This is a genomic window from Paenibacillus sp. (assembly GCF_035645235.1).
GTDB lineage: Bacteria > Bacillota > Bacilli > Paenibacillales > YIM-B00363 > Paenibacillus_AE.
On record NZ_DASQMZ010000014.1, the window covers coordinates 1 to 41157 of the forward strand.

The 41157-nt window shown below is 62.2% G+C and carries 45 protein-coding genes; 5 read left to right on the top strand and 40 right to left on the bottom strand.

Features of this window, described 5'->3' with window-relative positions; translation table 11 throughout:
* The 4 genes from VEZ38_RS01090 to mtnB form a co-directional block, all read left to right on the top strand.
* On the top strand, window positions 1-254 hold a 254-nt coding region (locus VEZ38_RS01090), incomplete at its 5' end, for a pyrroline-5-carboxylate reductase family protein (RefSeq protein WP_324891078.1).
* 447 nt (window positions 255-701) lie between these two features.
* Entirely contained in the window at window positions 702-1946 is a 1245-nt protein-coding gene (locus VEZ38_RS01095) for a 2,3-diketo-5-methylthiopentyl-1-phosphate enolase (protein WP_324891080.1), read from the top strand.
* A 1-nt stretch (window position 1947) separates the two neighbouring features.
* Window positions 1948-2655 carry a 2-hydroxy-3-keto-5-methylthiopentenyl-1-phosphate phosphatase gene (locus tag VEZ38_RS01100; protein WP_324891082.1) on the top strand — a complete coding sequence of 236 codons (708 nt, stop codon included), beginning with the start codon at window positions 1948-1950 and terminating at the stop codon, window positions 2653-2655.
* Window positions 2652-3290, top strand: a complete 639-nt coding sequence (mtnB, locus tag VEZ38_RS01105; protein ID WP_324891084.1) for a methylthioribulose 1-phosphate dehydratase — start codon at window positions 2652-2654, stop codon at window positions 3288-3290. The genes VEZ38_RS01100 and mtnB overlap by 4 nt, the downstream gene beginning before the upstream one ends.
* A gap of 3 nt (window positions 3291-3293) precedes the next feature.
* Here mtnB and VEZ38_RS01110 read toward each other — a convergent pair whose 3' ends face one another.
* From VEZ38_RS01110 to VEZ38_RS01235, 26 genes are all read right to left on the bottom strand, one after another.
* Entirely contained in the window at window positions 3294-3884 is a 591-nt protein-coding gene (locus VEZ38_RS01110) for a VC0807 family protein (protein WP_324891086.1), read from the bottom strand.
* A gap of 100 nt (window positions 3885-3984) precedes the next feature.
* On the bottom strand, window positions 3985-4707 hold the full coding sequence (locus VEZ38_RS01115; RefSeq protein ID WP_324891088.1) for a DUF1361 domain-containing protein: 723 nt from the start codon (window positions 4705-4707) through the stop codon (window positions 3985-3987).
* A gap of 2 nt (window positions 4708-4709) precedes the next feature.
* Window positions 4710-5384 (bottom strand): alpha/beta hydrolase, encoded by a 675-nt coding sequence (locus VEZ38_RS01120; protein ID WP_324891090.1) that lies wholly within the window; start codon window positions 5382-5384, stop codon window positions 4710-4712.
* Window positions 5381-5638: a DUF2164 domain-containing protein gene (locus VEZ38_RS01125; RefSeq protein WP_324891092.1), complete on the bottom strand. Its 258-nt coding sequence runs from the start codon at window positions 5636-5638 to the stop codon at window positions 5381-5383. Before VEZ38_RS01125 ends, VEZ38_RS01120 begins: the two co-directional genes overlap by 4 nt.
* Window positions 5639-5816: 178 nt before the next feature.
* Window positions 5817-6569 carry a DnaD domain-containing protein gene (locus tag VEZ38_RS01130; protein ID WP_324891094.1) on the bottom strand — a complete coding sequence of 251 codons (753 nt, stop codon included), beginning with the start codon at window positions 6567-6569 and terminating at the stop codon, window positions 5817-5819.
* A gap of 24 nt (window positions 6570-6593) precedes the next feature.
* Window positions 6594-7904: an asparagine--tRNA ligase gene (gene asnS, locus VEZ38_RS01135; protein ID WP_324891096.1), complete on the bottom strand. Its 1311-nt coding sequence runs from the start codon at window positions 7902-7904 to the stop codon at window positions 6594-6596.
* A 21-nt stretch (window positions 7905-7925) separates the two neighbouring features.
* The gene (locus VEZ38_RS01140) at window positions 7926-9143 is read right to left on the bottom strand and encodes an acetate kinase (protein ID WP_324891098.1); all 1218 of its coding nucleotides are present in this window, start codon (window positions 9141-9143) and stop codon (window positions 7926-7928) included.
* A complete protein-coding gene (locus VEZ38_RS01145) occupies window positions 9140-10012 on the bottom strand; it encodes a 3-hydroxyacyl-CoA dehydrogenase family protein (RefSeq protein ID WP_324891100.1) in 873 nt (290 codons plus the stop codon). Before VEZ38_RS01145 ends, VEZ38_RS01140 begins: the two co-directional genes overlap by 4 nt.
* A gap of 79 nt (window positions 10013-10091) precedes the next feature.
* The gene (locus VEZ38_RS01150) at window positions 10092-11597 is read right to left on the bottom strand and encodes an AAA family ATPase (RefSeq protein WP_324891102.1); all 1506 of its coding nucleotides are present in this window, start codon (window positions 11595-11597) and stop codon (window positions 10092-10094) included.
* Window positions 11590-12129 (bottom strand): hypothetical protein, encoded by a 540-nt coding sequence (locus VEZ38_RS01155; protein WP_324891104.1) that lies wholly within the window; start codon window positions 12127-12129, stop codon window positions 11590-11592. The genes VEZ38_RS01150 and VEZ38_RS01155 overlap by 8 nt, the downstream gene beginning before the upstream one ends.
* Window positions 12130-12402: 273 nt before the next feature.
* Window positions 12403-12939 carry a DUF5590 domain-containing protein gene (locus tag VEZ38_RS01160; RefSeq protein WP_324891106.1) on the bottom strand — a complete coding sequence of 179 codons (537 nt, stop codon included), beginning with the start codon at window positions 12937-12939 and terminating at the stop codon, window positions 12403-12405.
* Window positions 12940-12946: 7 nt separating this feature from the next.
* On the bottom strand, window positions 12947-14251 hold the full coding sequence (locus VEZ38_RS01165; RefSeq protein WP_324891108.1) for an amidohydrolase: 1305 nt from the start codon (window positions 14249-14251) through the stop codon (window positions 12947-12949).
* A complete protein-coding gene (locus VEZ38_RS01170; protein WP_324891110.1) occupies window positions 14248-14892 on the bottom strand; it encodes a redox-sensing transcriptional repressor Rex in 645 nt (214 codons plus the stop codon). The genes VEZ38_RS01165 and VEZ38_RS01170 overlap by 4 nt, the downstream gene beginning before the upstream one ends.
* The gene (gene dinG / locus VEZ38_RS01175; RefSeq protein WP_324891112.1) at window positions 14889-17765 is read right to left on the bottom strand and encodes an ATP-dependent DNA helicase DinG; all 2877 of its coding nucleotides are present in this window, start codon (window positions 17763-17765) and stop codon (window positions 14889-14891) included. The genes VEZ38_RS01170 and dinG overlap by 4 nt, the downstream gene beginning before the upstream one ends.
* A gap of 80 nt (window positions 17766-17845) precedes the next feature.
* Entirely contained in the window at window positions 17846-18514 is a 669-nt protein-coding gene (locus tag VEZ38_RS01180; RefSeq protein ID WP_324891114.1) for a hypothetical protein, read from the bottom strand.
* A gap of 93 nt (window positions 18515-18607) precedes the next feature.
* A complete protein-coding gene (gene panD / locus VEZ38_RS01185; protein ID WP_324891117.1) occupies window positions 18608-18991 on the bottom strand; it encodes an aspartate 1-decarboxylase in 384 nt (127 codons plus the stop codon).
* A gap of 20 nt (window positions 18992-19011) precedes the next feature.
* Window positions 19012-19875 carry a pantoate--beta-alanine ligase gene (panC, locus tag VEZ38_RS01190; protein ID WP_324891119.1) on the bottom strand — a complete coding sequence of 288 codons (864 nt, stop codon included), beginning with the start codon at window positions 19873-19875 and terminating at the stop codon, window positions 19012-19014.
* Window positions 19876-19878: 3 nt separating this feature from the next.
* Window positions 19879-20805 carry a 3-methyl-2-oxobutanoate hydroxymethyltransferase gene (gene panB / locus VEZ38_RS01195; protein WP_324891121.1) on the bottom strand — a complete coding sequence of 309 codons (927 nt, stop codon included), beginning with the start codon at window positions 20803-20805 and terminating at the stop codon, window positions 19879-19881.
* 525 nt (window positions 20806-21330) lie between these two features.
* A complete protein-coding gene (locus VEZ38_RS01200) occupies window positions 21331-22317 on the bottom strand; it encodes a biotin--[acetyl-CoA-carboxylase] ligase (RefSeq protein WP_324891123.1) in 987 nt (328 codons plus the stop codon).
* Complete coding sequence (locus VEZ38_RS01205) at window positions 22314-23726, bottom strand: CCA tRNA nucleotidyltransferase (RefSeq protein ID WP_324891125.1); 1413 nt, start codon at window positions 23724-23726, stop codon at window positions 22314-22316. The genes VEZ38_RS01200 and VEZ38_RS01205 overlap by 4 nt, the downstream gene beginning before the upstream one ends.
* A complete protein-coding gene (bshA, locus tag VEZ38_RS01210; RefSeq protein WP_324891127.1) occupies window positions 23723-24904 on the bottom strand; it encodes an N-acetyl-alpha-D-glucosaminyl L-malate synthase BshA in 1182 nt (393 codons plus the stop codon). Before bshA ends, VEZ38_RS01205 begins: the two co-directional genes overlap by 4 nt.
* 66 nt (window positions 24905-24970) lie before the next feature.
* The gene (bshB1, locus tag VEZ38_RS01215; protein ID WP_324891129.1) at window positions 24971-25675 is read right to left on the bottom strand and encodes a bacillithiol biosynthesis deacetylase BshB1; all 705 of its coding nucleotides are present in this window, start codon (window positions 25673-25675) and stop codon (window positions 24971-24973) included.
* Window positions 25668-26066, bottom strand: coding sequence for a methylglyoxal synthase (locus VEZ38_RS01220; RefSeq protein ID WP_324891132.1), 399 nt, complete (start codon window positions 26064-26066; stop codon window positions 25668-25670). The genes bshB1 and VEZ38_RS01220 overlap by 8 nt, the downstream gene beginning before the upstream one ends.
* Window positions 26067-26082: 16 nt before the next feature.
* Window positions 26083-26892, bottom strand: coding sequence for a 4-hydroxy-tetrahydrodipicolinate reductase (gene dapB, locus VEZ38_RS01225; protein ID WP_324891134.1), 810 nt, complete (start codon window positions 26890-26892; stop codon window positions 26083-26085).
* Entirely contained in the window at window positions 26889-27410 is a 522-nt protein-coding gene (locus VEZ38_RS01230; RefSeq protein WP_324891136.1) for a tetratricopeptide repeat protein, read from the bottom strand. The genes dapB and VEZ38_RS01230 overlap by 4 nt, the downstream gene beginning before the upstream one ends.
* Window positions 27411-27477: 67 nt before the next feature.
* Window positions 27478-27798, bottom strand: coding sequence for a nucleotide pyrophosphohydrolase (locus VEZ38_RS01235; RefSeq protein WP_324891169.1), 321 nt, complete (start codon window positions 27796-27798; stop codon window positions 27478-27480).
* 178 nt (window positions 27799-27976) lie between these two features.
* On the opposite strand from VEZ38_RS01235, the gene VEZ38_RS01240 reads away from it, so the two are divergent.
* A complete protein-coding gene (locus VEZ38_RS01240; RefSeq protein ID WP_324891138.1) occupies window positions 27977-28855 on the top strand; it encodes a YitT family protein in 879 nt (292 codons plus the stop codon).
* Window positions 28856-28896: 41 nt separating this feature from the next.
* Here VEZ38_RS01240 and VEZ38_RS01245 read toward each other — a convergent pair whose 3' ends face one another.
* The 14 genes from VEZ38_RS01245 to trpB form a co-directional block, all read right to left on the bottom strand.
* A complete protein-coding gene (locus tag VEZ38_RS01245) occupies window positions 28897-29784 on the bottom strand; it encodes a sporulation protein YpjB (RefSeq protein ID WP_324891141.1) in 888 nt (295 codons plus the stop codon).
* Between the two features lie 43 nt (window positions 29785-29827).
* Window positions 29828-30502: a DUF1405 domain-containing protein gene (locus VEZ38_RS01250; RefSeq protein WP_324891143.1), complete on the bottom strand. Its 675-nt coding sequence runs from the start codon at window positions 30500-30502 to the stop codon at window positions 29828-29830.
* A gap of 92 nt (window positions 30503-30594) precedes the next feature.
* Complete coding sequence (locus VEZ38_RS01255; protein WP_324891145.1) at window positions 30595-31506, bottom strand: menaquinol-cytochrome c reductase cytochrome b/c subunit; 912 nt, start codon at window positions 31504-31506, stop codon at window positions 30595-30597.
* 19 nt (window positions 31507-31525) lie between these two features.
* On the bottom strand, window positions 31526-32197 hold the full coding sequence (qcrB, locus tag VEZ38_RS01260) for a menaquinol-cytochrome c reductase cytochrome b subunit (RefSeq protein ID WP_324891147.1): 672 nt from the start codon (window positions 32195-32197) through the stop codon (window positions 31526-31528).
* An 18-nt stretch (window positions 32198-32215) separates the two neighbouring features.
* A complete protein-coding gene (locus VEZ38_RS01265) occupies window positions 32216-32761 on the bottom strand; it encodes a ubiquinol-cytochrome c reductase iron-sulfur subunit (protein WP_324891149.1) in 546 nt (181 codons plus the stop codon).
* A 160-nt stretch (window positions 32762-32921) separates the two neighbouring features.
* Window positions 32922-33386 (bottom strand): DUF2487 family protein, encoded by a 465-nt coding sequence (locus VEZ38_RS01270; protein WP_324891151.1) that lies wholly within the window; start codon window positions 33384-33386, stop codon window positions 32922-32924.
* A 126-nt stretch (window positions 33387-33512) separates the two neighbouring features.
* Entirely contained in the window at window positions 33513-33701 is a 189-nt protein-coding gene (locus VEZ38_RS01275; RefSeq protein ID WP_324891153.1) for an IDEAL domain-containing protein, read from the bottom strand.
* Between the two features lie 117 nt (window positions 33702-33818).
* Entirely contained in the window at window positions 33819-35111 is a 1293-nt protein-coding gene (locus tag VEZ38_RS01280; RefSeq protein WP_324891155.1) for a hypothetical protein, read from the bottom strand.
* Between the two features lie 186 nt (window positions 35112-35297).
* Window positions 35298-35906, bottom strand: a complete 609-nt coding sequence (locus tag VEZ38_RS01285; RefSeq protein ID WP_324891157.1) for a zf-HC2 domain-containing protein — start codon at window positions 35904-35906, stop codon at window positions 35298-35300.
* A complete protein-coding gene (locus VEZ38_RS01290) occupies window positions 35903-36496 on the bottom strand; it encodes an RNA polymerase sigma factor (protein ID WP_324891159.1) in 594 nt (197 codons plus the stop codon). The genes VEZ38_RS01285 and VEZ38_RS01290 overlap by 4 nt, the downstream gene beginning before the upstream one ends.
* 555 nt (window positions 36497-37051) lie before the next feature.
* A complete protein-coding gene (locus VEZ38_RS01295; RefSeq protein WP_324891161.1) occupies window positions 37052-38143 on the bottom strand; it encodes a prephenate dehydrogenase in 1092 nt (363 codons plus the stop codon).
* Window positions 38140-39249 carry a histidinol-phosphate transaminase gene (gene hisC, locus VEZ38_RS01300; RefSeq protein ID WP_324891163.1) on the bottom strand — a complete coding sequence of 370 codons (1110 nt, stop codon included), beginning with the start codon at window positions 39247-39249 and terminating at the stop codon, window positions 38140-38142. Before hisC ends, VEZ38_RS01295 begins: the two co-directional genes overlap by 4 nt.
* A 33-nt stretch (window positions 39250-39282) precedes the next feature.
* On the bottom strand, window positions 39283-40110 hold the full coding sequence (gene trpA / locus VEZ38_RS01305) for a tryptophan synthase subunit alpha (RefSeq protein ID WP_324891165.1): 828 nt from the start codon (window positions 40108-40110) through the stop codon (window positions 39283-39285).
* The coding region (trpB, locus tag VEZ38_RS01310; RefSeq protein ID WP_324891167.1) for a tryptophan synthase subunit beta at window positions 40107-41157 on the bottom strand (1051 nt) is incomplete at its 5' end. The genes trpA and trpB, both read right to left, overlap by 4 nt.

Consider the following 41157-nt stretch of genomic DNA (forward strand, 5'->3'; position numbering starts at 1 on the left):
AGGAAGCTCGCACGCTCGTCGTGCAGACGGTGCTCGGGGCGGCGCATATGGTCGAATCGACCGGCGAAGACCCGGCGGCGCTGCGCGCCAAGGTGACGTCGCCGAACGGAACGACGTTCGCCGCCATTCAGCTGTTAGAGCGGCACGAATTTCGCGAAAACATGATCAAAGCGATCCATCGCGCGTCGGCCCGCGCCGGCGAGATGGGCGACGACATCGCCACCGCCGTCCTGGAAGGCCAAACGAAAAAATAGCGGCGGGGGCATGTCGGCGGGACGGCCGCGCAGCGCCGGATAGGCGGAGTTTCTCCGCTTATCCGGGCCCGGACGGCCGCGCAACGCCAGATAGGCGGAGTTTCTCCGCTTATCCGGGCCCGGGCGGCACCGCAGCGCCGGATAGGCGGAGTTTCTCCGCTTATCCGCCCCGATCGAGCCTCCGCCTCGCGCCATGCGGCCGACCTGGACGGCCGCCGAAACGCGCAGAAACGCCCGGAGCCGCCGCACGCGGCCGTCCGGGCGTCTTTGCGCGCAACGCGCTTGTCGCCGGGCGCGCCGCCGACCGCCTCGGCCCGCGGCGCCCCGCCGGCACCCTCCCGCGGTGCCCCGCCGGCACCTGCGCGCGGCATGGGCGGCAAATTTACCCTGCGGCGCTTTTCTTGTATAATTGACGAATTAAGAATGCTAGAAGGATGGTGGGTTCCGATGACCTCGTACTGCACGGCGACGTATCGCGCGTTCGACGAGAAGGCGGATTTTCATAAGAAGGCAGCCGGCATCGCGGTCGGCCTCACGGTCGGGAGCTGGACCGAGCTGCCCGAAGCGAAGAAGAAAGACATGGAGAAACATCTAGGCAAAGTCGTCTCCGTCGAGGTGCACGAGCCGGAAGCGGACGCGGCGCCGGGCAGCCTCGCCGCCCAGCGCTATGCCGACATCAAGATCGCGTACCCGGACGCGAATTTCAGCCGGGACATCCCGGCGCTGCTCGTCACCGCGTTCGGCAAGCTGTCGATGGACGGGCGCATCAAGCTGCTCGACCTCGACGTGTCGGACGACTTCCGCGCCGCCTGCCCCGGGCCGAAGTTCGGCATCGCGGGCGTACGGGAGCGGCTCGGCGTGTACGACCGGCCGCTGCTGATGAGCATTTTCAAATCGGTGATCGGTTACGACCTGCCGGAGCTGAAGGAGCAGTTTTACCAGCAAGCGCTCGGCGGCGTCGACCTGATCAAGGACGACGAGATTCTGTTCGAGAACCCGCTCACCCCGATCGAGAAGCGCGTCGAGGCATGCATCGCGGCGGCGCGCGAAGCCGAGAAGCACACCGGCCAGAAGCTGCTGTACGCGACCAACATTACCGGCCGGACGTCGCAGCTGCGCGCCCAAGCGAAGAAGGCGATCGCCGCCGGCGCGAACGCGCTGCTGTTCAACGTGCTCGCCTACGGCTTCGACGCGCTGCAGGAGCTCGCCGAGGATCCGGAGATCGACGTGCCGATCGCGGCGCATCCGGCGTTCGCCGGAGCGATCTACCCGGCGCAGCATTACGGCGTCGCGCCGCAGCTGCTGCTCGGCAAGCTGATGCGCCTCGCGGGCGCGGACCTCGTCCTCTTCCCGAGCCCGTACGGCTCCGTCGTCATGCCGAAGGACGAGACGCTGGCGATCGCGGACGCGCTTAAGCAGCCGGAAGGCGCCTTGAAGTCCAGCTTCCCGGTGCCGTCCGCGGGCATCCACCCCGGCCTCGTGCCGGTTCTCGTCAAGGACTTCGGCCGCGAGTCGGTCGTCAATGCGGGCGGCGGCGTGCACGGCCATCCGATGGGCGCGGCCGCCGGCGGACAAGCGTTCCGCCAAGCGATCGACGCGGCGCTCCGGGGCGAGGCGCTGGAGGAAGCGGCGAACCGGCCCGGCAACGAACAACTGAAAGCCGCTATCGAGCTATGGGGAGTGAAACGATAACTTGCAGCAGCAGCAACCTAGACATCGCGCGCCCCAAGACAAACAGCCGATCGTGTTTTGCGACTTCGACGGGACGATTACGCTGAGCGACAACATCGTCGCGATCATGAAACATTTCGACCCGCCGGGCTGGAACGGCATCGTGCAGGACATTATCAGCGGCGCGAAAAGCATCCGCCAAGGCGTCGGCGAGCTGTTCGCGCTGCTCCCCTCGAGCCGCAAACAAGAAGTAGAAGATTATGTATTGCAATCCGCCGGCATCCGCCCCGGCTTCGCGGACCTCCTGGCGCTGTGCAAGCGGAAGAACATCCCGTTTTACGTGACCAGCGGCGGCATCGACTTTTTCTTGCGTCCGCTGCTCGCGCCGTACGACATCGAGGAATCGCATATTTACTGCAACTCCGCGGACTTCTCGAAGCCGCACATCGAAATCGTGTGGCCGCATCCGTGCGACGACGAATGCCGGAACGACTGCGGCATGTGCAAGACGCGCGTCATTCGCCGGTTCCCGAAGGAGCGCTATTACCGCATGCTCATCGGAGACAGCGTGACCGATTTCGAAGGGGCGAAGCTCGCCGATCTCGTGTTCGCCCGTTCGCATCTGGCGACGCGCTGCAAAGAACTCGGCCTGCCGCATTACGAGTACGACACGTTCTTCGACGTGATCGAAGTGTTAGAAGAAATCATAGAAGGAGCAACGCCTACATGACGCTACCCTTAGAACAACGCATGGCCGCCTTCGCCGAGCTGCGCGCCGTCAAAACCGACTTCGCCGCGCGCGGCTGGTTTCCCGGCACGAGCGGCAACCTGTCCGTCCGCGTCGGTCCGTTCGACGGCCCGAACGCGTTCACGTTCGCCATCACCGCAAGCGGCAAAGACAAATCCGTCAACACGCCCGAGGATTTCCTGCTCGTCGACCCGTCCGGGCAGCCGACCGAGCCGACGGCATTAAAGCCCTCGGCGGAGACGCTCATTCATTGCGAGATTTATAAGGCAACGGGCTGCGGCGCCATTTTCCATGTCCATACGGTGTTTAACAATATTATCTCGGAGTACGACGCGAGCCTCGGGCATGTCCCGATCGAAGGCGTCGAGCTGATCAAGGCGTTCAACATTTGGGAGGAAAACGCGTCCATTCAGGTGCCCATTCTCCCGAATTACGCCAATATTCCGCGCATCGCCGAGCTTGTCCAGGGCGCGATTCGCCCCGGCATCCCGGGCATTCTGCTGCGCAATCACGGCATCTACGCGTGGGGCGCGAACGCCTTCGAGGCGAAGCGCCATCTCGAAGCGTTCGAATTCCTCTTCGAGCATCGCTACCGCTACCTGCTTCTCACGAAGTAAGCATTAACTCCCGATTCGGCTCCTCACCCTGCCGGCGACGTACAGCGACGCCAGCAGGATGAGACCGCCGAAGCCCCAGCTGAGCGCCACGCGCCACCAGATCAGCAGCCCGTACCCCTCTACCCCATGAATCGAAAACATCACCAGCTTCACGAGCGCGATCACGACATAACGAAGCGCGAACAGCAGCGTCAGCGCTTGGAAATAAGGCATCAGCCGTTCGTCCCGCAGCGCGTCGCGCCCCCGCCCTTCCGGCAGCCAGCCGAGCACCCGCGCGGTATCCGCGAAAAAATATAAAGCCATCGGCCGTTTCGCCAGCATCGTCGCGACGAAGAAAACGCCGAAGACGAGCAGCGTGCGAATATTGTTCATAATCATCGTCTCCGCGTCGCCGGACAACAGGTCGACGGTCGTGCCGACAAGCAGCGCGACGATGAGGAAGACGCCGGTTACGTTCCAGCTTTTCTCCTTGGCGAAGCGGCCGATCGTGTAGACGAAGCCCGGCACGGTCGACAGCAGCAGCGCATGATAATCCGACAACGCATGGCGCGTAAGCATCCAGATGACATAAGGCAGGACGGCGTAGAAGAGCAAATCGAAAACGACGAGCTTTCCGGATCCTTTCGTAAGGCAAGTCCCCTTTCCTCTCGTTGTTCGTATTCAGTTTATGTTCGGACCGCCCGCGCTTATTCCGTCACCGTTTCCCTTCCTGCAGATGGTAAAGCGTCGCGTAGGTCGCGAACGTCAACGCCCCGAACAGCAGGCTGAAGGCGATGCCGCGCACATGCAGGTTGTGGAGCGCGTCCTCGATCAGCGCGGCCGGCCGCATCCACGCGTCCCAGCTGTTCAGCCGCACGATGCGGCCGAGGAACACCCCGTACCCGTTCAGCCCGGAGACGACCGCCACGAACGCCCACCCCGCGACCGTTCCGAAACGCAGCGCCGCGAGACGATGGAACCGAAACGTCGATAAATAGCCCAGCAATATACCGGCCCAAGCGAACAAGAAGAACAGCACGAGATCGAACCAAACCAAATACCCGAACGCCCCGTCCGACACGTACCGGTTACGGCCGGCGATGAGATGAATGAAATCCGTCACCAAATACATACAGTTCGGCAGAAACAACAGCCACAGCGCGCCGAGACCGAGCACGGCCGCGCCGCTCAACGCGCCCCGCCCGGAGGACGCGCGAACGGCGAGCCCCGCGGCGACGGCCGCCGCGTACGGCAGCCAGGCTAAAAATAAATTCCACAGCATAAACAAGTACCGCGCCTCGCCGGCCAGCTCCCGCCGGAACGCCAGCAGCGCGACGCAGGCGGCCGACGTCGCGGCGAGCAGCAGCGCCGCGTTCGTCCGCACGAGCGGCGACACCGCGCGGCTCGGGTTTTCGGATCCCCGTTTCGAGCTTCGCATGGTTACGGCATCCTCCCCTCCGCGAAAAATCGTTCGACGTGCCGGAACAGCATCGGCGCGTCCGGCTCCAGACAAATCAGATGCCGCGAATGGGGGTAGACGGCCAGCGTCTTCCACCCCTTAACGCGGCGCGCGATATAGAAGGCGCTGCGGGGGTGGACCACCTCGTCCTGTTCGCCTTGCGCGATGAACGTCGGGACCGCGAGCCGACCGAATTCCGGCTTGAGCGTCCGCACCAGCTTCGCGAACTCGATGACCGCGCCGACCGGCGTTTCCTTCTTCAGCCGCAGCTTGCGCCGGTCTCCTTCGCGCAGCACGCGCAGCGCGTTGCGAACGAAGCGTACCGGGCTGACATAGTGAACGGCCGCGTTCAGCAGCGCCAGCCGGCGGATCGGATAACGGTTCGCCAGATGAGCCGCGATCAGGCCGCCCATGCTGAAGCCGACCAGATCGACGGCCCCGTACATCCGCGTCAGCGCGTCGACCGCCGCTTCGGCCGCTCGGATCCAGTCGCCGAACGGGATGCGGTGCAGCTCGCGCAGCGGCTTGTCGTGCCCCGGCAGCGTCGGCAGGGCGCACGTCCAGCCGTGGGTCGTCAAATGGTCGGCGAGCGGCTCGACTTCATAGGGGCCGCCGGTGAAGCCGTGCAGCAGCAGGCACGCGCGCGTCGCCGTCATCGGCCGAGCCGCGGCAGCGGCTTCTCGAGCGCGTACAGCTCGTCTTCGGCTGCCGCCATCCGTTCGGACAGCACCCGGCGGGCGTCCTGCACGCCTGCATTGTACGCATGCGGGCCGACGACCGAAAGCATAAAATCGACGAACGCTTCGGCCGCGATCGAGCCGATCGTTTCGCCGCGTTCCGTTTCGTAATATTGCTGCACCGCTTCGATCAGCGTTTCTTTCTGTTCTCTCGGCAGCTTGATCGTCATCATGGTGGTTTACCCCCTACCTCCGTCCGCTCCGAATAACGCAGGAGCCATTCTCATTTTATCATAGCCCGGCTCGTTCGATGCAAGGCGTCAAGGCGGCGCGACGGAAAAAGCCGTCCGCATCGGGCGCGGGGAACGCGCCGGATGCGGACGGCTTGGCGAGCGGGCGTCGAGCGGGCCGCTAGCGGCCGCCGCGGAACCGCTCGGTATACGCCTTCGCTTCCTCGGGCGTCGTAATACGGTTGCGCTGCCATTCCATCAAGATTCGGTCGATATATCGGAAATGCACCTTGCCGGCGAAGACGGCTTCCTTCAGCGCCGTCATGATGAGCGAGTCGGAGTACCGATCCTGATCGAGCCAGCCGACGATCGTCTCGTATTCCATCGGCGACAGCGGCCGCGCGAATTCGCTCTCGAACACCGTGAATAAATCCTTGCGCCGCGACGCCGCCGTCTCGCGGCCGGGCGCGTTCGCCGCGGTCGCGGCCGTCTGCCGCCGCGTCTCGGACGGTTCGGCGGCGTACGAATAACCGTCCGACGCATCGTCATCGTCAGCGAACGTTTCGTCCGACGCCCCGTCCTCCCAAGCCGCCGCCAGCTTATCGAACAGCGGAGTCAGATCGTAGCGCTCTCCGCGCACGCCGGTGGCGGCGTCGTTATCGTCCTCGATCGTCACGAAGCCTTCCCTCACGAATCGTTCGATCGCCGCGAGCACCCTGTCGGGCGTCGTCGACATGCGCGCGGCGAGCTGGTCCGGCGTCGGGAACAGCGTATATTCCCGTTCGGCGAAATACATCAGGTGGACAAGCAGCATCGCCTCGATCTCCGACAAGCCGAGCTTCGCGTACGTGCGCAGCAGCAATCCCGGCACGGCCACCGAGCCGAGCCGAAGCCCGGTTCGAAGCCCCGCGCGGTACGATTTCGTATCGGACATGGCGCGTCCCCCTCCGTTATTCATTTACGGGTACAAGCGGTATAGCAGGCGCGGGAACGGAATCGTCTCGCGGACGTGATCCAGTCCGCAAATCCAAGCGACCGTCCGCTCCAATCCAAGGCCGAAGCCCGAATGCGGCACGGAGCCGTACTTGCGAAGGTCCAGGTACCAGCGGTAGGTATCTTTCGACAAGCCGTGTTCCTCGAATCGAGCCTCCATGAGCGCCGGGTCGTCGATGCGCTGGGAGCCGCCGATAATTTCGCCGTAGCCTTCCGGCGCGATCAGATCGGCGCACAGAACGACTTCGGGCCGGTTCGGGTCCGGCTTCATGTAGAACGCCTTAAGCGAGGTCGGATAATGCGTGATGAATACCGGCTTCTCGTAGCTTTCGGCGATCGCGGTTTCATGCGGTGCGCCGAAATCCTCGCCCCAGACGAATTCCGGGAAGCCGTTCGCGTTCAAAAACTTGACCGCGTCGTCGTACGTAATGCGCGGGAACGGCGCGACCGCCTTCTCGAGCTTCGACGTATCGCGCTCGAGCGTCGCGAGCTCTTTCGCGTGATTCGCGAGCACGCTGCCGACGACATGCGCGACGAACTGCTCCTGCACGCGCAGGTTTTCCTCATGGTCGACGAACGCCATCTCCGGCTCGATCATCCAAAACTCGATCAAGTGGCGCCGCGTCTTGGATTTCTCGGCGCGGAACGTCGGACCGAACGAATACACCTTCCCGAGCGCCATCGCCGCCGCTTCCATATAGAGCTGCCCGCTCTGCGTGAGGAACGCGTCCTCGTCGAAATATTTCGTATGGAATAAATTCGTCGTGCCTTCGGCGGACGTCGGCGTCAAGATCGGCGCGTCGACCTGCGTAAAGCCGCGCGTGTCGAAAAACTCTTGAATCGCCCGCACGATCGTCGCGCGGATCGTCAGCACCGCATGCTGCTTCGGCGTGCGCAGCCACAGATGCCTATGGTCCATCAAGAAGTCGACGCCGTGCTCCTTCGGCGTAATCGGATAGTCCGAGGTCAGATGAATGATGTCGACCCCCGTCACCGACAGCTCGTAGCCGCTCGGACTGCGCGGCTCCTCCCGCACGACGCCCGTCACCCACAGCGACGACTCTTGGGTCAGCTTGTCCGCCGCCGCCCACGTCGCTTCGTCGACCTCGTTCTTCACCGTTACCCCTTGGATGAACCCCGTGCCGTCGCGCAGCTGCAGGAATTGAATTTTTCCGCTAGACCGTTTCCGATGCAGCCAGCAGCCGATTACGACCGCTTCGCCTACATGCTTCGATACGTCCCGAATCGTCGTCTTTATCGCTTCCGTTCCGCTCATGCCCATTACTCCCTACTTCGCTTATGTAGAATTCGACTTTCCTTCTCCCGCGATTAACGCGTACGTGTCGCGCGCAATGACGAGTTCCTCGTTCGTCGGCACGACGAGCACCTCGACCTTCGAGCCCGGGGTGGATATTCGCCGGGCCTCTTTGGAGCGGACCAGGTTCGCCTCCGGATCGATCTCGACGCCGAGATAGGAGAGGTTCAGGCAGGTCCGCGCTCGCAGCAGCCACGAATTTTCCCCGACGCCGGCCGTAAACACGATCGCATCGATGCCGTTCATCGCCGCCGCGTACGCCCCGATATATTTCCGTAGGCGATATTCGTACATCCCGAACGCCAGCTTCGCGGCCGCATTGCCTTCTTCCATAGCCTCCTGCACTTCCCGCATGTCGCTCATGCCGCAGATCGCCAGCAAGCCGCTGTGCTTATTGAGCATGGAGCTGACCTCGCCGATCGTCAAATCTTCCTTCCCCATGGCGAACGGCACGACGGCCGGGTCGAGGTCGCCGCTCCGCGTGCCCATCATCAGCCCTTCGAGCGGCGTCATGCCCATGGACGTATCGACGGACTTGCCGCCCTGCACCGCCGTCACGCTCGCCCCGTTGCCGATATGGCACGTCACGATTTTCAAGGCCTCGACGTCGCGGCCGAGGAAGGCGGCGGCTTGCCGGCTGACGTACATATGCGACGTGCCGTGGAACCCGTACTTCCGGATTTTATGCCGCCGGTACAGCGCCATCGGGATGGGGTACAAATAGGCGTTCTGGTCCATCGTCTGATGAAACGCCGTGTCGAAGACGACCGCTTGCGGCACGTCCGGCAAATTCGCCTCCACCGCCTGAATGCCCATCATATGCGCGGGATTGTGCAGCGGCGCCAGGTCGAACAACCGTTTGATCTCTTGCTTGACCTCCGGCGTCACGAGGGCCGATTCCCGGAACGACTCGCCGCCGTGCACGACGCGGTGGCCGACGGCGTCGATCTCTTCGATTCTCGACAGCACGCCGTGTTCTTTATGTACGAGAATCGCCAATACTTTGCGGATCGCGGTCGTATGATCGAGAATCTCGCTCACCTCGCGCACCTCGGCCTTGCGCTGCGGCTCGTGCGTGAGAATCGCGGAATCCATGCCGATGCGCTCGACGCGTCCCGCGGCGAGCACCGATTCGTCCGTCATGTCGTACAGCTGATACTTTAAGGACGAGCTGCCCGCATTGATGACCAACACTCTCATAGTTTATCACCATCCTCGTCATAACGAAAGAAGCCCGAGCCGGTCTTCGTGCCGAGCTGTCCGGCGCGCACCATCTTGCGCAGCAGCACCGCGGGCCGGTATTTCAAGTCGCCGTATTCCCGGAACATGCGCTCGAGCGCCGCCAAGACGGAGTCGAGGCCGAACCGGTCGCACATCTCGAGCGGCCCGTACTTGAAGCCGTACCCGAGCCGCATCGCGGAATCGATATCTTCGGCGGAGGCGACGCCTTCGGACAGCGTATGCAGCGCCTCGTTAATAAGCGTGCACATAAGCCGCGTCGTAACGAAGCCGGGGGATTCGTACACGAGAATGCCCTTCTTCGTAATGACGTCCTCGACGAACCCCCTCGTCCGCTCGAACGTGTCGTCGGACGTTTGCAGTCCCCGGATAATTTCCACCATGTCGATGTTCGATACGGGGTGGATGAAATGGAGCCCGATGACGCGAGCCGGAAAACGGGTCCCCCCGGCCAGCTCCGTGACCGACAGCGTAGACGTATTCGTCGCCAGCACGACGTTCGAACCGCAAAGCTCGCCGAGCGAGCGGAATACGTCCTTCTTCGCCTCCAGCTCCTCGCTGATCGTCTCGATCACGAGCTCGCATTCCGAGACGTTCGCCAAATCGCCGATCGGGTGGATGCGCGAGAGGACGACCTTTTTCTCCGATGCGGTCAACGCCCACTTCTCGATCTGTTTATCCAGACTCATCTCGATCGCTTTCAAGCCGTGCTCCAGCTTCGATTGCGTCTTCTCCGCCAAATATACGTCCAGGCCCTTGTGCGCGAGCATCTCGGCGATCGCTTGCCCCATCGTGCCGGCGCCGATCACGCCGATTTTTTTAAATTCCATCGTTTTCCACCCCAATTATGTATAAAGCTCCGCACGCGTCGGCAAATGCCGGCGCGCCCGGAGTATTCATAGACAAAGATTATGCGGTAGGCTTCAGGGAATCGCTGTGAAGAAGATCGCGGAATCGGTCGCCCGACAACGTCTCCTCCCGCTTCAAAATATCGAGCGACCGCTCGAACACGTCTCTGCGCCCCGCGAGCAGCTCGCGCGTCCGTTCGGTCAGCGACGCCAAGATGTCGCCGTTCGCCTTATTATACTCTTCTTTGGTCAGCATTTTCGAGTCGACGATGCCGAGCTCGGTCAGACCCGAATCGATCATCGTACGAACCAAGCCGAGCGCCTGCTCGAAGTCGTTCCGCGAGCCGGTGCTGCGCTCCCCGTAGAACATCTCCTCCGCGGCGGAGCCGGCGATCGCGATCATGATTTGCTCCTCGAGGTACTGCATCGTGTACAGGTATTTATCGGCCGGCGGATTATGCCGCACATACCCGAGCGCTTGCCCTCGAGGGCTGAGCGCCACTTGGGAGACGGACCCGGAACGCACCGTCTCCGCCACGATAGCATGCCCGAGTTCGTGGATCGCTACTCGTTCGCGCTCTTCGGCCGCCGCCTCGCGGTCGGTCTTCTCGCCCATCATCACCTTGTCGATCGCCATCAGCAGATGACGCTCTCGAATGGAATCGAGCTCTTCCCGCATGGCGTAGATCGCGCCTTCGTTCATAAGACTTTCCAGCTGCGCGCCGGAGAAGCCGAACGTCTGATCGGCGATCTTCTGCAGCGAGACGTCCGCGTCGAGCGGCTTATTGCGGGCGTGCAAATCGAGAATCGACAGACGGCCCTTCGCGTCAGGCAGATCGACGCCGATATGGCGGTCGAAACGGCCCGGGCGCAGCAAGGCGGAATCGAGCATATCCTTACGGTTCGTCGCGGCCATGACAAGAATGCGGGGCGTATCCGACGTGTGCAATCCGTCCATCTCGGTCAGGAGCTGGTTGAGCGTCTGGTCGTACTCTCGCTGTTGCCCGCCGTCGCGCTTGCCGCCGACGACGTCGATCTCGTCGATGAAGATGATCGCGTTCGCTTTGTTTTCTTTAATCGCCTTCTGACGGGCTTCCTTGAACATGTCGCGGACGCGCGAGGCGCCGACGCCGACGTACATCTCGACGAACTCGGAGCCGCTCGCCCCGACGAACACGCTGTCGGTATAATGCGCCGCCGCCTTCGCCATGAGCGTCTTGCCGGTGCCCGGAGGCCCCATCAGCAAGATGCCCTTCAGCGGACGAATGCCGAACTTCTGAATCTGCTCCGGCTTGACGAGGAAGTCGAGCGCCTCGATCAACTCCTTCTTGGCCCGCTCTTGCCCGCCGATATCCTCGAACGTCAGGAACGAAGGCAGCTTCGCCTTCGACTTGCTGCGCTCGCCGACGCCGAAGCCGCCGCCGCTGCGCATGCGCGTCATGAAATAAAGGGAGCCGCCGATCACGCCGATCAAGAGCACCGGAATCGGATTGACGCCGACAAACATCAGGAACGCAAGCAGCACCGGCAGGAAGCCGAGCGCGATTTCTTTGCCGTATTTACTCATTCGGCCACACCCCCATCGTCGCGGCCGTACGCGGCAGCACGACATATTTGCTGTTCGGGCCGTCCGTCAGTGCAATATATACGTTCGTCTCGTCCATTTCGGTTTTAACTTGAAGATTGCCTTGCGATGCGGCGAGCTCCTTCAGCCGCTCCGGAATGCGCGCGTACTGCTTCGTCTCCATCGCTTGCGCGACGTCGAACAACGCGCCGGACCACCATTCTTCGAGCGCCGGACTCGTACCGCCCTCGCCGACTACGTCTACGACGACGTTGCGCTTGCCAAGGGACGCGCGTCCCGCTTCGATGACGGCTTGATACGCTTCGCGCAACTTCGCCCCTTCGGCCAGCGTCACGTGCACGGTCGCTTGGTCGCGGCCAAGCTCTACCGCGGCGTCGGCGACGCCTACGATGGCCGCCGTTTCTTTCAGGAACGGATCTTCCATGGCATAAGACTGATACGCGAACCATCCGCCGAACAACACCGCGGAGGAAGCTAAAATCGTTACAACAACAGGTAAGAGACGCAGTTTCACGACTTCGTCCCCCTTTCTAGTATCTATCGCATTTGTATATACGAAAGTATATCACATCAGCTGCATGAAAGGGGAAGAAATGAGTGGAAGCCGGGAAGCGGGAACACGCAAAACGGGGCCGTCCGCTGCCGGACGACCCCGTTTCTCTTCGCTTATCTCCACACCAACGACGCGATCAACAAGACGCCGAACACGATCGTCAGCGTAAACCACAGCTTCGTCTTCCAAGACCACTTCATCGCGCGCGTTCCTCCGTTCCGCTCGCCTCGGGCGTTACTCCCGTTCGAGCGCCAATCGATACGTTTCGATCTTCTCCCCGTCGGCGAACCGATAATAATCGTAATATTTCCGCGTCCCGTTCGATTCCCGCACCGAGTAAAACACTTCCCAAACGTACGTCTCGCCGAGCTTGCCCGGCGCGATGCGCAAGAGCTGCATCTCCGGACGCTCCGCCAGCGCCGCGGCTTTCACGTCCGCGCGGGACACGCCGGCGTCCTGCCTTTCGATATGGACGCCGTCTTCGCCCCACAGCCAGACGAGGATCGGCGTCCCGGAGGCGTCGACGCCGGTTACGACCGAATACGGCCGGTCGCTCACGAACCGTTCGACGGCGTCGACGGATTGCAAATCGAGCCGCTCGATCGCTTCCGCTTCCGCCCGGTCCAGCGTATTCCAATAAGGGGCTTGCACGGTCTGGTAAAACCGGGCGCCGAACAACGCGACGACCGCGAGCAACGCGACGGTCGCGAGCAACGTTTTCCCAACCCATCGGCTTTTCGTCTCGCGTTCGTTCTTGATGCGCTCTACCATGCCCGCATTACCCTCTCAGACGTCTTAATGCCGCATTGGCTTCCGCGTAGACGCGCTCTTCGTCCAGCGTCAGACAAACCCGGCCGCGCACGAGCTGCTTCCCGTTCACCCAGACGTCCGAGACGTCCGCTCCGGAGCCGGCGTAGACGAGGTGGGACACCAGATCCGCCTCGGGTTGGTAATGCGGCCCCGTCACGTCGACGGCGATGACATCGGCTTTCATCCCGGCTTCCAGCGTCCCGACGTCGTTCAGCCACAGGGAGCGAGCCCCTTCGACCGTTCCCATACGCAGCGCTTCCGCCGCGGGCACGGCCGTCGGATCCCCGCTGACTCCCTTATGGATAAGCGCCGCCAGCCGAATTTCCCGGAAGATGTCCAAGTTGTTATTGCTCGCCGCGCTGTCGGTGCCGAGCGAGACGCGCACGCCCGCTTTCCGAAGCGCCGGCACCCGCGCCACGCCGCTGGCCAGCTTCAGGTTGCTGCCAGGATTGTGGGAGACGCCGACCCCGTGCGAAGCCAGGATGTCGATTTCTTCGTCGGTGAGATGCACGCCGTGCGCCACGAGACAAGGTCGGCTAAATACGCCGAGCCTCCGCAGATGCTCGACCGGGCGCACGCCGTAGGCCGCTGCGTTCTCCTCGACCTCGCGGGCCGTCTCCGACATATGCGTATGAATCGGCAGATCGAGCTCGTGCGCCGCCTCGACGAACTTGGCGATATACTCCGGCGGGCAAGTGTACGGCGCATGCGGCGCCATCGTCGTCGTAATGCGGCCGTCGGCCGCCCCGTTCCAAGCGCGCGCGAAGCGGATCGCCTCCTCCAGCTTCGCCCGCTGCACCTCCTCCGGGCACAGCCCGATCACGCCGCGGTTGAGGCAGGCCCGCATGCCCGACGCCTCGACGGCTTCGGCCACTTGATCCATATGGTCGTACATATCCATGAACGTCGTCGTGCCGCTCTTGAGCATCTCGACGATGGACAGCTCCGTACCGGCTCGCACGTCCGCCGCCGTGTATTTCGCTTCCGTCGGCCACATATATTCCTGCAGCCATACTTGCAGGTTCACGTCGTCCTTCAACCCTCGCAGCAGCGACATGGCCGCGTGCCCGTGCGTGTTGACGAGTCCGGGCATGTACAGCTTTCCTCTGCCGTCAACGATCTCGTCCTCAGGACGCGCTTCGACGTCGCCTGGTCCTATGTATTCGATGCGGTCGCCCGCCAGCACGAGGGTGCCCTCGCTTACGACGGCGCCCGCTTCGCCTTCCGCCATGGTAAGCAGCCGCCCGCCGCGGATAATCGTACGTGTCGTCATGCTTCGTCCTCCGTTTCGCCTCTGTTCAAGTAATAGGCCAAGCTTTGGAGCTCGATCGTAAAATCCGCGTAATGAACGCGGATGTGCCCCGGCACTTTAATAATGGAGGGCGCGAAGTTCAATATTCCTTCCACGCCCGCTTCCACGAACTGGTCCGCCACGCGCTGCGCTTCGGTCGCCGGCACCGTAATGATGCCGATGCGCACGTTCGCCGCGCGTACCGTCTCCACAAGCTCGCCCATCGGCTGCACGCTGAGCTGATTGATCCGTTCGCCGATGCGCTTCGGATTCGCGTCGAAGACGGCCACGATTCGCATGTTGTCCTTCAAATATACGTTATAATTGCACAACGCTTGCCCCAGATTGCCCGCGCCGACGAGCGCGACGCGAATTTCCTGGTCCAGCTTTAGAATGCCCCGGATTTTCTCCACCAAATAATTGACGTCGTACCCGATGCCCTTCTTGCCGAATTCGCCGAAATAAGCGAGATCCTTGCGAATTTGGGCGGGATTGAGGTCGAGCCGGCGCCCTAAATCTTGCGAGGATACCGTCTGCACGTCGCTCTTGGACAGCTCGTTCAGGTAACGAAGGTACATGGGCAACCGGCGTACGACCGCCTCCGAAATTTTGGGAAATTTCATGTCGCTTCCCCCTTTCCGCTGCTCCCCGACGCTTCCAGCCACTCGCGCATCCGGGACGGGATCGTCTCGCTCGGCAAGTGCTCGATCTTCGGTCCTGGCAATGAATATAGAAAATGCTTCCCGTACGACGTCTCGATGACGCGAGTATCGAAGACGAGCACGATGCCCCGATCCTTCGCCGTGCGCACGAGTCGTCCGAAGCCTTGCTTAAACCGGATAACCGCTTGCGGCACGGAGAGCTTCGTGAACGGATTTTCCCCTTGCGCGCGCAAATATTCGCTCTTCGCCTCGACCATCGGGTGGTTCGGCGGCTGGAACGGCAGCCGCACGATCGCGAGGCACGTCAGCGCCTCTCCCGGAATGTCGACCCCTTCCCAGAACGAGCTTGTGCCGAGCAGGACGGCGGCGCCGGCTTGCATGAACAAGCGGGTCAGCTTGCTCCGGTTCCCGCTGTCGACCCCTTGGCCGAGCACGTGGATGCCGTGCGGCTGCAAGGCGTCCCGCAGCGGGCCGTGCGTCTGTTTTAGCATCTTGTGCGAAGTAAACAGCACGAGCATCTTCCCGTGCGTCACGACGGCCGCATCCCGCAGCGACTCGACGAGCCGTTCCAAAAAGACAGGGTCGGCGTTGGCTCCCTTCAGTCCCGGGAAGTCCCTCGGAATGAGCACCAACGCTTGATCCCGGTACTTGAACGGGGACGGCAGCTGCAGCGTCTGCAGCTTCTCCTCGGCCTCGTCCAGATCGGACAAGCCGAGCTGCGCTTTGACGTATTGGAACGATTTCTCGACCGTCAACGTCGCGGACGTCATGACGACCGCGTCCTTGCGTTCCCAGAAATATTCCCGCATCAAGGCGGACACGTCGATCGGCGCCCCGTACAGCCGAAGGGACCGCGATTTAAACTGCGGCGTCGCCTCAAGCCAGTACACCATGTTCGGATCGTCCGCCTTCAGCAGGAGCCGCAGCGAATCCCGGGCGCGGTATACGTCCTTGACCGTGCCCGAGAGGTCGGTGAACAAGCTCTCCATGCCGAAGTCCTCGGCGTCCTCCTTGCCCTCCGTGACGAGACGGTCGAGCACCTTCAACACCTTGGTGATCGTCAGAAAGAAATTATCCTCCATCCCGACGAAGACGTTCCAATCGTGCGGAAGCTGGTCCGTCTTCAGCCGCACGGACACCGCGCCGCCCTCGGTTTGACCGGCGGCCGCTCGGGAGACGAACCGATCGTACAACGCGTCGAACAGCTCGTCCCACATTTCCTTCGCCTGGACGATGTCCGGAAACAGCTCGCCGATCTTGGCGCCCCAGCCCTCCGTCTTCGCGTTCGGATGCTGCTCCATCAGCGACTTCAACAACGGCAGTTGACCGGTGCGGCTGTCCTTCAGCAGCGTCGTGAGGGCGCCGACCATCGAAAAGTAAGAGAGTTCGACCCCGAGATGCTGACTGGCGACGTCTTCGAAATGATGCGCCTCGTCGACGACGAGCCGTCCGTAGGCCGGCAAAATGCGATGCTCCGCCTTCACGTCCGTAAATAAGAGCGAATGATTCGTGACGACGACGTCGGCCGCCGCGGCTTCGTTCCGCGCCCGATGGTAAAAACATTTCCGAAACCACGGACACGCCCGATTGAGGCACGAGTCGGCGTCCGAGGCCACATGGCCCCAAAACTCGCCGCCCTTCTGCCCCAGGTTGAGCTCTTCTTCGTCGCCGTGCTGCGTCTCCCCGAGCCAGACGACCATCTGCGCCGCGATCGCGCGGTCCTCCTTGGCGTTCGGGAAATCCTGCAGGTTCACCTTGCCCTCGAATTTGCGAAGGCATAAATAATGGCTGCGGCCCTTCAGCACCGCCGATTTGAACGGAATCGGCGACAGCTCGTGCAGCATCGGCAGCTCCTTCTGCCGGAGCTGCTCCTGCAGATTGATCGTATGCGTGCTGACGACAACCTTCTCGCCATGGCGGAGCGCGTAATGCACCGACGGGACGAGATACCCGAGCGACTTGCCGGTCCCGGTCCCCGCCTCGATCACGAGGTGGCGTTCCCCCTCGAGCGACGACGCGACCTCGTCCATCATGCGATCCTGCGCCGGCCGATCTTCGTAATCGGGCATGCGTTCCCGAATGCGGCGCCTTAACTCCTCCTTGTAGGCTTCGAACTCGAGCTCCACCGGCTCGCGGTCCGTCTCCTCATCGCCCGTCCAATCGTCCACCGCCAGCGCGAATTGGCGATGCGATTTCGAAGGCTCCGACTCCGCGCCGGGATCGCCCGCCCGCCACGCGACGATCTCCTCTAAGAACCATGCATTGTCCGGCGACGTCGCGTCCGGATGCGCAAATAAGAAGCCGAGGCGCTGCAGCGTCATGAGCGGCAGCGCGAACAGCTTCTGCAGGCAACGAATCCAAAGCTCCGCCGTCGCTTCGGCGTCGCTGTCCGCTTGATGCGGGCGGTCATGCGCGATGCCGAACGCCTGCGTCACGTAAGACAATTGGTAACTCGACAAGGTCGGGAAGAGCATTCGCAGCCAGTCCAGCGTATCCAGCACGCGTCCGTCGTAGCCCGGGTAGCCGGCGTCGGCGAGCGCGCGCCTCAGGAACGCAAGGTCGAAGGCCGCGTTATGCGCCACGAGCACCGCTCCGTCAAGGAGCGGCACGATGTCGTTCATCACGTCGTCGATTTCCGGCGCATCCGCGACCATCTCGTCCGTAATGCCGGTGAGCTGCCGGATGAACGCCGGGATTGGACCGTTCGGGCGAACGAAGGATGCGTACGTATGTTCGATTTGAAGGTCGTTCACGACCGTTAGGCCGACTTGGATGATGTCGTCCCGGCCCGGCTGCTCGCCGGTCGTCTCCAAGTCCAAAACCGCGAATTTCATTCCGTTTCCCTCTCCGCCTGCGTTTCGTTCCTTTAAGGATACCAAACCGCAAGGGGAAAAGGAAATAGAAAAAGAAGGCGTCAGCCGATCGCAACGCCGAGCTGAAGCACGCCTCCGTCGATTTGACACGCCTTCAAATTGTACACCGGGTCTTTAAATTCCGGATCGAGCGCATGCGACGTGCGGAAGCATTCGCACGCCATCTCGACGTTGCCCTTCACCGCCTGCACGCAGCCCAGGGCGTTATACGCGACGGCTTTCAACCGGCCGTCGTCCGCCAGAGAAATTAAAATTTGAAGATGGCTGTAGGCTTCCGCGACGTTTTCGCTCTGTAGGAAACATAAGGCCAGATATAATCTTGCTTGCAGAAATTCGGGATGCTCGCGCACGACCGAACCGAATTCGCGGGCCGCTTCGGCGAACATGTACAGCTTGAAGTACCCTTCGCCCCGCTGGTATTGCATCGACTGCGCGGGCGACTCGCCGAACGGGTCGTCGTCCAAGTCGAAGGAAGGCTTCGCCGCCGTCGTCTCGGGGAGGGACCCCGCGGCGTCCGGCTGCGGCCGATGGCCTGCCTTCGCCATTTTCTCCTCGAACAAAAGCCACTCCTCGATGATGCCGTCGCTGATGTCTCTAAGCTCCTGGAGTTGTTCGAGCAACGCCTGCTGCTTCGTGCCGTGCGACGCGGGCAGCGAGGCGAGGATGCCGTCCAGCTTCTCGTTCATCGATTGAAACAAGTACTTGAACATGGGCCTCCCACCTTTCGGTTGGATTCACGACGCGAGGTACCCTCATTTTTTGCGCCGGGGAGGCTTTTCATACTGCCAAATCCTTATCCGTCTTTACAGCACGGTCGCGTGGATCTCCTCGTCCGCGGTGCGAACGATCCGGTTGTGCCCGTCCATGATCGCCACCTTGGGCTTGTAGCTCCTTGCCTGCTCCTCCGTCATCATCGCGTACGAAATAATGATGACGACGTCGCCCGGCTGCACGAGCCGCGCCGCGGCGCCGTTCAGGCAGATCGTGCCCTCGCCCCGCGGCCCCGGAATAACGTACGTCTCGAGGCGTGCACCGTTCGTATTGTTGACGACCTGCACCTTCTCGTTCGGCAAGATGTCGGTCGCATCCATCAAGTCTTCGTCGATCGTAATGCTGCCCACGTAATTCAAGTTCGCTTCGGTGACGACCGCGCGATGGATCTTGGACTTCATCATGGTGCGGAACATGCGCGTTCCCTCCTCTCCTCTTATGGAAACAATCGATTATCGATCAACCGCGTATGGCCGAATTTGACGGCAAGCGCCGCGATCCAACGCCCGTCCCGGGCGGCCGCCGGACCGTCGAACGGCTCGAGCGTAGGATAGGCAAGCACTTGGGCGTAATCGAGGGTTGCGCCGGGCGTCTCGCGGATCGCATCCGCAAGGCGCGCCTCCAGCTCGCTCGACGTCAGCCCCGGCTCGCTCGCGAGCCATTCGTCGATGCGTTGCAGCGAACGGTACAGGACCGGCGCGCGCGCCCGCTGCTCCGCCGTCAAGTAGACGTTGCGGGAGCTCATGGCGAGGCCGTCGGATTCGCGCAGCGTCGGGCACGGCACGATCTCGATCGGGAAATTCAAGTCTGCGGCCATCGTCGCGATAACCGCGACCTGCTGCGCGTCCTTCAGCCCGAAATACGCCCGGTCCGGACGGATAATATGGAACAGCTTCGCGACGACCGTCGCGACCCCGTCGAAGTGCCCCGGCCGAAACGCGCCGCACAGCCGCTCGGTCACGCCAGCGACGGACACCGTCGTCTTCCCGGTCCCGCGCGGGTACATCTCTTCGACCGTCGGCAGGAACGCCGCATCGACGCCCGCCGCCTCCATCAGCTCGAGATCGCGCGCTTCGTTGCGCGGGTACCGGTCGAAATCCTCGTTCGGTCCGAATTGCAGCGGGTTCACGAAGACGCTCATCGCGACGACGTCGTTCTCCCGCTTCGCCCGCTCGACGAGCGACAGGTGTCCGGCGTGCAAATAGCCCATCGTCGGCACGAAACCGATCGTTCGGGTCGGCGTCTTCCTTACTTCCCGCAGGAACGCATGATATGCTTCGATCGTACGAAACGTCTTCATCGGTCAGGACTCCTCCCCCTCGCCGCCGGTCCGGACTCCGCCGTTCCCGCCGCCGTATACCGGCGGCAGCTCCGACTCCTCCATGTGGAACGTATGCCGCTCCTCCGGAAAGCTGCGCTGCTTGACGTCCCGGACGTATGCGGCGATCGCGTCCTTCACGACGGCGCCGACGTTCGCGTACGTCTTCACGAACTTCTTCGGCCACGGGTCGAGCCCGTATTGCAGGATGTCGTGAAACACCAGCACTTGCCCGTCGCAGCGAGGTCCGGAACCGATGCCGATGGTCGGGATCGACAGCCGCTCCGTGATGGCCGCCGCTAATTCGTCGGTTACCAGCTCCAGCACGAGCGCGAAGGCGCCGGCTTCCTCGAGCCGCAGCGCGTCGTCGAGCAGCTTGGCCGCGGCGGCCGACTGCTTGCCTTGCACCTTGTATCCGCCGATCGCATGCACCGATTGCGGCGTTAAGCCGAGGTGGCCCATCACCGGCACGCCGGCGCTTACGGCAGCCGTCACCGCCGGCAAAATTTCGCGTCCCCCTTCCAGCTTGACGCCCTTCGCTCCGCCTTCCCGAATAACGCGGGCGACGTTGGCGAGCGTCGCGTCGACGCCGCCGTGGTACGTGGCGAACGGTAAATCCGCGACGACGAACGCCGTCTTCGACGCGCGCGAGACGATCTCCGTATGATACACGATGTGGTCGAGCGTCACCGACAGCGTCGTCTCCCGCCCTTGCACCACGTTGCCGAGCGAATCGCCGACGAGCAGCACCTCGGCGCCCGCCGCCTCCGCCAGCTGCGCGGACGGATAGTCGTACGCGGTGACGACCGTGATCGGATCGCCTTTCGCCTTCATCGACCGAAGCTTCGTCGTCGTCATCGGCTTACGCCCGGCGGCGCCGGCGTTCGTCTCCGCCCTCGTTCCTTCCGGCATATCGTATCCCTCCTTAGGGTTCCTTAAAAAACGAAAAAGCCTCCCTGCGTCGAGCGCGGGAAGGCACCGGGTCAAAAAGAAATCGCGCGTTAGGCTCGCAACGTCGAAACCGCTGGGAATCGCCGATGATCGATCAGCATTGTCGGCCGCTGTCCGACGCCGCGGCTCGGCCGACGGCCGGCCGCTTAGGCGCCTTGTGGGCTGAACGGGGTTCGACTCGGGACGGCGCGAACCGTCCGGAACGCCATGTACGTCCGGTACGTCCGGTATGCCCGGTTTCGCCGAGTCGATCCCTATCATCATCGTAGTTCCATATCCGGTTTCCGTAGGTTGCGCTTCGCATGTGCGGATCTTTCCGTCTCGGTCCTTGCGGCTCAGAGCAGAAATAGGAATGAAGAAAATCGTTATGACTCCTGCGCATCGGCAGTACGGCTCCCCAGGATACCGTCCCCCTAGCGTTCTCCATAGTATAACAAATCATGTGAATTTGTATATAGCGCGTTCGCCCGCGGTTCGGGCCGGCCGTTACGTCGGCAGCGAGACCGCCGGAGCGGACAAATCGCCCGAATACATCGTATGCACGACCCCGGCATCGTCGCGGACGAGCAGCGCGCCCTCGGTCGTAATCCCTTCGGCGACGCCCTCCGCGACGCCCTGCGGCGTGTTCACGCGCACGCGCCCGTGCAGCGTCGAGGACAGCGCCTCCCACAGCGTCTTCACCGGTTCGAAGCCGTCGCTGCGGTACAACTCGTACAACGCTTCGAACTGCTCGAAAAATTCGCCGATCACCGCTTCCCGGGACACCCGGGCGCCGGCCGCTTCCATCAACGAGGTGGCGATCGGCCGCAGCGCCTCCGGAAACTCGTCCCGACCGACGTTGGCGCTCACGCCGATGCCCGCGATCATCGCTTTCACCGCGTCCGCTTCGAGAATCGTCTCGACGAGAATGCCGCACACTTTGCGGCCGCCGATCAAAATATCGTTCGGCCACTTGATCGTCGCGTCCGCGCCGATCGACCTCCGAATCGCGCGGCACATCGCTACGGACAGGAGCAGCGTCATCTGCGGCGCGCGGGCGAGCGGAACGTTCGGCTGCAATAGGAAGCTCATATAGATGCCCTTCCCCGGCGGCGAAAACCAATGGCGCCCCAAGCGGCCGCGCCCCGACGTTTGGGCGTCGGCGACGATCAGCGCGCCTTCCCCCGCCCCGTGCACGAGAGCTTCGTACGCGGCGTTTTGCGTAGATTCGAGCGAATCGTACAGCTTTACGGATGCGCCGAATCTTGTCCCCGCAAGCCGCGGCAGCAGCTCCTCCGGCCGAAGCCGGTCCGGGTATCCGATCAGCTTATAGCCTAAGCGCGGCACGGATTCGAAGCGATAGCCCGACTCCTCGAGCCGCCGAATTCGCTTCCACACCGCCGTTCGGCTGATGCCCAACTCGCGGCTTAGCTTTTCCCCCGAGACGTATTCGCCGGGGGCCGCCTGAAAGCATGCCAACAACGTATCGTTCAAAGCTTGCCCTCGCCTCCGTTTCCTCCCGCGTCCTCCGTTCGTTCGCCGGCGCTGCCGCCTTCAGGCTTCCCGCCATTCCCTCCCGCAGCGTCCCGGCCGTATCGCGGCAGCCGCTCTCGTACGCGCGAGAGCAGCGCCTGTCGTTCGTTCGGCAGCTCCCCGAGCGCCGCGTCGAGCAGCAGCCCGGCAAGCAAATCCGCCAGCCAAGGCCCGCCTCGCCTTTCGCCCGCCGCCTCGAGTGCGTCCGCGCCTCCGATCGCCAGGTCTTTCAACGTTTTCGCCGGCATCTCGTCCAGCCATCGCTCGCCGTTCGCCGCATACAGCGCCGTCCACGCGTACGCCGGCTCGCCGCATACCGCCTGCGCCAGCGAAAGCCAGCGGCGGCACGCGAGCTCGCCGAACCGAATCGCGCCCGACGCCCATGCGCGGCGGGCATGCTCCGGCGGCGCGCCTCGCAGCGCTCCGTGCAGCCCCAGCACGTCCCGCAGTTCCCGCTCGAAGACGTTCGACGTCCGGAGCGCGCGGCAGACGAGCGCGGCGTCGTCGGGCGACAGCGCCATCGCGTCGAACCAGAGCGCCCAACGGGCGAGCGGGTCCGACACGTGCCCTAACCGCCGCAGCGGATCGCCCGAAGCGCCAGCTGCCGAAGCGCCTTCTTCCGCCTCCGCGGGCGGCGACAGCAAACCGAGCGTTCGCGGCAGCCGAAGCCGCTCCTTCGTCCAGCGGAGCAGCTCGCTGTCGCGAAGCAGCCGAAGCGCGCGGTACGGATCCGCGCCTTCGATCATACGCGAGAGCTCCGCGTACACCCGCTCCATCGCGACCGCGGCGAGCCCGGATGCCCCGAGCCGCGCCTCCCGCCATGTCGGCTCGTCCGTGACGAAGCCGTATTCGGCCGCGAAGCGGACGAAGCGCAACATTCGCAGCGCATCCTCCGAGAAGCGCGCGGCGGGATCTCCGACCGCGCGAAGCCGTTTCGCCTCGAGATCGCGGCGCCCGCCGAACGGATCGACGAGGCGTCCCTCCGCGTCCGCCGCCATCGCGTTCACCGTGAAATCCCGTCGCTCCAAATCGCCCTCCACGTCGTCGAGAAACGTTACCTCATCCGGATGCCGGCCGTCGGAATACGCCGATTCCGCGCGGAACGTAGTCGTCTCGAAGGCGTAGCCCTCGAACGGGATCGTCACCGTTCCGTGCTGAAGCCCCGTCGGGATCGCATCGGGAAACAGCGCGAGCAGCTCCCCCGGCTTCGCGGACGTCGCGATGTCGTAATCCTTCACCGGACGGCCGAGCAGGGCGTCGCGCACGCAGCCCCCGACGAAATAGGCGGAGAAGCCGGCTCGCTCCAGCCGCCGCAGCAAGCGGACGCCGCTCGCGCCCATCGCGTCGTCGAATCCGATCATGACCGTCATTCCGTCGCGCACACCTGCTCCCGTTCGGACGTCTCCCGCGAACGGCCTAAAATTCTATAATAAATATCCTCGTACGTCTGCATCACGAGATCGTTGCAGAACACCGTCTGCGAGCGCTTCGTACAGGACGCGGACATCCGCGCGTACAACGTCGGATCCGTCAGCAGCCGAATGCAATGCTCGGCCATCGACTCCGTGTCGCCGACCGGCGACAGGAATCCCGTTTCCCCGTGGGTGACGACCTCCGGAATGCCGCCCGCGGTCGAGCCGACCGTCGGCACCCCGCACGCCATCGCTTCGAGCGCTACCAAGCCGAAGCTTTCCTTCTCCGACGGTAGCAGCATAATGTCGGCGACGGACAACAGCTCCGCGACCTCGTCCTGCTTGCCGAGGAATAGGACGCGCTCTTCCAAACCCAATTCCCGCACGCGCGCCATCGTCTTGCCGAGCTCCGGCCCTTCGCCGATAAAGACGAGCCGCGACGGCACTTCCTCGTTCACGCGGCGGAATACGTCGACGACGTCCGCAATGCGCTTTACCGGGCGGAAATTGGAAATATGCATTAAAATTTTCTCGCCGTTCGGCGCGAAGTCGCCGCGGTAGCGCGAGCAATCCCGCGGATAATACACGCGCTTATCGACGAAATTATAGGTCAGGTCGATCGGTCGCGTAATCCGAAGCAGCTCCTCGGTTTCCCGGATCAAGTCCTTGGAGACGGCCGTCACCGCGTCGCTGCCGTTGATGCCGAGTCGGATCAATTCCGCCATGCTGTCGTTCAGCCCGAGGATCGTTATGTCGGTCCCGTGCAGCGTCGTCACGACCTTCAGCGGACGCTCGACCATACCCTTGGCCAAATACGCGCATACCGCATGCGGAATCGCGTAATGCACGTGCAGCACGTCGAGCTTTTGGATGTTTGCCACATGCGCCATCTTCGCCGCGAGCGACAAGTCGTACGGGGGATATTTAAATACATGATAGTCGGAAACCTCGACTTCATGATAAAAGATATTTTTGTGGTATCCCGATAACCGGAACGGCATGCTGTGCGTAATGAAGTGCACCTGATGCCCCCGCTCCGCGAGCAGCTTGCCGAGCTCGGTCGCGACGACCCCGGAGCCTCCGAGCGACGGATAGCATGTAATGCCGATGTTTAGCTTATCTAGCTTGTTCCCCACCGTAGGTCACCTCCGACCGTCAGCTAATGTCACTTATAAGTATGCGTCTAATGATGCGCCGTATCGTTAAAATAACGAAAGCAGTTGAGGAAGTTTCGTGACGAAGCCCTCGGCGTACGAGACGCCGAGCGCATGGCCGAGCAACCCGTCCCGACGCTCCACCTTCCGCAAATAGCCTTGCGTAAGCGGCGTCGCCACGGCGTCGTCGGCCGTCGGCTCGAATTGGCTTCGATATGCCGACAGCGCCTGCGTCTTCGCCTCGTAATGCGCCGTCACGTCCACCGCGACGTCGGCCCGATCCGTATCGTTAATAAAATAAAAATACAACCGCTCCACCGTCCAAGCGGGCGCGTCAGGCAGCCACCGGCGCAGCTTCGCATTGAACGTCGCCGCCTCGATCAAGGCGCTGCACGCGACGTGGTCGGGGTGGCGATCTTTCCAATACGGAGCGAACACGTATCGCGGCCGCAGCCGCCGAATTTCCCGCACGACGCGCTCGAGCTGCGCCAAGTCGCCCGTCAGTCCGCGGTCGGGCAGCTCGAGATTCGAGCGATACGCGAGGCCGAGCGCCCGCGAGGCGCGCTCCGCCTCCTCCGCGCGAAGCTCGGGGGTGCCGTTGGACGACAGCTCCGCCCGGGTCAGGTCGCAGATGCCGACCCTCCGGCCTTCCGCGGCGTGCTTGGCGATCGTGCCGCCCATGCCGATCTCCGCGTCGTCCGGATGCGCCCCGAAGACGAGCAGGTCGAGCGCGCCACCGAACGGCTCAGTCATGGACGACCTCGCGCCAGCTCAGGTCGCCTCGCTCGAGCGCCTTCACGAGCACTTCCGCCGTGCCGAGATTCGTGGCCAGCGGAATGTTGTGCACGTCGCACAGACGCAGCAGCGCGATGATATCGGGCTCGTGAGGCTGGGCCATTAACGGATCCCGCAAGAAGATGATTAAATCCATCTCGTTCTGCGCGATCATGGCTCCGATCTGCTGATCCCCGCCGAGCGGACCGGACAGGAAACGATGCACCTTCAGCTTCGTGCTCTCCATAATGCGCTGTCCCGTCGTCCCGGTCGCGAACAGCCGATGCGACGCCAACACATGCTCGTAGGCGATCGCGAAATCCACCATCTCGTCCTTCTTTCGATCATGCGCGATGAGCGAAATATTCATGCCCGGTTCCTCCTCGTCAATCCATCATGTGTTCGAAACCGTATACCATACCGGTCGTATGCATCACCTTGCGCACCGCCGTCGCGACGCCCGCCATATAGCCGGCGCGATCGTACGAATCGTGGCGAATTTTCAATGTCTGGCCGAAGGCGCCGAAGACGACCTCCTGCTGGGCGAATACGCCGGGCAGCCGCACGCTGTGAATCCGAAAGCCGTCGTATTCCCCGCCGCGGGCGCCCGGGATCGTCTCATGCTCCTTCGGATTGCCTTGCTTCATGCGCTCCCTCGTCTGCGCGATCAGCTCCGCCGTCTTCACGGCGGTGCCCGACGGCGCGTCCAGCTTCTGGTCGCCGTGATATTCGATGATTTCCAAATGCGGAAAATACTTGGCCGCTTCCGCGGCGAATTTCATCATGAGAATCGCCCCGATCGAAAAATTCGGCGCGATGAGACCGCCGAGGCCGATCTCCTTGCACTGCTTGTCCAACAAAGCGATGTCCTCGGGCGTAAAACCGGTCGTCCCCATCACGGGGCGCACGCGATGCTCGATCGCAAGGCGGGCGTGGCGCAGCGCCAGCTGCGGCGTCGTAAAATCGACGAGCACGTCGGCCCGGACCCCCGTATCGAGGAACGTCTCGGCGAGATCGCTCCCGACGACGACGCCGCACGACGGCAAGCCGACGAGCTCGCCGGCGTCCCTGCCTTGCGCCGACGGCGATACCGCCGCCGCCAGCTCGAAATCGGGCTCCGACAGCACCGTCTTGACGACTTCCCGTCCCATCCGGCCGCCGGCCCCGGCGACCGCCACGCGTATGCTTCTGTTCATCGTGTATCCTCCAAATAATTTGCGAATGATTGCTGGTATTGGCCGAGCAAAGCGCGTGCCGTCCGGTGATCCGGATCGAGCTCGAGCAAGTCGCGCAGCGTCGCGATGGCGTCCTTGTATTCCTTCATGCGCGCGAACGTCGCCGCGAGGAGCACGTACGTCGCTTCCTCGAGCGGATCGAGCCGCACCGCATGCTGCAAGTACGAGGCTGCCAGCGCGTCGTGCTCCGCGCCGGAGGCGAGCAGCCGTTCCGCCTTCGAGCAAAGCTGCTTCGCCTCCAGCGTACGCACTTGAATGTCGTACGCCCCTTCGGCGGGCGCAAGCGCCTTCGCTTTGCGGGCATGGGCGAGCGCCTCGTCGATCTTCCCGCTGCGCGCGTACGTAATAGACAGCTTATAATGATAATCCGAGTTGCCCGGATCTTGTTCGATCGCCTTTTGAAACCATTCGACCGCCTGCTCGAAATGTTGCCCGAGTATCGATTCGTAGGCTTTTTGCAATTCCTTTTCGCCGCTCATCTTGATGACCACCCTCCTTTGCGAACGAACGATGCGCAAGGCATGATGGTATACCATATTCGCGACGCTATGCTTCTGTGTCCCGTTTCGTCCAACGATCTTTGTCCCGCGTATTGAATTTCTCGAGCACCCGCTCGTGCGCCGTCTGCAGATCGATGCCGAGCGAATTCGCGAAGCAGATGACGATAAACAAAATATCGCCGAGTTCGTACTCGATCGAGTTTTCCGCCTCGTCCCGCTTCTTCGGCTTCTCCCCGTACGTATGGTTGACTTCCCTGGCGAGCTCGCCCACCTCTTCGGTCATGCGGGCCAGCATCGACAACGGGCTGAAATAGCCTTCTTTAAATTGAGAGATATAGTCGTCCACTTCCTGCTGCATGCGGCGCATCGACTTGTCCGACACTGTTCGCTCCGCCCTTCCCGCTTCCGCTCAGGTTTATCCCTATGTTACTGCAAAGGCGACCGTTGTACAAGAATGGAAGCTTTTGAACAGTGGATGATTCGCGTGATACAATGGGCTCATCGAACCTTACCTAATCGTTCCGGAAAAAGGTGTGCTCCCTCGTATGAAACAAGCGATCCGACTCGGAAAACAATTGGCGCCCATTATGTTGGGCACCGCGATTTACGCCTTCGGCATTCATTTTTTCGTCGTGCCGAACCAGCTGATGGAGGGCGGCGTCACCGGCATTTCGATTTTACTCAATTACGCTTTCGGCTTCCCGCTGTCCGCGACGACGCTGCTGCTCAACGTGCCGCTGTTTTTCGTCGGCTGGCGGATGCTCGGCAAGCGCGGCATGTGGCTGACCGGCTTCGGCACGCTGTCGCTTACCGCGTTCCTGTATGGAATGGAACGGGTGCTGCACGCCGGCTACATCGTACCGTTCGCGACGGAGGACGATTTATTCCTTGCCGCTTTATATGCGGGCGTGACGCTCGGCGCCGGGCTCGGCATCGTCTTCCGCTTCGGAGGCACGACGGGCGGCGTCGACATCCTGGCGCGCATCGCCAACCGGGCGAGGGGCTGGAGCATCGGGCAATTTTTCTTGTATTTCGACGCGTTCGTCATCGGCGCGTCCTTGTTGTATATCTCAATGGAACAGGTGCTGTACACGCTCGTCGTCGTGTTCGTCGCGGCGAAGATGATCGACGTCATTCAGCAAGGGGAGTACGCGGCTCGCGCGTTCACGGTCATATCGGAGAAGACGGAGGACATTTCGAAGCAAATTATGCTGGAGCTGGACCGGGGCGTGACGCTCATTCCGGCCAAAGGCGCGTTCACGGGGCAACCGAAGGAGATGCTGTATTGCGTCGTATATCGGCACGAAACCCGCCGGCTCGAGCGTATCGTGCGGCGGGCGGATCCTCGCGCGTTCATTATCGTGGCGGAGGTGCAGGACGTGCTGGGCGAAGGCTTCAAGGGGGAGCCGGGCACGGAGTCGTAAACGGACGCCGTGCATATCGGACGCTCCCCCCAGCCTCGCGCTTACCCCCGCCCCTCGAAATCACGCTCCGATTTTACGCGCGCGACGCCCTGTTCGGCGGCGTATTTCCGCCACGCGACGTACGACAGCACCGACACGATGAACGCGCCGAGGCCGATCGACCAGAGAATCGGATGCGGAGGCTCCGCCGTCGGAAGGAGCGGACTGACCGTCTCCCGATCTTCGCCGGCGAACAGTTCTTCAAGCGCCGATCGGAGATTCGGCAGCGCGCTGGCGAGACCGCCCCAATCCGCCGTGCGGAGCCCCTCGGCCAGGAACGCCGTCATGGAGTCGAGTTTGACCGCGGACGCGGCGTCGCGCGAGACGACGATCGCCGGCTGCACCAGCTCCGCATGGGCTCGCCACGCGGCGAGCGCCGCGCTCGCCGACGGGTCGTCCTTCGACGCCACGGCCGCTCGCAGCCGATCGAGATCGCCCGTCATCGCGTCTCTCATCCCGAGCCACATCGGTTGATCCCGATGCGACAAGGCGTCGACGGCCAATCGCGCGCCGGCGACTTTCAGCGAGATCGCGCGGCCGTCCGGCGCCGACGCGTTCAGCGCATGCATCGCGTCCGCGATCGCCCCGGATACCGCTTCGATCCCTTCCACTGTCGTAAGCCCGTCGTACGACAGCTTCGTAGACAAGACGGAAAGCTGCGCGAGACGCGAGCGCGCTTCCTCCAGATCGCCTCGCTGCACGCTTTGGTAAGCGCCTTCCGCCGCTTCGTTCATGAGCCGCATCGTTTGGCGCTGCGCATCGGTCGCGACCTTCTCCGCCGGCGCCTCCTTCGGCCGCGGCTCGTCCGAACCGCAACCGACAGCGAACAGCAGCGTCGCCGCCCCGAGCCCCGCCAATACGTAACGGCGCACTCGCCGGAATTTTACCATAGGACATCCCTCCTATCCACATGATATGGGGGATGTCCTAGGTTTAGACGCGATTTTTTGCCGCCAGACGCACCCCGAGGAACGCGCAAGCGATGCCGACGGCCGACAGCGAAACCGTGAGCAGTTGAACGCTGCCGAGGTCGTCGTACAGCTGCTGCGGCAAATACGGGAACACGCCGAACGTATAATCGATCGCGTCGTTCAGGAGCGTCCAGACGGCGCCGACGGCGACGGCGAGCACCGTAAAACGATAGTAACGCATGTAAAGCAGCGCCTCGACCGCCATCGCGGAATGGGATCCGACCAACATCCATTCCTGCCAGACGATTCGATCTCCCTGCGAAGCGCCCCAGAAAATAATCGCGACCGCCCAGACGCCGTATTTCACCTGCGTGATGACGGCCAGCCCTTCAAAGACGCCGCGCCAAGTCAACAGCGGCCCTCCGCTCGGCGCGAGCGCCCCCGGCGGAGCGTTGCTCCGCTTAGCGTCACGGATGAGATAAAGCAGCGTTACGCTGAAAAATAAGCTCGCGGTCGGACTGTCCGGAACGAAGAGCACGAGCCATTCCCCGTATTCGTTCCAGGTGCGGACGAGCTGCCCCCGATACCATTCGTACCCGTACAGCGTGCCCAAGACGTTCGACCACAGCAGCGCGTGCAGCGCCCAAGGCGATAGCAACAGCGCGCGCCCCCAAAGCCAAGAAACCCGTTCGATCACTTGACGCTCTCCCCTTAACAGAAAGACCCGACCGCGATGTGCGCGGTCAGGTCTTTGCTCGTTCGATTCCGATATCCGCGCCGTGCGCGAAATTAATGCGCAGGCGCTTCCTTGCCTTCGTTCTCGGCTTTCTGCAGCGCGAGCCAGGCGATCAGCGAATCCATCTCTTCCTCGGTGAGGCCCTTCTCGAGGTTCGCGTCGTACTGCGGCGCCATGCCGCCGATGCCGTCGTGAACGATCTTAGCGAGCTCCTCTTCCGAGTATTTGTCGCCGATGCCGATCAAGCTCGGCAGACCGCCGCCGCCCCGCATGTCGGTGCCGTGGCACTGCACGCAAGTCGCGCGCTCGTACACGTCGGCTGCCGGATCGTCCGCGAAGACGACCGACGTCGCCGCCGGAGGCGGAGCTTCGCCGCTTTCGCGCGCTTTCTTCTCCTCCAGCATCTTCTCCTCGCGCTCGATATGCTCCGGCGTAATGCCGTTCACCTCGAGCTCGTGCTGGTAGTGCGTCCAGGACACGTTCGTCAAGTAGACGATCGCCGCGAGCGAGAGCAACATCATCGCCGAGGTGACCGGGCGGCGGTAGAAGCGCCGCTCCGGGCTTCGGTCGAGGAACGGAACCAGCATCAGCGCGCCGAACGCGAGACCCGGGAGGCCTACGGTGCCGAGCACGATGAACTGGTTGGACATGTACGGATACTTCAGCAGCTGGTACATGAACAGGAAGTACCAGTCCGGCATCGGGATGAAGCCCGTGTTCGTCGGGTCCGCCGGGTAGCCGAGCGGCGCCGGATGCGAGACGGTCAGCACGAGCACGCCGACCAAGAACACGCAGCCGACCATCCATTCCTTCAGCAGGAAGTTCGGGATGAACGCCTCGGACTTGCCGGGGAACGCCGAGTAATCCGGCGGAATGTGCACCTTCGTCGGCTTCGGAACCCGCGAGTCGCCGACGTATACGATCTTTTCGTTATTGTCGTTACCGTTATGATGCGAACCGGCCATAGCTAATGTTCCCCCCTAATCACAACGGTCCGGAGATGCCCTGCTTCCGAATAAGGAAGAAGTGGACGCCGAGCAGCGCCAGCAAGACAGCCGGTAAGAAGAATACGTGCAATGCGAAGAATCTCGCGATCGTCTGCGCGCCGACGATATCCCCGCCCTGCAGGAACACCTTGATCGACTCGCCGATGAACGGCACGGACGCCGCGATCTCGATGCCGACCTTCGTCGCGAAGTACGCTTTGTTATCCCACGGCAGCAAATAACCCGTGAAGCCGAGGAAGAGCATGACGCCGAAGATGAGCATGCCGACGACCCAGTTCATCTCCCGCGGGTGTTTATACGAACCCGTGAAGAAGACGCGGAGCGTATGCAGGAACATCATGACGATGACGAGGCTGGCGCCCCAGTGATGCATGCCGCGCACGATGACGCCGAACGCGACCTTGTGCTGCAAATAATCGACCGACGCATAAGCGTTCACGATGTCCGGAACGTAATACATCGTAAGGAACATGCCGGACAAAATTTGGATGACGGTGATAAAGAACGTCAATCCGCCGAAGCAATACACGAACGCGGAAAAGTGATGCGCCGGGTTGACGTGCTCCGGCACCTCGTGATCCGCGACGTCCCTCCAAATCGGCGTAATGTCGAGACGTTCGTCGATCCAGTTGTATACCGTTTTTAACATGCGACTTTACGCCTCCTCTTACACCCGTTCGTTCGGTTTGATCGGTCCTAAGTAAACAAAGCCTTCCTGCACCTGCACCTCGTACTCGTCGAGCGGCGCCGGCGCGACGGCCAACGCTTCGCCGTCCTGCGTGTAGTGCGCGCCGTGGCACGGGCAGAAATATTGATTCGGAAACTCCGGATTCGTATTCCAGTTCACCGCGCAGCCCAGATGCTTGCACACCGGCGACAGCGCGAAGATGTTGCCGTCCGCCCCCCTGGAAATCCACGCGACGAGCGTCGGATCGCTCTCGTACCAGCCGTCCACCTGGTGCACGGTGAAGCGCACTTCCGTCGGTTCGGACGTGATTTTCTCTTCCTCGATGACTTTCACGAGCGTGCCCGCGCCTTTCGCTTGCAGCACCGGATCGACGGCGAAGCGCAGCATCGGGATGACCACACCGGCCGCCATGAACGCGCTGGCGCCGCCAAGCGTATAGGAAAGAAACTGACGGCGGGACATCTCTCGCCGGCTGGTCGCTTTGTGTTCGGACTCGTGGTTTCCATGTTGTTGATGTTCGCTCATATTCGGTTACCCCCCTTTGCCGAAACCTGTCACATCTTCGTTCTATTTTGTACATGCAAAGTCATAATCCATAATAGCTTACGCCCTATAGGGCGTCAAGAAATCGACGTCGGGCAAACCGCGCCAGGGCGGCGCTCCGGCGGAAACTGTTGCGAAATTGTCACAACTCGGAGACGCCGCCCGACGCAGTCGCGGGCGTGCCTCGCCACAGCCGTTCGATCTCCCGCGTCGCCTTCGAGCGGTACAGCTCGCTCGGCGCGACCGGGCTCGGCGGCTCGGGGCCGAGCACCGCCGAAGCGTTCGGCACGGACAGCGTCAGGAGGCGCGGCGCGCCCGTCACGACGACGCAGTGGCGGAAGCCGCTCTCCCGCATGCGCGCGCACAGCTTGTCCGCCAGAACGGCCAGCGAAGCGTCGTCCTCGGCGTAATGGAGCGCCGGCATCGTGACGACGCGTCCGCGGTACGCGCTTTCCAGCGGCTCCAGCGCGTCGCGGAGCCGCTCGAGCGCCTCCGTCGCTTCATGGGGCGCTTCGCCGCCGGTCAAGCCGCTCAGCGGCAGCAGCGCCGTATCTAGATAAGGCTTCAGCTCGGGCCATCGATCCTTCTCGATCTCGCTGAATTTCATCGTCGTCCCCCGCTTCGATCATCCTCGGTAAACCTCCCTCAAGCCTACCATAAACCGAAAGTCGAATCCAAACGGACGCAAAAAAAGGCCTACGCCTCCCCGGGCATAGACCGATTCTCCGAATCGTTATGCGATGCCCTGCAACGATCGAAGCTCGTTCGTTAATAGAAGAAACGCCGCCTCGTCCCCTTGCGCCAGCGCCCTGTCGATCTCAAGGTACAGCTCCCGCTCCCTGTAGTCGCGTATGGCTTTGTCCAAAATCAACTCGGCCATGAGGAGGCGCATCGCTTCGTTCGTGGGAATCATCTTATCCATACGTCACCCACCCTCCTTCAATCGGTCGAACCTAATAAATCATATTCGGCGGCAGCCTCCCCGTCACGGGCGGCCGTCCCCGCCGCATTCGAATATACGCGCGCCCGCTCCCGCAAGCTACGTCGGCATGCCCGGGGCCGCGTCTTCGGGCAGCGCGATCTTTTCCTCTTCGGATACGTATACGCCTCGAACGATACTGCTGCCGAGCTTCGTCATTTCGATGACGGCGCCCTCCTCCGGATGCTCGCCGATTCGCAGCAGCCCCTGATGCATCAGCATCATGACGATGCGGTTCGTCAAGATCGACTCCGGGGTGTCGTAATAATACGGCTTAATCAGCGGCGTCAGCACCCGGGACAGCGTGTTCAGCGTGACCCAGCGGCCGGCGAGCCGGTCGATCCAGTGGACGAGCGTCTGTACGTTATGGATCGGATTTTTATACAGCTTCAGCCAAAACTGGTAGACGGCGCCGGGATCGGTCGTACGCCCCTCCGCGAGGAAGCTTTCGCCTTTATCCGACAAGACGAGCCGTCCTTCTCCCTCGTCGATGAGGCCGTTGTAATAGCAGTAGTCGTATATTAACGAGAATCGATTCGGATAATCTTTAATCTTGCGTCCGTACCCGAATCGCCAGCCGCCTTTGCCGACCGGCTCCTCCTTTACGTGGAACGTCTCGAACAGCATCTGCTGAGAGCGCTTATACATCGTGCCTTCCGCGTTCAGCTCCACCTCGTGCTGCCGTAAGAAGCGCAGGAACGCGCCGATGTCGTCCGCGAGCAGCCGCTGTTCGTCGCGGTAGGCGGCAGGCTCGTCGATGACGCGGAGCTGCCGCTGATACGCCCGGGCGAGCGAATCCCCGAAACGCCGCTTTAAGTCGGCCGGCACTTGGAACAAATATTTCGTATTGTGCGAGTAGCCGTTAAACAGCCAGCCCTGATGCGCGAATTTGACGATCATCTCCCGCGGGCTCCAACGCGGCTCTGCGGCTTCGGCCGTCGGTTTCGCCTTCTTCGCTTCGCGCTTCTTCGTCTCCTTCTTGGCCGGCTTCGCGTCCTGCTGGCCGCGAAGGTCGACCGTTACGGTCGTTAAAATCTCGCTCGCCGCTTCCGTCGGCCCTCCGCCCAGGAACGACGGCTTCGCCGCCTCGTACCGGCTGATTTGCGCTCTCGCGAGCAGCTCCTCCAGCGAGAAGGCGTCCCTCGGGTCGAACGCGAGCGAGTTCAAAAACCGGATGTCCTCCACCGACAACGTTTCGATGTACCGCTCAAACACGTCTTTGCGATTTAATGCGTTGAGGATCGACTGGATCAATTCTCGCTTGGAATTCGTGTTGCAATCGCATGCGTAATGATCGGCGATTCGGTTCAACTGGTGAATGTCCGCATAGCTCAGCATGTCAGCCAGATTCATCGTTTTGCTCGTCCCGCCTTTCGAATAGTGCGTTTGTTACCCAGTATTGGGCAATTTGCGAAAAGTATTCGCTCTTCCGCATCTTTTTCTCGAAATTGGGCACGCGGTTTCCCTTCCGCTATCGGACCGCCGGGAACGCAACAAAAAAGACGCCCTCGCAGGCGTCTTTCTTCGTAGCTTATTCGTCTATGCGCGGATGCGCGCGAGCCAGTTCATCGTGAGCAGCGCGCATATAAGGCCGAGCATCGACAGCACGAACAGGTAATCCGGGTAGGAATCTACGACAGATAATCCGAGCACGACCGGATCGCCGATCGACGCGACCGGCACCCCTTCGATGCCCGCGATCGAAAATTCGCTCGCTTCCCCGCCGCCGAGCGCGTTCACCGTCATGACCCCGGAGCTCGGCAGGACGGTCGCCGTCGCGCCGGGCGACAGCAGGCGGAACAGGAACGCGCAGCCGAACATCGCGAGGCAGCCGGCCACGAGCGACAGCAGCCGAATGCGCAGCCGATGGGGAATCCGGTATAACCGCTCGGCTACCGGCTTGCGCCAGCCTTCGTCCGCGTAAATCCGGTCCATGACGGAGGCGGACACCGCGCCCCGCTCCGGCAGCTCGGTCGCTTCTTCCCATGCGGCGGATTGAATCAGGCTCGCGCTCTCCCGCCACATTTCGAACTCTTCCGCGCAGGCCGGGCAACGCTTCACGTGCTCGTCGACGCGGACGCGGCTCCAATCGCCCTCCGGTTGATCCCAGTAATCGGGCAGCAGCTCCCGAATGTCATCGCACTTCATCGTTGTTTCATCCCTTCATATTCCTCTAGGATCGGTTCGCCCACGTAAGACTCCAATTGGGTCTTGACGCTAGCCCTGGCCCGGAACAACAACGACTTGACGGAGGATACGGTTTGCCCGAGAATATTCGCGATCTCTTGGTAATCCATTCCGTCGTACTCGCGCAAAATCAAGGCGGAACGCTGCTTTTCCGGCAAGCTGTTGATCGCTTCGCGCACCATGTTCACCTTCTCGGCGCGAAGCACGGTTTGCTCCGGCGTCGCGTCCGAGGACGTAATCGGCTCGAAGCCGCTGTCCTCGAGATACACGTTGCCGTTCCGGTTTTTCCGGAGTTCGCTGAGCACTGTATTCCGCGCGATGGTATAAAGCCATGTGGAGAACGACGCTTCGACCTCCCGGAACGAATGCAAGCTCCGATACGCCTTATAAAACGTCTCTTGGCACATATCCTCCGCCATGTGGTCCATGCGCGAATTTTTCAACATATGATAAATGAAAAGCAGGATCTTCCGCTCGTAGCGCGTGACCAGTTCCTTATAGAGCTGAACGTTGCCGTCCTTAATCTCCCGAATCAGCTGGGAATCGGTCATGGAACCCTCCTTGCTCGCTCCCTTGCTCGATTCCGTTCGGTTCTTACTTGTGTATACCATGCCCGAACGGAAAAGTTGCGGTATCTAATTATATAAATAAAATAGTTCGATCAACCTATTGCGGAATTGTCCAATGTACAAACATATTCGAGTTCGTTCGCTAAATTCCTGCCGGCTTCGACAATTCCCAACATTCTCCTCGTATCGCCCATCCTAGTGTACAACATGATCTTAGTATCTGACTATCCCTTTTTTGGAAAATGTTTGGTATCCGCTTGTCCGAAGGACGCCACGACCTTCCCGCGTGGGCTTCCCGCGCGGATTCGCTCGACGCCGTACCTAGCCGGAACCGAATTTCGGGCAAAAAAAAGACCGCCTCGCGGCGGCTGCACAGAGTGCCATATATCGGATAGGAGTGGAGAGAAACCATACTGTACTTTTAGTATATGTATCCGCTTACAGTTTGTCAATAGATTTTCTAAAAACGCTTTCAGTTTTTTTTAGAAACATTTCCTAGCCCGCAAAAAAGCCGCTCCTCTCGGAACGGCTGTCGGATTAATAATGTACTATATAGCCTTCTTCCTCTAATAACGCCTTAGCGCGGGAGCAATCCTCGTCGTTGCCGAACGAAAGCCGCAGCTGCCCCGGCCCGCCCGGCGCCGGCTCCAGGATGCCGATGTTCCGCAGGTTGATGCGGTTCGTCCCGAGCAGCGTCGTCAGCTTGCCGATCGTGCCCGGCTCGTCCGCCACCTGCACGTAAAACTCGTAATGCGTCGCCGCCGTTCCGACCCGCCGCTCCGGCAATGCGCCGCGGAACGCGGAGGCGGCGCGAAATTCGGCCGCCAGCTCGTCCGGCTCGCCCGAGCGCAGCACGTTCATGAACCGCTCCGTCTCCGACATCCATTCCCGAAGCAGGTCGAGCAGCACCTCGCGATTGCTGACGCAAATATCGCGCCAGATCGTCGGGTCGCTCGAGGCGATGCGCGTAATGTCGCGAAACCCGCCCGCGGCCAGCTTCTCGTACCCGTCGTCCGTCCGATTCAGCCTCGCCACCAAATTGACCAGCAACGCCGCCACGATATGCGGCAAGTGGCTGACCGCGCCGACGATTTCGTCGTGGGTCCGAGGATCGAGCCGCACGAGCTTCGCTTTCGTATGCGCGAGCAGCGAAACGAGAGCGTCGTACGCGGCCGAAGGCGTTTCTTTCGTAGGCGTCAACACATAATAAGCGTTCTCGAACAGCTTCGACGTCGCGGCTTCGACGCCGGAGCGCTCCTTGCCCGCCATCGGGTGGCCGCCGATGAAGACGGCCTCGCCGAACGAATGCCGAGCGGCCGCCTCGACCACCTCGCCCTTCGTGCTGCCGACGTCCGTAATGACGGCGCCCGGCTTCAATGGGCAGCGGGACAGCCGATCGAGATACTCCCCGAGCATGCCGACCGGCACGCACAGGAACAGAAAGTCCGCGTCTTCCGCCGCTTCCTCGAGCGACGTCGTCCCTTCGTCGACGACGCCGCGCTCCACGTATTTTCGAATCGATTCGAGCCTCGGCGAATGGCCGACGACGCGAACCCCGGGCAAGCCCTTAAAACAGAGCGCCAAGGACCCGCCGATCAGCCCTACGCCGAAGATGGCGATTTTCGTCATTCGGCCGCCACAGCCGTCTCTTGGAGCACCGCTTCGAGCGCCTCGACGAATTCCTTGTTTTGCTCGGCCGACCCGACCGTCACGCGAATCGCCGTCGGGAAGCCGATCGACGCCGTATGGCCGCCGCGAACGATGACGCCCTTCTTTAACAGCTCCTCGTATACCGTCTTCGCGTCGCGCGCGCAATCGACAAGAACGAAGTTGCCGTGCGCCGGAAAGCTCTTCAGCCCGAGGCGGTCGAACTGCTCCCTCAGGTAAACGATCCCGGCCGCATTCGCTTCGCGGCAGCTCGCGATGAATGCCTGGTCCTGCACCGCGGCGAGCGCGGCCGCCTGCGCGAAGCTCGTCGTGTTGAACGGCTCGCGCACCTGATTGATCGACCGGATCAATTCCGCCCGGCCGATGCCGTAGCCGATGCGCAGGCCCGCGAGGCCGTACGCCTTCGAAAACGTCCGCAGCGTGACGACGTTCGGGTAGCGCTTAATCAGCTCCAGCGCGTTCGGGAAGCGCGGATCGACGACGTACTCGACGTACGCTTCGTCCAGCACGACCATGACGGAGGAGGGGATCCGCTCGAGGAACGATTCGACCTCGTCGGCGGTGACGATCGTGCTCGTCGGATTGTTCGGGTTGCACACCCATACGATCTTCGTCCGGTCCGTCACCGCGGCGAGCATCGCCTCCAAATCGTGCGTCCCGTCCTTCAGCGGCACCTCGACGACCGTCGCGCCTTCGACCTCCGCGTTATGCCGGTATTGCGGGAACGTGCGGTCCGCCATAATCGTCTCGTCACCCGGCGACAAGAACGCGCGGGCGATCATTAGAATGACTTCGTCGGAGCCGGCGCCGAACACGATTTGTTCCGGGTCGACGCCGTACAGCGCCGCGACCGCGTCCTTCAACAGGACGCTGGCGCCGTCCGGATAGATGTTCGCCTGCTCCGCTATCGCGACGATCGCTTCCTTCGCCTTCGGCGAGCAGCCGAACGGATTTTCGTTCGAGGCGAGTTTCGTCACCTTCGTGAGGCCGAGCTCCCGCTTCACTTCGTCTACCGGTTTGCCGGGCTGGTATACCGGCAGGTGCGTAATACGCGCTTTCGGTTGCATGTCTCGTCCACTCCTATCAAATAAGTATAAAAACTAGCCTCGCAGCTCCCTCACGAAGTCGCCGACCGCGCGCGCGCCTTCCTCGCGCGTCGCCGCGTCGCGCAGCTTCGCCTCCTGCTCCTCGATCTTGCGCACGATCGCGCTGCCGACGATGACGCCGTCGCATCGCCCTTCGAAGCGGGCGACCTGCTCCCGGTTCGAGATGCCGAAGCCGACGGCGATCGGCACGCTCGCGGCGCCGCGTACCGTGTCCAGGAACGCGTCGAGGTCGGTCGCGAACGCCGACCGCTCTCCCGTCACCCCGAGCGACGAGACGCAATACACGAAGCCGCGCGCCTTGCGGGCGATCGACTCCACGCGCGTCCGCGACGTCGGCGCCACGAGCGGAATGAGATGCAGGCCGTGCGCTTCGGCGAGGCTGCGCAGCTCCTCGTCTTCTTCGATCGGCAAATCCGGCACGATCATGCCCGAGACGTTGTTCGCCTTGAGCAAATCGAAAAACCGGTCGAAGCCGAGCTGCAGGATCGGGTTATAATACGTGAACAAGATGAAGGGCAGCTTCACGCCCGCTTCCTTGGCGCGCTGTGCGACGCCGATGACGTCTACCATCGTCGTCAGCCGGCCCGACAAGGCGCGCTGAGAAGCGCGCTGGATGACCGGCCCGTCCGCCAGCGGATCGGAATACGGCACGCCGAGCTCGATCATGTCCGCGCCCGCCGTTTCCATCTCCCGAATGAGCGCGAGCGACGCGTCGAGATCCGGGTCTCCGATCGTCAGGAACGGGATCAGCGCCGTCCGTCCTTCCGCCTTCAGGCGGGCGAACGTCGCATCGATCGCATTGAATGTCGTCTCCGCGGTCATCGCGCGTCCCTCCCCATGTACTTCATGATCGACTCGACGTCTTTATCGCCGCGGCCGGACAAGTTGACGACGACGATCGCGTCCTTCGACATCGTCGGCGCCAGCTTGAGCGTGTACGCGATCGCGTGCGCCGATTCGAGCGCGGGAATGATGCCTTCCTTGCGAGAGAGCAGCTGCAGCGCCTCCAGCGCTTCGGCGTCGCTCGCAGGCACGTATTCCGCCCGCCCGATATCCTTCAAATACGAATGCTCCGGACCGATGCCCGGATAGTCGAGGCCCGCGGAAATCGAGTGCGCCTCCTGCACCTGCCCGTGCTCGTCCTGCAATAAATAGCTCATAGACCCTTGGAAGACGCCCGGCTTTCCGTGCGTCATCGTCGCCGCGTGGCGCTCGGTTTCGACGCCTTCGCCCGCCGCCTCGACGCCGATGAGCCGAACGTTCGTATCGTCCACGAACGGATAGAAAATGCCCATCGCGTTGCTGCCGCCGCCGACGCAGGCGACGATCGCGTCCGGCAGCCGCCCGTGCTGGTCCAGCATCTGCGACTTCGTCTCGTCGCCGATGATGCGCTGGAAGTCGCGGACCATCATCGGATACGGATGCGGCCCGACGACGGAGCCGAGAATGTAGAACGTATCGTCGACATGGCTGACCCAGTACCGGAGCGCCTCGTTGCCCGCGTCCTTGAGCGTACGCGTGCCGGACGTCACCGGCACGACCTCCGCGCCGAGCAGGTTCATCCGGAAGACGTTCAGCTGCTGACGCTGCGTATCGACCTCGCCCATGAATACCTTGCACTCGAGGCCGAGCAGCGCCGCGACCGTCGCGGAAGCGACGCCGTGCTGTCCCGCGCCGGTTTCCGCGATCACCTTCTTCTTGCCCATGCGCTTGGCCAGTACGCCCTGCCCGATCGTGTTGTTGATCTTATGCGCGCCGGTATGGAGCAAATCTTCGCGCTTGAGGTAAATCTTGGCGCCGCCGAAATGCTCCGTCAGGCGTTCGGCGTAAAAGAGCGGCGTCGGGCGTCCGGCGAAGTCACGCAGCAAA

What these genes read in the sequence shown, in the direction of transcription:
- VEZ38_RS01095 (WP_324891080.1), top strand. Translation starts at nt 702, where the DNA reads ATGACCTCGTACTGCACGGCGACGTATCGCGCGTTCGACGAGAAGGCG.
- mtnB (WP_324891084.1), top strand. Translation starts at nt 2,652, where the DNA reads ATGACGCTACCCTTAGAACAACGCATGGCCGCCTTCGCCGAGCTGCGC.
- VEZ38_RS01115 (WP_324891088.1), bottom strand. Translation starts at nt 4,707, where the DNA reads ATGCGAAGCTCGAAACGGGGATCCGAAAACCCGAGCCGCGCGGTGTCG.
- VEZ38_RS01120 (WP_324891090.1), bottom strand. Translation starts at nt 5,384, where the DNA reads ATGACGGCGACGCGCGCGTGCCTGCTGCTGCACGGCTTCACCGGCGGC.
- VEZ38_RS01125 (WP_324891092.1), bottom strand. Translation starts at nt 5,638, where the DNA reads ATGATGACGATCAAGCTGCCGAGAGAACAGAAAGAAACGCTGATCGAA.
- VEZ38_RS01130 (WP_324891094.1), bottom strand. Translation starts at nt 6,569, where the DNA reads ATGTCCGATACGAAATCGTACCGCGCGGGGCTTCGAACCGGGCTTCGG.
- asnS (WP_324891096.1), bottom strand. Translation starts at nt 7,904, where the DNA reads ATGAGCGGAACGGAAGCGATAAAGACGACGATTCGGGACGTATCGAAG.
- VEZ38_RS01140 (WP_324891098.1), bottom strand. Translation starts at nt 9,143, where the DNA reads ATGAGAGTGTTGGTCATCAATGCGGGCAGCTCGTCCTTAAAGTATCAG.
- VEZ38_RS01145 (WP_324891100.1), bottom strand. Translation starts at nt 10,012, where the DNA reads ATGGAATTTAAAAAAATCGGCGTGATCGGCGCCGGCACGATGGGGCAA.
- VEZ38_RS01150 (WP_324891102.1), bottom strand. Translation starts at nt 11,597, where the DNA reads ATGAGTAAATACGGCAAAGAAATCGCGCTCGGCTTCCTGCCGGTGCTG.
- VEZ38_RS01160 (WP_324891106.1), bottom strand. Translation starts at nt 12,939, where the DNA reads ATGGTAGAGCGCATCAAGAACGAACGCGAGACGAAAAGCCGATGGGTT.
- VEZ38_RS01165 (WP_324891108.1), bottom strand. Translation starts at nt 14,251, where the DNA reads ATGACGACACGTACGATTATCCGCGGCGGGCGGCTGCTTACCATGGCG.
- VEZ38_RS01170 (WP_324891110.1), bottom strand. Translation starts at nt 14,892, where the DNA reads ATGAAATTTCCCAAAATTTCGGAGGCGGTCGTACGCCGGTTGCCCATG.
- dinG (WP_324891112.1), bottom strand. Translation starts at nt 17,765, where the DNA reads ATGAAATTCGCGGTTTTGGACTTGGAGACGACCGGCGAGCAGCCGGGC.
- VEZ38_RS01180 (WP_324891114.1), bottom strand. Translation starts at nt 18,514, where the DNA reads ATGTTCAAGTACTTGTTTCAATCGATGAACGAGAAGCTGGACGGCATC.
- panD (WP_324891117.1), bottom strand. Translation starts at nt 18,991, where the DNA reads ATGTTCCGCACCATGATGAAGTCCAAGATCCATCGCGCGGTCGTCACC.
- panC (WP_324891119.1), bottom strand. Translation starts at nt 19,875, where the DNA reads ATGAAGACGTTTCGTACGATCGAAGCATATCATGCGTTCCTGCGGGAA.
- panB (WP_324891121.1), bottom strand. Translation starts at nt 20,805, where the DNA reads ATGCCGGAAGGAACGAGGGCGGAGACGAACGCCGGCGCCGCCGGGCGT.
- VEZ38_RS01205 (WP_324891125.1), bottom strand. Translation starts at nt 23,726, where the DNA reads ATGACGGTCATGATCGGATTCGACGACGCGATGGGCGCGAGCGGCGTC.
- bshB1 (WP_324891129.1), bottom strand. Translation starts at nt 25,675, where the DNA reads ATGACTGAGCCGTTCGGTGGCGCGCTCGACCTGCTCGTCTTCGGGGCG.
- VEZ38_RS01220 (WP_324891132.1), bottom strand. Translation starts at nt 26,066, where the DNA reads ATGAATATTTCGCTCATCGCGCATGATCGAAAGAAGGACGAGATGGTG.
- dapB (WP_324891134.1), bottom strand. Translation starts at nt 26,892, where the DNA reads ATGAACAGAAGCATACGCGTGGCGGTCGCCGGGGCCGGCGGCCGGATG.
- VEZ38_RS01230 (WP_324891136.1), bottom strand. Translation starts at nt 27,410, where the DNA reads ATGAGCGGCGAAAAGGAATTGCAAAAAGCCTACGAATCGATACTCGGG.
- VEZ38_RS01235 (WP_324891169.1), bottom strand. Translation starts at nt 27,798, where the DNA reads ATGCGCCGCATGCAGCAGGAAGTGGACGACTATATCTCTCAATTTAAA.
- VEZ38_RS01240 (WP_324891138.1), top strand. Translation starts at nt 27,977, where the DNA reads ATGAAACAAGCGATCCGACTCGGAAAACAATTGGCGCCCATTATGTTG.
- VEZ38_RS01245 (WP_324891141.1), bottom strand. Translation starts at nt 29,784, where the DNA reads ATGGTAAAATTCCGGCGAGTGCGCCGTTACGTATTGGCGGGGCTCGGG.
- VEZ38_RS01255 (WP_324891145.1), bottom strand. Translation starts at nt 31,506, where the DNA reads ATGGCCGGTTCGCATCATAACGGTAACGACAATAACGAAAAGATCGTA.
- qcrB (WP_324891147.1), bottom strand. Translation starts at nt 32,197, where the DNA reads ATGTTAAAAACGGTATACAACTGGATCGACGAACGTCTCGACATTACG.
- VEZ38_RS01265 (WP_324891149.1), bottom strand. Translation starts at nt 32,761, where the DNA reads ATGAGCGAACATCAACAACATGGAAACCACGAGTCCGAACACAAAGCG.
- VEZ38_RS01270 (WP_324891151.1), bottom strand. Translation starts at nt 33,386, where the DNA reads ATGAAATTCAGCGAGATCGAGAAGGATCGATGGCCCGAGCTGAAGCCT.
- VEZ38_RS01275 (WP_324891153.1), bottom strand. Translation starts at nt 33,701, where the DNA reads ATGGATAAGATGATTCCCACGAACGAAGCGATGCGCCTCCTCATGGCC.
- VEZ38_RS01280 (WP_324891155.1), bottom strand. Translation starts at nt 35,111, where the DNA reads ATGAATCTGGCTGACATGCTGAGCTATGCGGACATTCACCAGTTGAAC.
- VEZ38_RS01285 (WP_324891157.1), bottom strand. Translation starts at nt 35,906, where the DNA reads ATGAAGTGCGATGACATTCGGGAGCTGCTGCCCGATTACTGGGATCAA.
- VEZ38_RS01290 (WP_324891159.1), bottom strand. Translation starts at nt 36,496, where the DNA reads ATGACCGATTCCCAGCTGATTCGGGAGATTAAGGACGGCAACGTTCAG.
- VEZ38_RS01295 (WP_324891161.1), bottom strand. Translation starts at nt 38,143, where the DNA reads ATGACGAAAATCGCCATCTTCGGCGTAGGGCTGATCGGCGGGTCCTTG.
- hisC (WP_324891163.1), bottom strand. Translation starts at nt 39,249, where the DNA reads ATGCAACCGAAAGCGCGTATTACGCACCTGCCGGTATACCAGCCCGGC.
- trpA (WP_324891165.1), bottom strand. Translation starts at nt 40,110, where the DNA reads ATGACCGCGGAGACGACATTCAATGCGATCGATGCGACGTTCGCCCGC.